Annotated in this window: 38 protein-coding genes (2 of these 38 cut by a window edge); 13 read left to right on the top strand and 25 right to left on the bottom strand. The window is 65.1% G+C overall.

Annotated elements, in window-relative coordinates; translation table 11 throughout:
- From pks2 to GPL20_RS21590, 17 genes are all read right to left on the bottom strand, one after another.
- On the bottom strand, positions 1-5744 hold the 5' portion of the coding sequence (gene pks2 / locus GPL20_RS21670; RefSeq protein WP_205751190.1) for a sulfolipid-1 biosynthesis phthioceranic/hydroxyphthioceranic acid synthase. The gene continues 532 nt to the left of window position 1, outside the view; 5744 of the gene's 6276 nt are visible here — the first part of the coding sequence; the start codon lies at positions 5742-5744; the stop codon falls past the left edge of the window.
- A 926-nt stretch (positions 5745-6670) separates the two neighbouring features.
- Complete coding sequence (locus GPL20_RS21665; RefSeq protein WP_157331530.1) at positions 6671-7057, bottom strand: hypothetical protein; 387 nt, start codon at positions 7055-7057, stop codon at positions 6671-6673.
- Between the two features lie 75 nt (positions 7058-7132).
- Positions 7133-7822: a 4'-phosphopantetheinyl transferase family protein gene (locus tag GPL20_RS21660; RefSeq protein WP_157331529.1), complete on the bottom strand. Its 690-nt coding sequence runs from the start codon at positions 7820-7822 to the stop codon at positions 7133-7135.
- A gap of 1 nt (position 7823) precedes the next feature.
- A complete protein-coding gene (locus GPL20_RS21655) occupies positions 7824-9227 on the bottom strand; it encodes an isochorismate synthase (protein ID WP_157331528.1) in 1404 nt (467 codons plus the stop codon).
- The gene (locus GPL20_RS21650) at positions 9227-9559 is read right to left on the bottom strand and encodes an isochorismate lyase (RefSeq protein ID WP_157331527.1); all 333 of its coding nucleotides are present in this window, start codon (positions 9557-9559) and stop codon (positions 9227-9229) included. The genes GPL20_RS21655 and GPL20_RS21650 overlap by 1 nt, the downstream gene beginning before the upstream one ends.
- 18 nt (positions 9560-9577) lie before the next feature.
- On the bottom strand, positions 9578-10630 hold the full coding sequence (locus GPL20_RS21645) for a cytochrome P450 (protein WP_205751189.1): 1053 nt from the start codon (positions 10628-10630) through the stop codon (positions 9578-9580).
- A gap of 259 nt (positions 10631-10889) precedes the next feature.
- Complete coding sequence (locus GPL20_RS21640) at positions 10890-12674, bottom strand: ABC transporter ATP-binding protein (protein ID WP_157331525.1); 1785 nt, start codon at positions 12672-12674, stop codon at positions 10890-10892.
- On the bottom strand, positions 12671-14452 hold the full coding sequence (locus GPL20_RS21635; protein WP_157331524.1) for an ABC transporter ATP-binding protein: 1782 nt from the start codon (positions 14450-14452) through the stop codon (positions 12671-12673). Before GPL20_RS21635 ends, GPL20_RS21640 begins: the two co-directional genes overlap by 4 nt.
- Positions 14453-14467: 15 nt before the next feature.
- A complete protein-coding gene (locus tag GPL20_RS21630; protein WP_246250811.1) occupies positions 14468-15691 on the bottom strand; it encodes an MFS transporter in 1224 nt (407 codons plus the stop codon).
- A 318-nt stretch (positions 15692-16009) separates the two neighbouring features.
- A complete protein-coding gene (locus GPL20_RS40170) occupies positions 16010-16912 on the bottom strand; it encodes a helix-turn-helix domain-containing protein (RefSeq protein ID WP_157331522.1) in 903 nt (300 codons plus the stop codon).
- Positions 16913-17211: 299 nt separating this feature from the next.
- Positions 17212-18840 (bottom strand): (2,3-dihydroxybenzoyl)adenylate synthase, encoded by a 1629-nt coding sequence (locus GPL20_RS21620; RefSeq protein WP_157331521.1) that lies wholly within the window; start codon positions 18838-18840, stop codon positions 17212-17214.
- Positions 18833-19537, bottom strand: a complete 705-nt coding sequence (locus GPL20_RS21615) for a class I SAM-dependent methyltransferase (RefSeq protein ID WP_157331520.1) — start codon at positions 19535-19537, stop codon at positions 18833-18835. The genes GPL20_RS21620 and GPL20_RS21615 overlap by 8 nt, the downstream gene beginning before the upstream one ends.
- Positions 19534-20286: a thioesterase II family protein gene (locus tag GPL20_RS21610; protein ID WP_157331563.1), complete on the bottom strand. Its 753-nt coding sequence runs from the start codon at positions 20284-20286 to the stop codon at positions 19534-19536. Before GPL20_RS21610 ends, GPL20_RS21615 begins: the two co-directional genes overlap by 4 nt.
- Complete coding sequence (locus GPL20_RS21605; RefSeq protein WP_205751187.1) at positions 20286-21368, bottom strand: Gfo/Idh/MocA family oxidoreductase; 1083 nt, start codon at positions 21366-21368, stop codon at positions 20286-20288. The genes GPL20_RS21610 and GPL20_RS21605 overlap by 1 nt, the downstream gene beginning before the upstream one ends.
- Complete coding sequence (locus GPL20_RS21600; protein ID WP_157331519.1) at positions 21365-22480, bottom strand: saccharopine dehydrogenase NADP-binding domain-containing protein; 1116 nt, start codon at positions 22478-22480, stop codon at positions 21365-21367. The genes GPL20_RS21605 and GPL20_RS21600 overlap by 4 nt, the downstream gene beginning before the upstream one ends.
- On the bottom strand, positions 22480-27930 hold the full coding sequence (locus GPL20_RS21595) for a non-ribosomal peptide synthetase (protein WP_157331518.1): 5451 nt from the start codon (positions 27928-27930) through the stop codon (positions 22480-22482). Before GPL20_RS21595 ends, GPL20_RS21600 begins: the two co-directional genes overlap by 1 nt.
- Positions 27927-37646, bottom strand: a complete 9720-nt coding sequence (locus GPL20_RS21590; protein ID WP_205751186.1) for a non-ribosomal peptide synthetase — start codon at positions 37644-37646, stop codon at positions 27927-27929. The genes GPL20_RS21595 and GPL20_RS21590 overlap by 4 nt, the downstream gene beginning before the upstream one ends.
- A gap of 316 nt (positions 37647-37962) precedes the next feature.
- Between GPL20_RS21590 and GPL20_RS21585 the strand changes: the two genes are divergently transcribed.
- From GPL20_RS21585 to GPL20_RS39600, 4 genes are all read left to right on the top strand, one after another.
- Positions 37963-40251: a TonB-dependent receptor gene (locus tag GPL20_RS21585; protein WP_157331517.1), complete on the top strand. Its 2289-nt coding sequence runs from the start codon at positions 37963-37965 to the stop codon at positions 40249-40251.
- A gap of 125 nt (positions 40252-40376) precedes the next feature.
- Positions 40377-40739, top strand: a complete 363-nt coding sequence (locus GPL20_RS39610) for an LLM class flavin-dependent oxidoreductase (protein WP_246250795.1) — start codon at positions 40377-40379, stop codon at positions 40737-40739.
- Entirely contained in the window at positions 40739-40957 is a 219-nt protein-coding gene (locus GPL20_RS39605; RefSeq protein WP_246250785.1) for a hypothetical protein, read from the top strand. The genes GPL20_RS39610 and GPL20_RS39605 overlap by 1 nt, the downstream gene beginning before the upstream one ends.
- Positions 40927-41241: an LLM class oxidoreductase gene (locus GPL20_RS39600; protein WP_246250784.1), complete on the top strand. Its 315-nt coding sequence runs from the start codon at positions 40927-40929 to the stop codon at positions 41239-41241. The genes GPL20_RS39605 and GPL20_RS39600 overlap by 31 nt, the downstream gene beginning before the upstream one ends.
- Positions 41242-41406: 165 nt before the next feature.
- Here the strand turns inward: GPL20_RS39600 and hydA are convergent, their stop codons facing one another.
- Genes hydA through GPL20_RS21550 form a run of 5 tightly spaced genes read right to left on the bottom strand, consistent with a single transcriptional unit; the run spans position 41407 to position 46184 of the window.
- On the bottom strand, positions 41407-42816 hold the full coding sequence (gene hydA / locus GPL20_RS21570; RefSeq protein WP_254125152.1) for a dihydropyrimidinase: 1410 nt from the start codon (positions 42814-42816) through the stop codon (positions 41407-41409).
- Positions 42817-42827: 11 nt separating this feature from the next.
- On the bottom strand, positions 42828-43559 hold the full coding sequence (locus tag GPL20_RS21565) for a maleate cis-trans isomerase family protein (RefSeq protein WP_157331516.1): 732 nt from the start codon (positions 43557-43559) through the stop codon (positions 42828-42830).
- A gap of 9 nt (positions 43560-43568) precedes the next feature.
- A complete protein-coding gene (locus GPL20_RS21560; RefSeq protein WP_157331515.1) occupies positions 43569-44345 on the bottom strand; it encodes an ABC transporter ATP-binding protein in 777 nt (258 codons plus the stop codon).
- Positions 44345-45196 carry an ABC transporter permease gene (locus GPL20_RS21555; RefSeq protein WP_157331514.1) on the bottom strand — a complete coding sequence of 284 codons (852 nt, stop codon included), beginning with the start codon at positions 45194-45196 and terminating at the stop codon, positions 44345-44347. Before GPL20_RS21555 ends, GPL20_RS21560 begins: the two co-directional genes overlap by 1 nt.
- The gene (locus tag GPL20_RS21550) at positions 45180-46184 is read right to left on the bottom strand and encodes an ABC transporter substrate-binding protein (protein ID WP_157331513.1); all 1005 of its coding nucleotides are present in this window, start codon (positions 46182-46184) and stop codon (positions 45180-45182) included. The genes GPL20_RS21555 and GPL20_RS21550 overlap by 17 nt, the downstream gene beginning before the upstream one ends.
- 255 nt (positions 46185-46439) lie before the next feature.
- On the opposite strand from GPL20_RS21550, the gene GPL20_RS21545 reads away from it, so the two are divergent.
- Both GPL20_RS21545 and GPL20_RS21540 read left to right on the top strand, forming a co-directional pair.
- Entirely contained in the window at positions 46440-47096 is a 657-nt protein-coding gene (locus GPL20_RS21545) for a GntR family transcriptional regulator (RefSeq protein WP_157331512.1), read from the top strand.
- A gap of 3 nt (positions 47097-47099) precedes the next feature.
- Complete coding sequence (locus tag GPL20_RS21540) at positions 47100-47849, top strand: aspartate/glutamate racemase family protein (RefSeq protein WP_157331511.1); 750 nt, start codon at positions 47100-47102, stop codon at positions 47847-47849.
- Here GPL20_RS21540 and GPL20_RS21535 read toward each other — a convergent pair.
- Complete coding sequence (locus GPL20_RS21535; protein ID WP_157331510.1) at positions 47846-49228, bottom strand: amidase; 1383 nt, start codon at positions 49226-49228, stop codon at positions 47846-47848. The genes GPL20_RS21540 and GPL20_RS21535 overlap by 4 nt on opposite strands.
- Positions 49229-49316: 88 nt before the next feature.
- On the opposite strand from GPL20_RS21535, the gene GPL20_RS21530 reads away from it, so the two are divergent.
- From GPL20_RS21530 to GPL20_RS21515, 4 genes are read left to right on the top strand one after another with little or no spacing between them, the layout of a single operon-like run.
- On the top strand, positions 49317-50411 hold the full coding sequence (locus GPL20_RS21530) for an ABC transporter ATP-binding protein (RefSeq protein WP_157331509.1): 1095 nt from the start codon (positions 49317-49319) through the stop codon (positions 50409-50411).
- Positions 50412-50440: 29 nt separating this feature from the next.
- The gene (locus tag GPL20_RS21525) at positions 50441-51487 is read left to right on the top strand and encodes an ABC transporter substrate-binding protein (RefSeq protein WP_157331508.1); all 1047 of its coding nucleotides are present in this window, start codon (positions 50441-50443) and stop codon (positions 51485-51487) included.
- A gap of 3 nt (positions 51488-51490) precedes the next feature.
- Positions 51491-52354, top strand: a complete 864-nt coding sequence (locus GPL20_RS21520) for an ABC transporter permease (RefSeq protein ID WP_157331507.1) — start codon at positions 51491-51493, stop codon at positions 52352-52354.
- Positions 52354-53169 (top strand): ABC transporter permease, encoded by an 816-nt coding sequence (locus GPL20_RS21515; RefSeq protein ID WP_157331506.1) that lies wholly within the window; start codon positions 52354-52356, stop codon positions 53167-53169. Before GPL20_RS21520 ends, GPL20_RS21515 begins: the two co-directional genes overlap by 1 nt.
- Here GPL20_RS21515 and GPL20_RS21510 read toward each other — a convergent pair whose 3' ends face one another.
- On the bottom strand, positions 53170-53505 hold the full coding sequence (locus tag GPL20_RS21510; protein ID WP_254125573.1) for a hydroxyisourate hydrolase: 336 nt from the start codon (positions 53503-53505) through the stop codon (positions 53170-53172).
- Between the two features lie 26 nt (positions 53506-53531).
- On the opposite strand from GPL20_RS21510, the gene GPL20_RS21505 reads away from it, so the two are divergent.
- The 3 genes from GPL20_RS21505 (at position 53532) to GPL20_RS21495 (ending at position 57153) form a co-directional block, all read left to right on the top strand.
- Entirely contained in the window at positions 53532-54728 is a 1197-nt protein-coding gene (locus tag GPL20_RS21505) for an MFS transporter (protein ID WP_157331504.1), read from the top strand.
- Positions 54709-56076 carry an amidase gene (locus GPL20_RS21500; protein WP_157331503.1) on the top strand — a complete coding sequence of 456 codons (1368 nt, stop codon included), beginning with the start codon at positions 54709-54711 and terminating at the stop codon, positions 56074-56076. Before GPL20_RS21505 ends, GPL20_RS21500 begins: the two co-directional genes overlap by 20 nt.
- A gap of 177 nt (positions 56077-56253) precedes the next feature.
- Complete coding sequence (locus GPL20_RS21495; protein ID WP_157331502.1) at positions 56254-57153, top strand: LysR substrate-binding domain-containing protein; 900 nt, start codon at positions 56254-56256, stop codon at positions 57151-57153.
- A 165-nt stretch (positions 57154-57318) separates the two neighbouring features.
- On the opposite strand, the gene GPL20_RS21490 is transcribed toward GPL20_RS21495, so the two are convergent.
- Positions 57319-57671: the final stretch of an amidase gene (locus GPL20_RS21490; protein ID WP_157331501.1), read on the bottom strand. The gene runs 1138 nt beyond the window's last position; the window shows 353 of its 1491 coding nt (coding positions 1139-1491); its start codon lies off the right edge, out of view; it ends in the stop codon at positions 57319-57321.

Here is a 57671-nt window from a genome sequence, read left to right as displayed (position 1 = left end):
GCCGACGACGGCAGCCCCTGCGCGCGCCGCCATTGCGTGAACGTGTCGAGCCAGCTGTTAGCGGCTGCGTACGCGGACTGCCCAGGCGAACCAAAGAGCGCCGCGACCGAAGAGAAACAGCAAAACCAGTCGAGTTGTTGCTTCAGCGTCGCCTCATGCAAATACCAGGCGCCCTCAGCCTTAGGAGCCCAGTTCCGATGTAGCCTCTCCTCGGTGACAGAGGGGAGGATGCCGTCCTCGACGACGGCTGCGCCATGCAGGACACCGCGCAACGGGAGGCCCGTCGCCGTGGCAGCTTCGACAAGGCGCCGCGCGGTCGACGGCTCCGCGATATCCGCACATATCACTTCGACCTCGGTGCCCCGCGCCCTCATCGCGACCATCATGCTCGTGGCCGCGTCGGTCGGCTTGGAGCGCGCGTTGAGGATCACGCGACCGGCCCCGGCGGCGGACATCGCATCGGCGAGGAACAGGCCGAGCCCCCCAAGGCCGCCGGTGACGATGTACGCGCCATCGCGCCTGAACGGCGTGAAGCGCTTCGGCACCTCCGGCACGCGGTAGTGGCCGGTCCTTGGAACGGTGAGCACGAGCTTGCCGGTGTGACCGGCGCCGCTAACAACGCGAATGGCGCAAGCCGCGTCGGCGAGAGGATAGGTAGCGATGTCCGGCAGGGCCAGCCGCTCCTCATCGGCAAGACGCATGACCCGCGACAGCAATGCCTGCACGCGCGCCGGAGCAGTAATACACATCTGCGCTAGGTCGACGGCGAAGAACGAAAGGTTACGCTTGAACGGAGACAGCCCCAGCCACGTACCCCCATAGATGTCTTTCTTGCCGATCTCAATGAACCGCCCGCCCGTCGCGAGCAGCCCCAGGCCAGCGCGCTGCGACGCGCCCGTGAGCGAGTTGAGGACTATGTCCACGCCGTAACCCGCCGTGTCCCGCCGGATCTGCTCGGCGAATGCCACGGACCGAGAGTCGTATACGTGGCTGATTCCGTCGGCGCGCAGCAGCTCTTGCCGTGCCTCGGAGCCCGCTGTTGCAAATATCTCTGCACCGGCCGCGCGCGCAATGGCCACAGCCGCCTGCCCGACGCCGCCGGTCGCCGAGTGAATGAGCACCTTGTCGCCGGGGCCGATCCGCGCCAGGTCCTCGAGGCCGTACCACGCGGTGGCAGTTGTAGTGACAATGGCGGCCGCTTCAACATCCGTGAGCGTGCGGGGTATCGCGACAAGCAGGCGTGCATCGCAAGTGAGATACGTGCCCCAAGCACCCCCGCAGCAGAGCCCGGCCACGCGATCGCCGACGCGAAACGGGGAGAGGCCCGGTCCGACGGCGGTGACAATGCCGGCAAAGTCCAGACCAAGCCCCTGCGCACGACCATCAAATGAGGGATAGCGGCCAAGGGCAACGAGCACGTCGGCGAAATTGATACTTGTGGCATGGACGGCCACCTCCACCTCGCCCGCTTCCGGCGCGCACCGCTCGAACGCCGCCATCTCAAGGCTCTGTACGTCACCGGGCACGCGGATTTCTACGCGAAGACCATCGCGCGTCGCGTCGCGGTCCACGGTGCGGCGATCAGCGTGACCAAGGGGGCTTCGCTGCAGTCGTGCGACATACGCGCTATCTCCGCGCAGCGCCGTTTCGTCTTCGTCCGAGCCGCTCAGCAACTGACGCTGAATCAGTAACACGTCCGCCTGCAGGTTCACGTCTATCTGGGTGGGGTGGAGTGCGGGAAACTCGGCACCGACGGCTCGCAGCCACCCACGCACACCGGCGTGCGCGAGCTGAACGCTGTCGTCCGGCAGTGCGCGTTGGGCCATGCAGGTGACCACGAAGAGACGGGGCCGCCGCTCGCAGTCCGTCAGCGCGTTGGTCACGTGCTGCAGGCTGGCTATGTTCGCCCGAGTTGCGTCCGGAGTCGCTGGCTCGTTGCTGCGCGGCAATACCACCACCACAGCTCCAGGGCGATACTGATGCAGAACGTCTTCGATCTGTTCGCGCCATACACCCCCCTGCCCGGCCCCGGCGCTGCTGAGGATGCGAGTCTCGAACCCTTGCTGGCGCAGGCTTCCCTCCAACTCCATCGTCAACTGATGTCCCGCAGAATCGGCGTCGAGCAGCAACCAAGCGCCATCGCCCGGCTTGACCATGGCACGCGGGACGTCCCATGCCTCCCAGACTACGTCGAGCAGGCGCGAGTTGCAGGCAACGGCGTCAGCATGCTGTCCGGCCACACCGCTACCCATTGCCAACCCATCGACACTGAGCAGCACGCGCCCGGACGCGTCGAGCAGATCAATGTCGACCTCGACGTGCAGTGCGTCCATCGCGACGAAGCGAGTAATGCAGTGCGCGGCGTCGGCGTCTGCGCGGTGGAGCCGGAGGCTTCTCACCGAGAGTGGCAGTAGCAGGCGCCCCTTTGTCCCCAAAACGACCTGGGTGAAAGCGCCAACGGACTGGAAGCACGCGTCAAGCAGCACGGGATGCACTGTGTAGCCACGCGCGCCCGTTTGAAGCGACGTCGGGAGCCGAAGATCCGCAAAGAGCGAGGCGCTGTCAGCAGACAAAGCCAAGCTGGGGGCCAGTGCGCGAAATGACGGTCCGAACTGGATACCCTGCGAGTCGAACCACCGCCACACCTCGCCCGCGGCAACAGGCGCAGCGTGAGCGGCGCGCAGCGCGGCTATGTCGTACGCGGGAGGCGGCTTTGCAGAGACGGCCGCAGAGAGCTGAGCGCTTGCATGGACCTGCGGTTCGCTTTTTGCCCGGCTCTCGAGCCTGAAGTTCAACTCACCCGGTCGGTCCAGCACTGCTGTGCAGACGATCGGCATCGACGGCTCCAACCGGAGCGCGTGGTCGAACGTCATCGCCCGCACTTCGACGAGCGATGTACCGAGGGCCGTGCGCGCGGCGGCCAGCGCCATTTCGCAGAAAGCAGCCCCCGGGAAAAGCGGCATTCCGTTCACCCGGTGGTCCGCTAGCCACGGGTGGGCATTGAGGCCAATCTCAGACGCCCAGATGTGGCGTTCCGGTTCCTCGTGCAGTGCGCGGTGGACGTTTAAAAGCGGGTGCGTTGACAGAACGTGATGCGCACCTGCGGCTGGCGTAGCCGGCGCAAGGAACAGGGGATAGTGCGTCCAGGCCGGCAACGGGAGGTCGAGCAGCGGGCCATCCGGATACAGGACACTGAAATCAATCGCCGCGCCGGCAACATAGATGGCGCCAACCAAGTCCAGAAGCCCGTTGTGCATGGGCTCGCCGCGCGTCATCGACGGAAGCGCGCGGACGGCGAAGTCCATCGCGGCAGCATTCTGCAACACCGCGCGGGTCACGATCGGATGCGGCGAAAGCTCGACAAATACGCGGTGTCCGTCTTCAAGCGCCGCCTGCACGGCGGGACGGAAGCGAACTGAGTGCCGGAGGTTATCGATCCAGTAAGCGGCATCGCAAACGGAGGATTCGCGCGAATCAAGCAGGACGGTGGAGTACATCGGCGTATGCGGCGTGTGCGCAGTCACTCCCGCGAGGCGCTTCGACAGCTGCGCGAGGATCGGCTCGACTTGGGACGTGTGTGAGGCCACATCGACTGCGACCTCGCGGGCGAACAGGCCTTCAGCCTGCCAAGCAGCGACGAGGCGTTGCACGGCCTGGACAGAGCCCCCGACGACCGTCGAATCCGGGGCCGCGAGTACGGCGATCTCCACGTCGTCAATCAGCCGGCGCGCCAGATCATCGCGGAGCGCCGCTGGCGCCATCCCAACAACTGCCATTGCACCGGAGCCAGCGAGCGTCTGGCACAGCATTGCGCGATGACAGATCACCTGCACGCCATCTTCGAGCGTGAGTGCGCCGGCCACGACTGCCGCCGACACCTCGCCCATCGAATGGCCGATCACCGCCGATGGCACTACACCTTGGGCCTTCAGGGATGCCGCCAACGCGACCTGTACAGTGAAAATGGCAGGCTGGACACGTTCGATGCCGTTGAGTTGTCCGGGCTGACGCAGGGTATCGGTCACCGAGAAGCCGCTGAGGGTCTGAATGAGAGGCTCGATGGCGGCAACCGCCTCGGCGAAGACCGCGTCGATGTCGAGCAGCGCCGCTCCCATCGACTCCCACTGCGAGCCGTGGCCAGAGAATACGAAGACGGGCCCGCGGTCATTGTGGTCGACCCAATCTGCATCGATAGACGCATCGGCTGCGAGCCCACGCAATTGCGCCGTCAAATCGTCGAGCGTCTTCGCAATGAGCGCGTGCCGGACTGGCCGGTGCCCACGTCTGCAGGCGAGGGTCCGCGCCACGTCACTCGGGCGATGACCGCCGGCGGTCGCGTCTAGCCAAGACGCAAGGCGTCCGGCCGACGCGCGAAGCGCCTCTGGCGAGGTGGACGAAACTGGAAACAGCCACGGCGGTTCGTGTGTTCTGGTACTCTCTAGCGGAAGAGGCGAGGCAAGTGCCTGAGGAGCCTGTTCGAGCACGACGTGCGCGTTCGTGCCGGACATGCCGTACGACGATACGGCTGCACGGCGGAGTCCGTCCAGGCTAGTCGAGGGCCAGGGCACGGTGTCCGTCGGGACGAAGAGCCTCGTCTCGATGGTCTGGAGATGCGCAGGCAGGCGATGGAAGTGAAGTGATCGCGGTACGACGCCGTGCGCGAGTGCGAGCGTCGTTTTGATCAGGCCAAGGACGCCCGCCGCTGATTCCGCATGGCCGAGGTTGCTTTTGAGCGAGCCGAGGGCACAGGGCGACTGTCGTCCATACTGCGTTGAGAGGCTGTGGAACTCCTCAGTGTCGCCCACCGGCGTGCCGGTGCCGTGCGCCTCGATCATGCCGACGGACGAGGGGTCAACCTGCGCTTCGGAAAGGGCACGATCGATCACCGCGATCTGCGCCGCGCGGGAGGGTGTCAGTATGTTGTGCGTGCGTCCGTCTTGGTTGACGGCGCTACCGCGGATAACGGCGAGCACTCGGTCGTTGTCGCGCAGGGCGTCGCTCAGCAGCTTTAGCATCACTACGCCGCAGCCTTCGGCACGCACGAAGCCATCGGCACGCTCGTCAAACGCATGGCACCGCCCTGTAGGCGACAGCATGCCGAGCCCCGACGCCGAGGCGAATGTTGTGGGCGAGAACATCAACATTGCCCCGCCGGCAAATGCAATGTGGCATTCGCGCTCAAGCAGGCTCCGCCGAGCCGCATGCACGGCGACGAGGCTGGACGAGCAGGCCGTGTCCATGGTGATAGCTGGACCCGTGAGGCCCATCGCATGGGCAACGCGCCCTGACGCCATGCTGAAGGGCGTTCCCGTGAAAGCGTAGGCCTGGCCCATCGCACCCGCATCACGCGTGACCTGCATGTAGTCCTGATGCGAAAGGCCGAAGAACACGCCGGCGTCGGTCCCGAACAGGCACCGCGGATCGCGACCCGAATGTTCGGCGGCTTCCCAAGTTACCTCAAGCAACAGCCGGTGCTGTGGGTCCATGGCGAGGGCCTCGGGTTCGCCGATGCCGAAAAAACGGTGGTCGAAGCCCGATGGGTCGTCAACGAATGCGCCCCAGCGTGAGACCGAGCGGCCCGGCGCGCCTGCCACGGGCACGTAGTAGTCGTCGGCATTCCAGCGCTGCTGTGGGATATCGGTAACGAAGTCGATGCCTGCCAGCAGCGCGCCCCACAAGGCGTCCGGCGAGTCGATATGTCCCGGTAATCTGCAGCCAATGCCGACAACAGCAATCGCAGTCACAATCGAGACCTTCTTCTGGGAGAATACTTTCGATCCAAATGCAATACTAAACTATTGATCCTCTGATCAATCGTCCAGCACGCTGGTTGCTAGAGGGGGCAGAAGCAAGACGACCAGCGTGGCGTGTGGATGGTCGCGTGGCCGCCTCTTGCGATCTGGCTTTCCGTGGCCTCACGACTGCCCCGTACACGTTCGGGAGCGATGGACCGCTCTTAGCGCGGTGCCCTTGCAATATCGCTGCCTTCAAATGGCGCGAGGTCGGCGATCATTGTTGACGCTCATTGGACATTGCGTCGGTGACGCTCCACGAAGCTCATGCTGGCGGACCTTCGTAGCCATCGGCGGGCTCCTCAAAGCTGCCATCGCCGTCGAAGTCGTCACCGTCGATCTCGTCCGGATCGGAGCCGCTCGCTTGCACGACCAGGTCATGTCCAGGTTGACGCGGTGCCTCTGCGCCACCAAGCCAGCGCGCTCTCTAGCTTGATCGGAGCCAGGCATGCCGAGCGCCTTGACCAGGAGATCGTCGGTATGGTTGGCTTCTTCGAGGATGTTGATTCGCCGAATGAACTTTCGCCAGCTTGAGTGCGTCGCGGTATCGCAAGATCAGAATCTCATCTTCGCGCTTTATAAACTACGGCCGCCCACCAGCCATGTGGACGCGCCTGCGTCCCGCTCGTTGATTTTGGTTGCCACTGGATTTTTCCTGATCTCCCGGTGCGCACGCCGCCTCTAACCGATTGAAAACTTTGAACTCGCGCTCCAATCCATCATCGGCCAATTTGAGCTAATTCGCGCCGATCAGATCAAAATATGACTATCTCAGGAGATAGCAGCCGATGCCGCGCCTCGCAGGTTCGATACACCTGACAACCTATTGGTGTTCGACTTCAAGGATCGTTACCGCTTTTCCCACACCAACCAAAACGCTACGCATCCGATCCCTCGCCTCTGAGCCCCGCATTTTGATCCGAGTGGAAATCGCTAACGGCCTTCCCCGCATGCGGCGCGAATGCCTCCATCGCGAGCAGTGACAACAAGTTTCGTGCCTGCCGGATCTCCTTGCCCGAAGCTGCCCACGAGAGGCTACTGCGACTTGGGACGGGTCTTGGCAGCCCGAAGAACGTCGAGTCAAGTGCAAGCTTGATCAGCAGCGCATCCTCGCCCTTGCTTCGTCGGTAGCGGAGCATTTGCTGTATTGCAAGCTCCGGCCTTTGATAGCAGACGGTCACCGCCTCGATGAACCAAGTCCAAGCAAGGCGGCTGTCGACCCGCTCGATTTCAATCTGCTTCAACGCCCCCTCCGCTTTTGCCATGTACTCCGGCTCACGAATTCCATGTCGAACAACGCTGCAACCTGTCGTTCCGACATGCATTTTGTAGTATCGTCGTTACTGAGCCACCAGACCGTTCCAGAAGTAACACTTGTGAACGATGTGGGCGGATGCAGGGCCTATTCTCGCGAGTGCCGCGATCTCATGGCCGGGCAAATCGATCAAGACCGGCGAGCACGACACGCCGTTAGCGTCGATTTCTATCGGCCGCCATTTGTGCACGTCGACCTCGCGCAGCCCGACGTCCAGCGCAGCAGGAGCAATCGAAAAGCCGCGTCCGATCGCTTTCACGATCGCTTCCTTGCGTACCCACAAGCGAAGCAACGTTGATGCCGCGGGACGTCCAGCGTCGAACTCCGCTCGCTCCCGGGCGGACAGGATCGCGTCGAACCACCCCTGCTCCGCGGCCGGATCATCGATTTCGATATCCACTCCGACCGGTGCCAGTTCATCGATGGCAAAAAGCGCACTTCGTCCCGCATGCGAGAGATTGAAGAAGGGACCTCCGGCCAGCTCCGGCCTGCCCCAGGCATTGTGGGTTATCGCCACGTCAGCGGGTGGCACACCGAGCACGCGCGCCAAGACGTGGCGCATGATCACCCGCCCGGCAACGAACCGCCGCGCGAGATCTGGCCTCGCGTAGCGGTCCGCCCTCGTCCGTTCCGCCGCGTTGAGGCAACCCGCGACCCGCGCATCGCTTAGCAAGGGGTCATCGAGATCAGCCGAGTAGAGCGTCAGGATGGCCATCTCAGCCGTAGCGCCGAGACAGGGACGCCGGACCGTTCAGCGCCGATGCCATCGTCCGCATCTTCACCTCGGTCTCCCGATATTCGTCCTCGGGGGACGAGCCATCCACAATGCCACAGCCGGCAAACAACGTGGCGGATCCTTCACGCAACAGAGCCGAACGCAACGCGACGGCAAATTCACCATTCCCCCGGTCGTCGATCCAGCCGACTGGACCGGCATACCAGCCGCGATCGAGCTCCTCCTCCGCCCGAATATACGCAAGCGCCTCGCCACGCGGCAGGCCGCCCACCGCAGGACTCGGATGAAGCTGCTCAAGCAGCTCGAGCAGTTGCAGACCGTCGTGGGCCTGCCCCTCGATCGGGGTTATCAGGTGCTGCACATGCGGCAACTTGCGCAATCCCGGCTCTTCGGGGATATGCAACCGCCCGCAGTGGTGAGTAAGAACCGATCGGAGCGCATTCACCACGAGCGCATGCTCGTGGCGATCCTTGGCGCTGCGCAGCAATCCCCGTCCAAGACGTGCGTCCTCGGTCTCAACCGCGCTACGCGGCGCGCTACCGGCGAGCGCCCACGTCGACAGGCAGCCGTCGCGAAACTCGATCAGGCGCTCCGGAGAGGCCCCCAAGAAACAGGCGTCTTGGCGCGCGAATGCAAACAGGTAGGCGTCAGGATGGGTCTCGGACAAGTTCGCGAGAATATCCTCGACGGAAATGGTGAGCGGCACGGTGCGCGTCCGCGCCAGCACGACCTTGTCCATCGCACCGGTGCGGATGCTCTCCGTCGCGGCCGCCACCTTGCACTTCCAGATGTCGGCGGCAATATCAGGCTCCGACAGATCCGCTGGCGCGGCAGCTCGCGGCGCGAACGATGGGCGCGACACGATCCTCGTCCAATCTGCAATCGCGCTGTCAGCCAGCGCGGCGCAATCCGATGTGGCCGTCACCAGGATATTGATGATGAGCCGGGTCGCACTGCCGTGCCGGCACAAACCGAAGCGCGCCAGGGTGAGCGCGGCTGCCGGGAAATTCTGCCACCGCGATCGACGCTGGCCAAGCCGGTCAAAGGCGAAGCCGCCGCACAGCATCAACCGGTGATCACCGTGGATCACGGCCGCTTCCAGCAGATGCCGCCACTTCTGCTGAATGGTCGCCCAAGGCTCATCCGCTCCGGCCCGGAATTCACGAGCGCAGCCCAGTCCGACGAGCGCAAGCCTCCGCTGAGGAATCGCCCACAACGTTGCGGGCGATTCGACCAGCCGATTGGATGCGAACAGTTTGCCGGGATCGCCACACGTCCACGGAACGGAGTACGATGCCAGAACTTCGGAACGGCCTTCATCGGCGCGGCGCCGCGCCTCCGTCAGGCATTGCAGCAGGTCAGACCGACTCGGCTGTGACGTCATCACGATGCTCCCGACCGGTCCGCTATTCCGTGCAGGCCTCGCCAATGGAGAACCTGCTGCTCGATGAACCACCGGATCAGTCCGGCAAACAGCATCTCGACGCCGTCGGCCGGCAACCCCGCCGCGTCCGCCCAGGCTCTCCGTTCGGCCAGCATCGCAGCGACCCGCTCCGGGGCGGGAATGCTTTCTTCGCTCGGCTTGAATCGCGCCGCTGCTTTGACGTAGGCCATGCGATGCTTGAGAATCGAGACGATCTGCCGATCGAGATCGTCAAGACCTTCGCGGATGTCGCCGAGGTTCTCGCAGCGGTCTGGTGTCTTCGGTGACGGCATTGGACCCCTCCATGGAGATCAGAACCTGTTCCCGGCCGCGCCGGCCGCATCATCGCATCGCGCTGACGGTGGCGATGCCGCCGAATAGCGAATTGGCATGCGTCGGATTCCGGTGTGCTTGTTGCTCCGGACCCATTCTACGTCGCCGGCCAGATCGAAACCGTCGACCCGATCCAGCAGAGCATTCAGCACGACGCGCATCTCGAGCCTTGCGAGTTGCGCGCCGAGACAACCATGGCCGCCGAACCCAAATGCCAAATGGGGATTGGTCGCCCGGCTGACATCGAATTCGGAGGCGCGCTCAAAAATCGCATCATCGCGATTGGCCGACGCCCACCACAATGTTACCTTCTCGCCGCGCCGGATGAGGCAGTCGCCGATCTCGACATCGCAGGTCGCGGTGCGGCGATTATAGGGCGTCGGCGAAGTCCAGCGCAGGATCTCCTCCAGCGCCGGGTTGATCAGTGCCCGCTGCTTCTGCAAGCGGGTCCATTGTCCGGGATGCTCGATGAAGGCGAGAACGCCGCCGGCGATGGCATTGCGGGTGGTTTCGAGACCTGCGACCATCACCACGTTGAAGACCATCAACTGCTCCACACTCGACAATCGCCCAAGGCCGTCCCCCAACTCGCCGGTCACAGCCAGCGAAACGACGTCCTCTCCGGGCGCTTGCCGCCTGCCTTCCACGAAACGCTGGCCATATGCCATGAACTGCTGCATGGCCTGCGCGCTGCTCTGGCTGGTCTCCCCGAGCTGTCGGTCGGCGTAGTCGAGAACTGCATTGATCCAGGCAAAGATCTGGTGCCGATCCTGCGGCGGGATGCCAAGCAGGCTCGCAATCGCCAGCAGCGGAAGTTCGGCGGCGATATCGCTGACGAGATCACCGTGCCCGCGTCTCAACGCCTCGTCGACTGCGGCTTGCGCCGCGTTAGCCAGAACCGCCTCCAGCGCGGCAATCTTGGCATGGGTGATGCCAGGCGCGACCAGACGGCGTAACGCCCGGTGACGCGGATCGTTCATCATGTTGATCACGGACCCCACCCCGACCGAGCGGGGGAGGTCCTCGATCATCGTTCCGCCACCTTCCCGATCGCCTCCACTTTCCGAGGAGAAGACGACGTTGTCGCGCGCAACAGGAACGATGTCGCGATAGCGCGAGAACACCCAAAATCCCTCCTGGCCAGGCGTCAACGCCGTCGCCGGATGAAAATGCGGCCCCTCGTGCCCGCGCAATGTGGTGAACAGCGCATGCGGAAATCCGCTGGTGAACAGATCGAGATTCGCCAGATCGGCGTCCGGTAGCGGCCATTCGGCGCCCGAGGAGTGGCTGTCAAGAAGCTGACGCATAGTGGCTCCTGTCAGGTGCGATATCACGGTCCGAGGCGAGCAGCCGCCAGCCTGCCGATGCCGAACGCGCCTGCCAGAACGCCGCATAGCGTCCTTTGGCGGCGAGCAGCTGCAGATGATTTCCCTGCTCGACGATACGTTGGTGGTCGAGCACCACGATCCGATCTGCGTTTCGGATAGCTTCGAGCTGATGCGTGATGACGAGAAGGGTCTTGCGGCCATGCAGCATGCGCAGACCCTCACTGACAGCCGACTGATTTTCGCCGTCCAGCCCGCTCGCCGCTTCATCCAGCAGCATGATCGGTGCGTCCTTGAGCAAAGCCCGCGCGATGCAAACCCGCTGACGTTCGCCTCCGGACAGCAGGCTTCCGCGTTCGCCGACCGGACTATCCCATCCACCGGGGAGGCGCTCGATGACCTCATCGAGGCGTGCCAGCTTCATCACCTGCTCCAGTTCCTGCTCGCTCGCGGTGAGCCGGCCGAGCAGGACATTCTCGCGCAGGGTCCCAGAAAACAGGTAGGTGTCCTGGAACACCGGAGAGATGATCCGCATCAGCTCCGCGGTTTCGAGCCGACGCAGATCCACGCCGCCGATGCGAACGGTGCCGTTGCTGGGATCGTGAAACCGTGCAATCAACTGGAGTATGGTGGTCTTGCCGGAGCCAGATACACCCAGCAGTGCGGTGGTGGTGTTCGCGGGCAGCTTCAAATTGATGGTGTCGAGCACCGGCACTCCGGGCCGATAGCTGAAGCTGACCTGGTCCAGCTCGATGTCGAAAACGGCGGGAGGCGCCGCCAGAGGCCGGAGCAGCGGCAGGGGTTCTGCCGACAGGATGGTCTCCACCGCCTCCATCTGCGCCGATGCCATGCGAATGCCGGCGCTGTAGGTCGCGACTTCGGTCAGCGGATCGACCACGCGGTTGATCAGCACGAGCATCGCGATCAGCGTCGGCAGATGCTGCGGGTCACCGCCGATCGCTAGCCACGTGATGCCGGCCATCAGTAGCAGAAAACTGAGCTGTGCCAGCCAGGAATTGGCCAGCAGCGGTGGCAGCACGAGCCACAACTGGCGCCGGTTGGCGCGACTTTGCGCGAGCAGCGCCGCGTCGAACAGCGCGTAACCGCAATCGCTGCATCCGTAGGCGCGCAGCACCACCTGGTTCTGGGCAAACTCGACCATGCGCTCCCCTGCCTCGGCGGCAGCAGCAGCGACGGCCCGGTCGGTGGCGCGGCCCAGACGCCCCGCCCACCAGTAAATCAGTGCTACCCCCGGAAAGATCACGGCTGCCATCGCTGCGAGCCGCCAATCGAAGAAGGTCATCATGGCCACGACGACCAGGGGCGTTACGGTGGCGCGCATCAGCGGAGTCAGCTGCCGGGCCGGCAGACCAAGGATATCCATCACGCCCTGGCTCAGGGTCAGACCGAGCCGGCCGGTGTTCTGCGGGGTGAACCAGCCAAGCGGCAGCGAGACGACATGATCGCCGACGCGATGGCGCAGGGTTTCCAGCAATTTGATCGCAACCCGGAAGCCGCCGACGGTCGCTGCATAATTCAGAAGCCATGTCGTGGCGGTGCCGAGCGCCAGCAGCGGCAACCACCACGCCGCGCCACGCGCATCGCCGGCCAGGAGCGACTGGATGATCGGGACAACCAATACGAACGTGAAACCCTGCACGATGCAGCAGACCAGCATCAGCCACAGATAGCGCCGCAATACCGGTTCATTGTCCGCCCCGAGAAGCCCGGCCAGCCGTCGAACGATCATCGCTGGTTCGCCTCCTCTTGACGGACCGGATTCTGGGCTCGCCACATGCGCGCATAGTGTCCGTCGCCAGCCAGCAACACCTCATGGCGTCCCGTCTCGACGATCCGGCCGCCTTCCAGCACGGCGACCGCGTCGGCATTGACGATGCTTTTGAGGTTGTGCGCGATCACGAGCACAGTCCGGGCACGGTCTCGTCCCGCCAACAGGGCCGAAATTGCCCCCTGGATCGCGGCCTCGGCCTCTACGTCGGCTTGGGCCGTGGCCTCATCCAGCACCAGAACTGGCGGATCGAGCAGCAACGCACGCGCGATGCTCAGCCGCTGCGCCTCGCCGCCGGAGAACCGCGCATCCTCCCCGTAGACTGATCGATAAGAGCGCGGCAATTGCAGGATCCGTCGATGGATATCGGCGGCAGCCGCTGCCGCCTCGATCTCCTCGTCACTGGCGTCCGGGCGTCCAAGCGCGATGTTGTCGCGTACGCTCATGCGGAGCAGCCGCACGTCCTGAAACACGAAGCCGACGTGCCGGTACAGGTCGCGGGAATTGATCGCAGCAATGTCGCAGCCGCCGAGCATGATCCGGCCGCTTTCGGGCTCGTGAAACCGCAGCAGCAGTTTCGCCAGCGTCGACTTTCCCGAACCCGAGCGGCCCACCAGCGCCGTGACCGTTCCCGGCTGGAGCGTCAACGATACGTCATCAAGAATTCGGCGAACCCCGTCGAACGAAAACGTCACATGCTCAAATCTGACCGCGCTCCCATCCGGCTGCAGCTCCACCTCGGGTTCGCGCTGCTGCGGGATGGCCAGCAATTCGGACAGTCGCACGAAGGCGCCCCGACTGAGCTGGAGGGACTGTGCGCCGCTGCTCAACGCCGCAATCGGAATCGAGACGCCAAGGCCCAACACGGCGAATGGCAGCAATTGGTGTCCTTGCAACCAGCCCTGCCCGACCGCAATCGTTCCGCATGTCAGCACCAGGAAAAGCAGGGTGATCGGGGCTATCACCAGCGACGACAAGGTCTCCGGCCTGATCAGAGGACGCACCCAGGCGAGAAAGAACGAGAGGAAATCGTTCACCGCCGTGCGGTAGGCTTGATGAGCCTGCCCCTGCTGCCCGAAGATCTTGACCAGCGGTATCCCCTGCGCGAACTCGATCACCGAGTGATTGACCCCGGCCAGCGCTGCTCCGTATCGGGCCATCTTCTGGCTACTGCTCGCGGCTATGACGCGGCTGTAGAAGAGCAGAGAGAGCGGCAACGGCAACAGCGTCACAAGCGTCATCCGCCAATCGACCTGCATCAGGTAGCCGTACACAAAGAGCGTGGTCGCCACCGCATTGGCGAGGTTGACGTAGGAGTGCGCGATCAGATGATGGATGGCCGTGACGTCGTCCTGAACGCCCTGCTTGATCTGCCCGCTGCTATTGCCATCGAACCAGCCGAGCGGCGCCCGCGCGATCCGTCGGGCCAATCGCCGGCGCAAGTCCAGTCCGAACGCATTGTCGGCGAGATGGGTCACGAGCTCCGCCAGCCCGCGCAATGCGAGCCCGCCACCGAGGCATATGGCGGAAAGCTCCACCAGCCACCAGGCCTCGTGCTGGCGCTCGCCACCACCTAGAAGAACGGGCGCCAGCTCGGACAGCTCGATCAGCGGCGCCAGCACCAGGCCCGACGAGATGACCTGGAGAATGATCGCGAGGCAAAGCCAGCCGCGGACCGGGCGGAGCAGATGAGTGCCGGGCCGCCCAGCGACGCCATCGGAGTCGAATGCAGATGTCATGGGCCGCCGGTCCAATTACTGTGTCCGCTCGATCGCCAATCGCTCGTTTCCTGGCGCGACCGCCATCTGACGCGAGCGCGCGAACGCCGCAGCGAACAGGGCCGAAAGCGCATAGCCGACGCCCGGCAGGATCAATGTGACCCCATAACCAAATCTGGCCGCAACAAAGCCGCTCGCCGCGAATCCCACCAATGCGACGGCAGACATCACCGAGGTCAGAAACGTGACGTCGGTTGCCGTCTCGCCCGGTCGGGCGAGCTCGAGAAACCAGTTTGTGAACGTAACGTGCTGGACTGCAAGCGCGGCGAACACGGTGCCGACGCTCGCCACAGCAGCGAAACCAGTCCCGACATAGCGTTCAAGGAACGCGAGTGCGGCGAAGCCGATAGCGAGGAACATGCACGCCCAGATCACGGCACGGTGCGGCGCCACGCGAACAACGATCGTGCTCGTGAGTGGTGCGATCATCGTGAATGTCAGGATATTTGCTACCGCTCCGATCCAGCCGATGTCTGCGGCACCAAAACCGAGATCTACCAACCGCGGCTGCACCATCGCGAACGCCACGGCAACGCCGAGAACGCCGGGAGCGATCATCGCGGCCGTCGTCCACAGACTATCGTTGCGGATGATCGCAAGAATCGACACGCTCCGCCTTGGATGCGTTTCATCCTTGCGCCGGGCCGGTTCTGGGATGGTAAACACCCATCCGGCGAAGGCGAGCAGCAGCGCGGCAAAGCCGAACAGTGCTGGGCGCCAGCCGATCAGTTCGATGAGCTGGAGGCAGATCGCGCCGCCGATTGCGTTACCGACGGCACCGCCCCACCCCAGCAATGCGGCGCCGAACGGACGCTCGCCATCATCGAGCGCTTCCGCGACGTAGCCGAGCGTTGCGATCCGCTGCGTAGCGGCGAGCGTCGCCAACACGAGGCAAACAACGAGAACCGCAACGAAATCGACCGCTGGATTCAGGATCGCCATCGCCGCGATGACCGCGGCGCTTGCCGCCTGCGTCGACAGGATCCATGAACGCCTCAATCCGAGACGATTGAGGCTCCAGCGATCGACGACCGGAGCCCACAGAAAATTGACAGCGAAGGCGAAGAACACAGTGCTGAACAAGCCGACGATTTGCAAGCTGGCGCCATTGGCCCGCAGGATCACCGGAACGGCCGCATAGATGAACGCGATCGCGAGATACTGCTGACACGCAAGCACAGCGATGACGACATATCGCATGTAACGACGGTCCATCAGCCTTTCTCCGAGGGCGCCTCTTCGAGTATGTCTCGGGAGCACGGCCTGAGTAGGCTCTTTGCAGGCTGGAAGACCAGAGGTCTATCATTTGCGAGCGGTTGAAAAACCTATGCGGAAAGCCACGCCAGCTTGCTAGATGCTTCGACCGGCAGGTTCATGATCGGCAATCATGATCTGCCGGAGGGCCCTGATCGCACCTGCATCGAGAATGAGACGCACGCGATCACTACGCGCTCACCAAACGGGTTCAACGCCGCCCCGGCCTACCACAGGGATGACTAGGATGGATCCTGCTGCCTGCTATTCCGCAGCCTGCGCACGGAAGGACGCTTCCCGCGGCGAACGCCGCGTCGAGGTCGGCGCGACGCCGTAGCGTCGTCGAAACGCCGTCGCAAAATTGCTCGCATGACGGTAGCCGACATAGTACGCCGCCTGCGACACCGTCCATCCCTCATGCTGAAGGCCGTCGCGGGCACGATCGAGCCGTTTGTCACGCAAGAACTGGAAGACGGGCCGGCCGATGACAGCCGCGAACTTGGACTTCAAGGTACTGGTACTCATGCCGACATCGCGGGCAAGATCGCACAGATGATGCTCCGCATCGAGATTGGAGATCAGCTTGTCGCGCACCCGGTGAATCTTCGCGATGTCGCGCGAATGAATCCAGCTTGTGGACTTGTTCTGGGCCTGTTGAGCCGTAATGACGCACGCGAGCAGTTCGAGCGCACAGCTCTCGGCCAGCAATCTCCCGACCAGGCCGGTGTGCCCAGGTGAGAACAGCTCATGGGACAGTGCACGTGCGCGGCAGCTCAGGGATAGCGATTTTGCCGTCGTCTCCTGCAAATGTGCATCGAGGTGCTCGGCAAGTTCGGCGTCCATCACGCTGACCGGGCAAGCCTGGATCACCAGGATGCGGGAGCTCTCACCGCGGCGGTAGCTACTGGCCATGCGCGTATCGTCGGCTGCCGACAGCGCCATGGCGCTCTCGGCGACAAGGCTGACGGTCTGATCGTCGTCGATCGCATAGGTGACCGGCGAACCGTGAAGATTGACCGCGATCGTCAACGATCTCCGGGCAAGGCCGATCCGATCGTTGTCGTGCAGTGTCGTCAGGTCGCTGACGCAGACGTTCAGCCCGCTGGACAGCTTCTGCGTCGCGATGAGGCCGGCGGCCAGGGGGGAGTCCTCCTGCGCCCGTGCCACGTCGGTCGCCCCCGACATCTCGCAGCTGTACCCCCATTCGCTCGCGATGTCGGCCAGGCTTGAAGGAGAATATCGACCGCCCGTCGCGATATGGGCCTGATCTGATCGAAGTCCACGCGTTACGCTCATTGCTGTTTCGCAGATAGCACCGGATACTCGACCGGCGCTATTCCCTGTTGTCGCAGAACGACATTCTAGGGAGATCGAACAATCCGGCAACCAGAACGATTTACTTTGCCTCTAAAGAGCGGAATCCGTGTGGTGGCGAGCGATGGCGGCCGGAACCAAGGGTAGCGTCGTCAGGTGTTCGGAGCCGCCGGTTCACGAAGCAATGTCGCAAGTTGTCGCTTGTCGACTTTTCCAATCGGCGTCAGCGGGAACTGTCTTATGTGCGACAGCTTGTCGGGCCATTTGTAGGCGGCCACCCTCAGGCTCGCAAAAAATGCGCGAACGTCATTCAGTGTGAGCGTGGCATCGTCGCTGATGACGGCAGCATGAATCGCCTCGTCGTATCCCGCCAGCTGATCGGCAAACACCGCGGCGTCGCGGACCGCGGGATGATCCCGCAGACAGGCTTCGATCTCGTCCGCCGCGATCGATTCACCGTGCCGGTTGATGACATCCTTGATTCGGCCTTCGACGATCAGATGGCCGCTGGCCAGGCGGCGGACGCGATCTCCACTGCGGTAGAATCCGTCCGGCGTGAAGGCCTGACGATTGTAGTCCGTGGCCCGGTAATATCCGCGGATGGTATAGGGCCCGCGGACCAGAAGCTCGCCGACGTCGCCAGTCGGCACATCCTGTCCGCGGTCATCGACGACTCGCACCTCGTCGTCGTCGCACAGGGGGCGTCCCTGGGTTGCGGCGATAAGGTCCGGCGGATCGTCCAGGCGCGTAAAATTGAGCAATCCCTCGGCCATGCCAAACACCTGCTGGATGACGCAGCCGAATTTCGACGCCAGTTGATCGGCCGTCGCAGCATCGAGCTTGGCCCCTCCCACCTGCACCAACCGCATCGAGGACAGATCAGGCCGTTCCCATTCGGCCGCCTCCAGCCAGAGTGCCGCGAGCGACGGCACCAGTGCCGTCAGCGTTGCACGATGACGCGCGATCGTCTCGAACGCCTCTTCCGCCGCCGAACTCGGTGGCACGACGACGCTGCCGCCCCGGTCCAGCGTGCCGAGAATCCCGGGACACCCCAGCGGGAAATTGTGCGCCATCGGCAAGGCCGCCAAGTAGCTATCCTCGGCGGTAATCGCACACAAAGCCGCACTGGCACGGAAATTGTAGATGTAGTCGGCGTGGGTACGAGCAATCAGTTTCGGCATGCCGGTCGTGCCGCCGGACAGCAGGAGCAATGCGATGTCCTCCGGACGTACCGCGGGCCGCGGCAACGACCCAATCGCGTCATCAGACCAATCCGCGAACCGCCGGTCCGGCGATGCGAGCAGGGAGAAGCAAAGGCTTGGCACAGCGGCCTGCAACGCCACGGTGTCGATCCCCGCGTGTTCGCTGCCAAGATAGCAGACCGCGGTCGCCAGTTCGGCCACATGGGTCACTTCGCGCTGCTGATGCGCTGGCAGCGCCAGCACGGGCACAGCCCCGAGCAGAAGAAGGGCTAGCAACGCGACGATGAAATCGGTGTCGTTGCGATGCTGCAGTATGACCGCCTCGCCCGCGCTCACCCCGCGCGCCGCCAGATGGCACCCGAACCGGTCGGCGCGCGCAACCAAGGTGACGAAATCCCAATCATCGCGCTCGGTCAGCAGCGCCGTTCGCTTGGCGTGCCGGCTCGCCCAAGCCCGGACGACATCCGACAGGACTTCGTCACCCCAGTATCCGCGCTGCCGGTAGCGGGTCTGCACGTCATCGGAATAGCGCATGTCGGGCAGCAGCACGGTCCGCGAAGGGCTTATCGCATCAGGCATAGAGAACCCCCGCTTGCTGGCTGAGCCGCTCGGTCCGAAGTCCAGTTTCTTGCGCGAGATCGTCCAGCCCGAATGTATGCCAGATGCTGGTGTTGCGGATCGTCTGGCCGGAGCTCGGCCCGCCGCTGACCACCCAGGTCGACGTCAGCCGGATGATGTCGCCTTCGCCGGGCTCACCATCGAGCGTCGCAATATAACTGCGGCGGCCGATAGTCGCGTTCGCCAACGGCAATGTCGGCAATCGCATCGGCTTCTCGATCGGCAGCAACTCGACGAAGATCGGCGCGCCCCTTGAAAGCCGCGGAAGCAGAATCCGCCACAATTTCTGGCGCGCGTCCAAATCGAGGTGGCCCAGCACACCGTAGGCGATCACTGCCCCGAGCCGCTCCGGGAGCGTCAGATCCTCCACCGGCTCGGCAAGGACCGTGACACGTCGCGCGAGATCAGGATCGCGGGCGACCATGTGCATCAGAACCGCCCGCATCGCCGGAGCAGGTTCGACCGCCAGAATCTCCACATCCGGGACAGTTTCCGCAACCGCCAATGTCGTGCGGCCGGTGCCAGCGCCGATATCCAGGATCGGGGCACCGGCCGGATCAAGCGCCCGCAATCTCTCGCGAAGCTTAAGTTCGCCTTCGCCGTGGGCGCGCGCGACCAGATCGTAGAATTCTGCGACCGGTGAATAATAGTCACTCATGTCCGCTCCTCTTCGAGCATTGCTTGACGTACCGTGGCCACCACGCGCGCACGCTGACTGGCGATGAAAAAATGATCACCCGGGAAAAAGTGCACCCGGCAATCGCTGTGCGTGTAAGCCGACCAAGCATGAGCCGCCTCGGGGCTGAGCTCCGGATCCTGTTCACCGGCAAGCACGGTGATCGGGCAATCCAGTCGCGGGCAGTCGCCGGGCCGGTAGCGTTCGATCAGGCGATAGTCTGCGCGCACGACGGGAAGCAGCAATGCCGCGAGCTCCGGCTCCTGCGCCAGCGCCTCATTGTCCGGACTGAGACGCAACAGCTCGGCCAGCAACTCCGAATCGCTGCTCTGGTGGATGGTGCTGTTCAGCGGATGATGACTCGGGGGCTGACGGCCTGAGATCACCAAACGACAAGGCCCGGCTCCGCGGGACGTCAAGCGCATCGCGAGTTCATGGGCGACGGCGCCGCCCATGCTGTGTCCGAGCAGACAGAACGGGCGGCGGCCGGCATGAGGCAGCGCCTCGGCCAGAAGCTCAGCCAGCAGCGTGTCCATATCCTCGACGCGTGGTTCGCCAAACCGGTCCTCACGGCCCGGATATTGGGCAATGGCGACCTCCGTATCGTCGCCCAGCAGGAACGGCCAGGCGCGGAATGCGCTGGCACCGCCGCCGGCGTGCGGAAAGCAGATCAGCAGCCGCGAGGCCTGCGGCCGCGGCTGGTAGAAACGCAGATATCCATCAGTCCACATCAACGGTCTTCTCCAACGCCCGGCAGAAGGTCAGCCAGGTTCAACGGCGGCGGCGCTTCCGGGTAGATCAATTCGGGTGAGCCCAGGGTCGTGGACACCTCGTGCCAGAAGGTGGTCAGTCCGCTCGTCCACTGCGCCGACCGCGCTGCAGCCGACGGATCGTCCCAGGTCGCGATGAACTCGCTCACCGCTCGATTGATGGCCTGCGGCCACAGGCGATCGAACACGTCACGAAACGTGCCGGCCTCCGTGCCGGCGAGCAACTCGCTCGACGGAAGCGCGAGCCGGTCGGTTCCGGGCCCGCTCAGGACCAGGCGGTGAGTGCCATCGCGATGCGTATGCAGACGCGGGCTCCAAATCACCGGACCGTGGGTATCGGTGAGCGCCAGAATCCCCCTGTCGAATCCTATCGTAAGGCGATGCAGCAGCAGAGCGTGATTGTCGGCATCCGCCGGATGGATCTGATTTTGCACGCGCAACGTACATGGTGTGCCGCCGATCTCCCCGTGGAGGCTGGTATAGGGACCGCACCGGGCCGGCTCGAACGGCAGCAGAGCCGACGGACGAAGCCGTCCGACCGCACGGGCCGCGACATCGAGCAGAGGATATAGCACCTGGGCCCCGCAGATGCCGTCAATGAACCGCGGCGCCTCATGCCGGCGCAACAGCTCGGCCGCCTGAAGAAAGCGGGCGATCGGCGCAACGGTCGGGTAGAAGGCATTGACGCCGTAGCGTACGCCATGACGATGCGCGCTGCGCAGACAGCGCGCCAGCTCGGCCGGATGCAGCGGATGCTCCTGAAGGATGTGGATGCCGCGGGCGAGGAGCGCCTCGCTGATATCCGCGCCCGGTCCGCCTGACACGCCGGCACGTACAACGACGCAGGCGAGATCGATGTCCGACGGCAGCCCGGACAGCGCGGTGTAATGCGCGATGCCATACTGCTCGGCATACTCGGCCGAAGCCTGCGAACCCGTCGACAACACGCCTGCAAGGTCGACGGCCGGATGCTGCGCAAGCGCCCGTAGATAGAAGCGACCGAAGCTGGTGCCGCACACGATGGCCCGTCGCCTGGGGTTCACAGCGTTCCCTCCTCAAGCTCGGCCCGTTCCAGGATGTGGCGGCTGATGCGCGTTCCCGCATGCAGCCGGACGACCTCATCAAGCGTCCTTTGCGGCGAAAGCACATCATCCGCAAAATGCAGGCCAGGCGGAATCTCCCCGCGCAGCAGCGCACGCAGCGCTGCAACCGCCGTCGCTGCCGTCAATGCCAGGCTGCTGTCGGTGACGATGGCAGCACGCCGGGCCGGCTGCTGCGGCTGTTCGAGCACGAACACCATCGCGTAGTACGGGCGAATGCCGAGCACGTCGAGCTCGCTGGCGCGTTCGACGTCCCGAACCGCCTCGCTCAGCGTCCCACTCCTGCCGCGCAGACCGATCAAGGTCTCCCGAAGGCGCTGGCCGCTGAACACATTGAACCAGCGGAGCGTGGTCAGCTTGCGCCGCATGGCCAGGCGCTCGGCATCGGCACTGAGATAGGGCAGCATCGCAACCGTGCCCGGGAAGAAGTCGAGCTGCACGTTTTCCTGTGCAACAAGACTGCGGCTACGGCGCCGGCCAAGCTCCCAGCTCGCCCCGGCTTCACCGTACCAGTAGCTGTCGACCGCCACGGCGGCCTGTGGCCGCAACGACAGCACCAGATCGGCGGAAGCAGCGCCGGCGAGCCTTTCCACGCCGCCGCTGTACACGGTCAGCGCGCCACCCGGCTGATCGCTCAACCATGCCGGCACCAGATTGGCTAATCCAGGCAGCATGCCAGCCGACAACAGCGCGACCCAACCCCGGCTCGCGGGCATGCACTTCTGGAGCAGCGCGTGCGCCGGACCGTCTCCGGAAACGTCGAGGTAATGCGCGCCCTCTGCGGCGGCGACGCGTGCCACGCGGTCGAGCACCTGATACGACGGCCCGGCGCAGTTCACCACCACCCGGCAACCCCGGCAGAACTCCGTCAGTGCAAGATCGTCGTTCAGATCGACCGGTCGGACGTCGTCGCCCGGCTGCTGCAGCGCCTCGAGCGACGACCGGCGTCGGCCGCCCAGGCGCACTGGTCCGACCTCATCCCGCCGCAGCCAACCGACCACGTGATGGCCGACCTGGCCGCTCGCGCCCAGGATTCCAATCGCTCCGCTGGTCATCACGCGTCCGTGCGGTGGATGTGCTGCACGATGAGCTCGGCCAGTCGCGGCGCATGGGCGCGCGACAGGCAACTGAAGTGATCGCCAGCGATGTCGGCAATGACGAGATCGCCCATGCAGATATTCTGCCAATAGCCGGCGACGTCCTGTGGTGTGCCCGGCAGCAGCGGATCGCTGGCTTGATTCCGCAACAGCACCATTCGGCCCAGCCAGGCGTCGGGGCGATGCAGTCCGACCGACGCCATACTGTGGGCGAACAACACGTGCTGCCGGGCGAACGCGAGATCCGCGCCATCGGGCTGATAGTAGATGCCGTCGGCATGACCGCCCGCGCGCAGTTGCGAAAGGCGCTGGTCCAGCGAACGCGACGACCATGCCGCGAAACTGTCCCTGACCCCGCGATGTCGCTCGCCAAGCCGGTCGAACGCATCTCGCGCGATCCGGCCGGACCCCGCCTGCAGAATCTCGGCGACCGCCGCCGCAAGCGCCGGCTCGTCGGGGAACGCCAACTCTGGCGGCGATGCGCCGAGCGCGCGGGCGAATATATAGTCGAGCAACGCGTCCGCCTCCACATGTGGAGGCTGGTACGCGCTGATCGCGACCAACTCGCTGACGCTCTTGCCCTGTTCCGTCAGCATCCGGGCGATCTCCGCCGCCAGCAGGCCCCCAAGGCAGTAACCGATCAGCGTGAACTCGTCGCCTTGCCGCACCAACTCGTCAGCGTAGCGCGCGGCCAGCCTCGTCAAGGCGCGGTCGGGCGCGAGATCCGTGAACGCCTCGTGTTGCGGTAGTTCCACGCCGATGCCGCGCGGCCATGCGGTCTTGTCCAGCGCCTGGAGCAGATGCTGGTATGGCAGCAGATTGCCGGTTCCGGCGTGCACGAACACGCAGCAGCGCCCGCCCGCCGCATCATCTCCCCACAAAGGAACAAGCGCCGAGCGCAAGTGCGGGGCGGCCGGCTGTTCGTGCTGCACATGTCGCAAGCGCTCTGCCAGCGCGCGGATCGTCGGCTCGCGCAGCAGGTGCCGCAGCAGCACCTCCCATTCCAGCCCGGCCGCCGCCGGCACCTGCTGACGCAGCCTGGCTATCATGCGCGACAGCAGCAATGAGTCGCCGCCGAGTGCATAGAAATCCACATCGCAGGCGGGCTGCGTCACGCCGAGCACGTGCTCCCAAACGTCGGCGATCTGCCGCTCAAGCGCATCGCGCGGCGCGGCTCCCGACACTCCGGCCGAGCCGGGCCGCTGCCGCTCCGGCTGGACCAGGCCCTGCAACGCGGCGCGATCGCTCTTGCCGCTGCGCAGCCGCGGCAGCGCGTCCAGCACCTGGATTTGAGCGGGGACCATGTAGCCAGGCAGCCGATCACGGAGAAAACCGCGCAGGTCCTCGACGCGCAGCAATGACCGGTCGGTCTTGAACTGACCGACGAAGACGCCTTGCCCGGCAGTGGCGAGATTGCTGTCGGCGGCCGGTGCGCAATCGGCGATCACCGCGCCCTCTTCCCGCAGCCAGGTCAACCACTGCTCACGCGTGAAGAACGTCTGGTCGGTGTCGGCCCGCAGGTCGCGGAATCCCGTCAACTCCGGGAAGAACTCCATGGAGACCAGCAGCGGATAATTGTGCCGCCGGAACGGCTCGATGAAGACAACGCAGCCGCCCGGCGCGAGCAGCGTCTTGAACTGGCGCAGCACCTCGCCGGCATGCCGCGCGTTGTGCAGCACGTTGGCGCAGAGGATGACGTCGAAGCTGTTGGGTGTCATGCCCTGCTGGCGGGCGTCTTCGTTCATGTCGAAGATGCCATACTGCATCCAGGGATAGTCGGCGAACAGGCGGCGCGCCTCGGTCAGGAAGAATTCCGACAGGTCGGTGAACCAATATTCCGGCGTGAACTCGGCGAGCGCCGGAACCAAATCGCTGGCGGTGCCTGCAACCCCGGCGCCAACTTCCAGGACCCGCAGCGGCGCCTCATCGCGCCTCCTGCGGTCCTCTGCCAGCGTCCGCACTACGGCGACGACCATGCCATTCATGCTTTGGCTGACGAGATTGTCGCGGTAGGCCGCATGCGCGGTCCCGAGCTCGCCCTGCGGAAACAGGATGGCGCGCACGTCGACCTCGCCGCGCAGCAGGCCGGACAGTTGATCACTGCATACGCGGATGTAGTGAAGAGTCCGGCTGCCATAGCCCGCCTTCTGCTCGAGGTCATCGACCTCGGCCCAGACCTTGCGGACCGTGGCATCGTCAGCGGCGATCAAGCCATGGTACTGTCCATCGTCGCACGACAGCGCGTTCGCATCGACCAGACCGTCGAGCCACCGGCGCAACAGCCGCTGGTGCACGCCGGCAACACCGGTCGCCTGGTAGATGTGACCGAGATCGTGCCTCGCCTCCGGCGTCGCAAACAAGCCGTCGTCACGCAGGCGGGCAGCCATGGCCAGGATGGCCACGCGGTCAGCCCCATGCATCAGCGCCGCAAAAGCATCGCCGTCGATGTCGTGTTCGATCGCGGCGGCGCGACGATGCAGGGTTTCCATCACGGCATGGGCAATCGGCCGAGTGTCCCGTCCAGGTTCGACGAACGCGCAGAGCATTTTCCCGGTGCCCTCTGCACTTAGCAATACTTGTGCGTCACCCACGTCCGGATGCGTGCGCAGCACCCCCGCGATCTCGCCCAGCTCCACCCGATGGCCGCGAATCTTCACCTGCGCGTCCTGCCGGCCAAGGAACTCCATCGTTCCGTCCGGCCAGTAGCGGCCGAGATCGCCGGTCAGATACAGGCGCTCACCGTCGTCGCGGGTGACGAACTGTCTTGCGGTCTTGTCGGGATCGTTGAGATAGCCCAGTGCAAGGCCGCTGCCGCTGATCGCAATCTGTCCCACCACCCAGTCGGGACGCTCACGCAGGCGATTGTCGACCACATGCATGCGCTGGTTGGCCAGCGGCCGGCCGTACGGAATGCTCGACCAATGCGCCTCGACCGCGCTGACCGGGTGATAAATAGACCAGATTGCGGCCTCGGTCGCGCCGCCCAGGCTGATGAGCCGGGCCGCGGGACCGTGCCATTCCAGCCGCTGCTTGAGATCGATCGGCACCCAGTCACCGGATACGAGCGCCAGCCGCAAGTGCGATGGCGCCGGAGCGCCGCCGTCGGCCGCGTCACATAGCATCTGCAACTGCGCCGGGACGGTGTTCCACAGCGTCACGCGATGTTGCTCGACGAGCTGCGCCCAGTGCGACGGGTCAGCTTTGCGCTCCTCATCCGGATAGACCAGCGCGCCGCCCGCAGCCGGGACGCCAAACAGATCATAGACGGACAGATCGAAGCCCAGACTGGCGAGGGCCAGCACGCGGTCGTCCACCGTGATGCCAAATCGCTGGTTGATGTCCGCGACCGTATTCCAAGCCGCCGCATGCGAGATCACCACCCCCTTCGGCGTGCCGGTGGAGCCCGACGTGTAGATGACGTAGGCTGGTGCATCGGGCGATACGGCCTCGACCGCAACCGGCAGCGGGCAATCATGATCCGCCTGCACGGCAATGACTTCCGGAGGCAATTCGCAGCCCGGATCGGCAATGGCGAGCCGAATGCCCGCATCGCTCAGGATGGCATTGCGGCGCGCCGCCGGCTGATCGACATCGATCGGCACGTAGCAACCGCCACACAGCAAGACCGCCAGCGGTGCGATGGCCTGCATGCGGCCCTTGCCGCACAGAATGGCCACCCGCTCGCCGACGCGGCATCCAGCTGTGACGAGCCCCGCGGCCAGCGCCCGGGCCGCAGCAAGCCACTCGCCATAGGTGACGGTGCCGCGATGATCATAGAGCGCAGGCTGCCCGGGATGCTGCTCCGCCTGTGCGACCAGCGCCCGATGCAGCAGTGCATCCGCATGCTGCCACCCGGTCGCATTCACCGCACGGCGAACTGCCGCCTGTCCTTCGGGGAGCGTTAGCAGATGCGTTTCATCCAGCGCGGCCGCGTGACCAAGCCGCTCGACCAGACTGCGGAAAGCCGCGAACATCTGGTCGATCATGTCCGGCGGAAACAGACCGTCCCGCACGTCCCAGGCAATCAGCAGGCCATCAGGCTGCTCCGTGATCTGGCAATCGAGGCTGACCTGCGGCGTCTGCGTCAGGCCGCGGAGAATGCGAGAGCCGGCCGCCTGTCCACGCCGTAGCGGAGCTCCGCCCGCGGTGCTGGTGAAGACCACCGGCATCAGAACCGACGCGCCGCGCCGCCGGCTCAACTCACCGAGCATTTCGAGCCCGGAGAAGGCCGCGTGGTCGAGATCGTCGAAGAGCTGCCGCCCGATTGCCTGCACGCGCTCGCCGAAGGTCGTCGCGGCGTCGAGGTCGATCTCCAGCAGCGTCACCGAGGTAAAATCGCCGATCACGGCGTCGATATCGGGATGCAGCTGCTCACGGCGGAAGATCGGCAGGTTGAGGGTAAAGCGCCGCGTCTGGCTCCACATTCCGAGGACTTCGGCAAAGGCGCCGAGCATCAGCGCGTTGAGCGTGGCGCCGCGCGCGGTCGCCCATGCGCTCAGGCGCCCGCTCTGCTCCGTCGTGACTTGGAACGCGCGACGGCTGAAGCGGCGGGAGTCGGCGGCAGCGGCGAGCGGCAAGGCCGCCGCCATCGGCAATTCCGGAGCGGGCGGCAGCGATTCCAGGCGCGAAAGCCAATAATTACGGTCGCGCCTGTAACGCCGGCCCTGGCGCTGCGCCCGGCGTGCGACGACGTAGTCACGAAAGGTCGTGGCAGGTACCGGCGGCAGGTTGCCACCAGACACCAGCATGTCGAGATCGTCGATCAGCAAATAGAGGCTCGCGGCATCGACCAGAATCAGCTCGATCGCCAGCAGCAACAGGGTCTGGTCGCGGCAGCGGCAGAGACGAACGTCGAACAGCGGCCAGCGGGCATAGTCTACCGGCGCCGCCAGCATCTGCTCGCGCAGGTGTTCGACATGCCGCCCGGCCTGCGCGTCATTCAGACCGGTGAGATCGTCGACTGGAATCGAACGCGGCTCGACCTCCTCCAGAACCTGCTGATAGCCCTCATCCGCGATGACGAGACGCAGCACGTCGTGACGGCGGACCAGCTTCCACCAGGCCTCGTCCAGCATCTGCGGGGACGTCTGCGCGGGATAGGCGATCTCCAGATAGCCGCGGCACGACACGCCGCCATATTCGAACGCACTGTGCCGGCCCAGAAAGTAGGCGCTTTGCGCCTCCGTCAACGGAAACGGCCGATGGCGTCCGGCCGCATCGATGACGAACTCGCTCGACGCACTGTCTTCGGACAGATGCCGGAGGATGGCCGACTTGTTGGTGCTCAGCCGCTGCTTCAGCTCGGAGGTCATGACCCCCTGCGGCGCGCGGAAGCGCAGCTGATCGCCTTCCCTGGAGAGTTCGACGCCGAGCGCCTCGACCTCTTCGACCAGATTGATGATGTTCATAGTGATCCTTCCTCCATGCGCGCTGCCGCGGCGAGGTGTCCGGCAATCGATGCGGACAAACCGGCGAGCGTGGCGTCCGCGAAGAACTCCCGCAGCGACAACGTGATGCCGAAATGCTGCGAGAGCCGTGCGACCAGGCGCGTACCGAGCAGGGAGTTGCCGCCCAGCGCGAAGAAGCTGTCGCTACGTGATCGCGGCATGGCATCGAGCAGCTCGTGCCAGAACCGGGCAATTTCCTGCTCGCGGGCATCGTCCACCGGCTGCGCCTGCTCGGACCGCTGCGGCCGAAGTTCGGTGAGGCGGTTGCGGTCGATCTTGCCGTTGGCGGACAGCGGCCATGCCGCGAGCGGAACGAGTTCGGCTGGAACAGCGTAGGCAGGCAGGCGGTCGCGAAGAAAATCGCGCAGGCCGGCGAGATCGCATGCGGCGGTCTGCGGTTCAACGAACGCCAGCAAGCGCGCGGTCTCCCCCTTGCCATCGACGGTCGCGACCGCGCGGCGAACCGCACCATGCTGTTGCAGCACCTGCTCGATTTCGCCGAGCTCGATGCGATGCCCATGCAGCTTGATCTGGCCGTCGCGGCGGCCGAGAAACTCCAGCACGCCATCCGGACGATAGCGCCCCAGATCCCCGGTGCGGTACCAGCGCTCCGGATAGTCGCCGCTGAACTGCTTCGCGGTCAGCTCGGGTGCCCCGCAATAGCCGCGCGCAACGCCGTGGCCGCCGATCCACAATTCGCCCGGCACCCAATCGGGCGCGTCGTCGCCCAGCGCGTCGACCACGCGGAACATCTGATTTCGCAGGGGCAGACCGTAAGGCACCGATCCCCAATCATCGAGCGGCGTCTTGTCGACGGTCCAGGCGTTCGACCAGATCGACGCCTCGGTCGCACCACCCAGAGCAATAACCCGCGCCTGCGGTGCCGTGGACGCGAGCCGGCCCGCGATATCCGCCGCCACCCAGTCTCCCGACAACAGCACCAGACGCAGCGCCGGCAGAACGACGCCGCGCGCAGCGGCCATCGTCAGCGTCATCTCCATCAACGCCGGGACGCTGTTCCACAGCGTGACGCCGTGCGCGTCCATCAGCTCCAGCCATCGATCGGCCTCGCGCTGCTCGTCGTTCGATGTCAGCACCAGCATGGCGCCTTGTCCGAGCGTGCCGAACAGATCGAACACCGAGAGATCGAAATCCAGTGCGGATACGCCCAGGACGACATCCTGCGCATCCACCGCGAACCGCCGGCAGATGTCATCGACGGTATTGACCGCGCTGCGATGCTCGATCTCGACGCCCTTCGGCTCTCCGGTCGAGCCGGAGGTGAAGATGATGTAGGCCAGCGCATCGCCGGGCGTTTGCCCGCAGGGCTGCGCCAGCGGCGGCGTCGTCAGCGCCTCGGACAGTACGCCTGCTCCCACCGACGGCGGAAGCTCCGGCGCGTGATCGGCGAGCACGAGCCGGACGTCGGCCCTGGCGCACATCAACGACCGGCGCCACAGCGGATGAGCCGGATTGATCGGAACATATGCTGCACCTGCTGCCAGCACGCCTAGCACCGCGGCCACCTGCCCGGCCCCTCGCCGGCAGCTGATTCCGACGCGGTCGCCCGGCCTGACGCCCTGCTGCTCGAGATATGCAGAGACACTCAAGGCCTGTCGTGCGAGCGAGCCGTAACTGACCTCGCCGCTCTCCAGCGTCCACAGCGCGCGGCGTCGCGGCGCCAGCTCGGCCTGGCGAAAGAACGCCGCGTGCAACGCCTCGACCTGCGACGGGGCTTCGGTCGCATTGACGCGATTGCGCACTGCGCGCTGCGGTTCGGGGAGCGCCCGCTGGAACGGCTCGCGCCAATCCACGTCGATGAGCTTGTGGAGCAGAGCGAGATAACCGTCGAACATCGCAGCGATCATGCCGTCGGGGAACAGCAACTCGACGTAGTCCCAGCTCAGCAACAGCCCGTCGACCAGATCGATCGCCTGATGATCGAGCCACACCTGCGGGGTCTGCGAGCTGGTGAAATCGGGCCAGCGGGTCGCTTTCGCGAGCGTGTCGGCAACACCCAACATGCTGGTGAACACCACCGGCACCGGACGCACTTCGGCGCGGTTGCGGCTCGCCAGCTCGCGCATCACGCGCACCGCGGAGACGTCCTGATGATCCAGATCCTGCCAGATCTGCGCCTGCAGACGTTCGGCGCGCGCCAGCCAGCTTTCGCCCTTCTCGGCGCGGTAGGCGGCGAGGATGAGCGATGTGAAGTCGCCGACGACGCGATTGATGTCCGGATGGAGCTCGGGACGACCGAACAGCGTCAGATTAACCACCAGTTCGGATTGTCCGCTCCAGCGACTCAGGATCTCACTGAAACAGGTAAGCAGCAGCACCGATGGCGTGATGCCGGCGTCTCGTGCTTTCTCGGTCAGGCGGGACCATAGCTCGGGGGCAAGACGTGCCTGTACACGGGAAAAACGCGGCCGTGACAGCGTCGACGGCTCGATCCGGGTCGGCAGGGCCGGTGCCGGTGGCAAGTCGGCCAGACGCTGCCGCCAGTAGCCGAGGGCCCGTTCGGACACACCGGTCTGCACACGCGCACAGACACAGTCGCGGAAGCGGATATCGATCCGCGGCATGGCCTGATCGGGCCGCTCATAGAGCTGGAACAACTCGGTGAGCAGCGTCAGCATGCTCAAGCCATCGACCGCGAGATTGTCGAACAGCACGGCGAGACGGCTCTGCGCCGCGCCGTGGAGGATCACATGAATGTCGACCAGGCCGCGGGTGCCGGCATCACGCGTCTGGCGCGACAGCCGGTCGCGTAGCGATGCGAGCGCGGCGGGTTGGTCGGCGACGGCTTGGAGATCGTGAAGGTGAATGCGGCTGCCGGGCGGGACCGGTAGAACGCGTTGCTGGCCGGCGTCATCGATGACACAACGCAGCATATCATGCCGCTCGACGAGGGTGGACCAGGCGCGCTGAAGCCGGGCGATGTCGAGATTCTCTAGGTCATACTCGACGTAGCACTGGGCCGCGATGCCGCCCAGCTCGAAATCTTCGCGCCGCCCCAACCAGTAGGCCTGCTGCACATCGGTCAGCGGGAATGGTGCGTAGCGCGATGCTTCGTCTGCAACGATGGCGGATACTGCGGTCGGCCGTTCGGCGATCAGCGTCGCCGCGAAATCGGCGAGTTGCGGTTGCGTGAACAGTGCCGCAAGTGCGCCACGATAGCCCTGTCCCTGCAGGCGCGCCATCAGGCGGGTCGCGATCAGGCTGTCGCCGCCAAGCGCGAAGAAATTATCGTCCGCGCCGACATCGGCGTGTCCCAGCAGTTCGGACCAGAGATCGGCAACCAGCCGCTCCGCGGCTCCGGTGGGCCGCCGACGCTCCGCTCCGGCACCGCCTGCCGCCACATTCGCAAGCTGCGCGGCAATCGCCGCGCGATCGATCTTGCCGTTGGCCGTAAGCGGGAAGCGTTCGAGCTGGAGCAGATATTCCGGCACTTCATAGTCGGGGAGCGTGGCCTGCAAGCGGGACCTGACCTTGGCCAGGTCGAGCTGTTCTGCGGCGACGATGGCGGCCGCGAGCTTGACGGCTGCCCCTTTCAGCACCACCGCAGCCGCCGCTTCGATTTGCGGATGGCCGACCAGCGCACCCTCCACCTCGGCGAGCTCGATGCGATGCCCGCGAATCTTGACCTGGTTGTCGGCCCGCCCGAGAAATTCCAGGATGCCGCTCGGGTGATATCGCGCGACGTCGCCGGTGCGGTACCACCGATCGCCCTCCCGCGTCACGAACTTTTCCTGCGTCCGCGCCGCATCGCCATGATAGCCCTGTGCCACGCCCGCGCCGGCGACCCATAGCTCGCCCATGACCCAGTCCGGGCAGTCCCGTCCGAAACCATCCACGACCCGGCAGCGCATGTTCGCCAGCGGGCGACCGTAGGGCGCACAAGCCCATTGCGGATCGTGCCGTGTCACTTCGTGGCAGGTGGAATGGATGGCTGCTTCCGTCATGCCGCCCAGCGCCGCGAAGCGCGCTTGCGGCGCGTAGCGCCACAATGCCTCGGGCAGCGCTCGCGCCACCCTGTCGCCGCCGACCATCACGAGACGAAGTCCGGGCGTAAGGCCGGTCTGTTCGGCGGCAATCGAAATCATCTCGACCAATGCGGGAACCGCACTGATCACCGTGACCCTACAGCGGTTGATGAGCGAGACCCACGCCGCGGCGTCGCGGCGCTCGGTCTCCGAGACCACGACGACCGAAGCACCGAGGCTCAGAAACGCAAACAAATCGTAGGCCGACAGATCGAAATCCAGCGCGGAAAGCGTGATCGTGCGATCCTCGGGGCGGATTGCGAACAGCCGATCGACCGCATCGATGGTATTGGCCACGGCGGCGTGACTGACCTCGACGCCCTTGGGAACGCCCGTCGAGCCCGAGGTGAAGATGATGTATTTGATCGCGTGAGGCGGCTGCGCGACCGGCTCCTTCAGTGAGAGCCCGCCCAACGCCACGGAGAGCGGCACGACTGGCGTTTCCGCCGGCCATTCCAGTCGCTGCCGGCTCACCTCATCCGTCAGCACGAGGCGAACGCCCGCCGAGCGATACACGATCTCACGGCGCGCCATCGGCAGATCGATGCCGGACGGGACATAACATCCGCCTGCCGCGAGCACGCCGAGCACGGCGATCACCTGGTCCGGCCCCTTGGCATGGGTGATCGCCACACGATCGCCCGGCCTGACGCCCTGCGCCGCAAGATAGCCCGCTACGCGCAGCGCCTGGCCGGCCAGAGTCTGGTAGTCGACAATCTGACCAGCAGCGCAGAGCAGCGCTGGCGCGGCGGGAGTCTGTTTCGCCTGGGCAAAGAACCTCAAGTACAGCGGCCGGGAATCGCGCCAGACATGGACCGTGCTGTTGGCGTCCTCTCGGACCTGCTGATGTGACGCCGGCGGCGCAAGCCGGACCGGATGGGCCCAGTGCTCGTCCGCCAGCCGCGTGACCAGGCCGACATAGGTGGCGAACATGTCGTCGAGGACGCCTGGCGCGAACAGCTCGTCGATGCCATCCCAATCCAGCACCAGGCCGTCGCGAGATTCCGACACCTTGGCATCCAGCCACACCTGGGGGGTCTGCGTCACGGCATAGACCTGGCGCGGAAAAGCCGGGGAGAGATCGAGCGATGCATCCTTCGGAAGCCCAAGCACGCTGGTGAAGACCACCGGCATTGTGGCCATCGGCTCGCCCTTGTGCCGCGCGAGCTCGCGCAGCACCCAGACGCCCGACACATCGCGATGAGAGAGCCCCTCACCCTCCTGACGCTGCAGCCGCAGCGCGGCGTCGACGAATCCTTTTCCGCCGCTGGTCTGGTAGCCCAGCAGCAGGATTGACGCGAAGTCGCCAACGACGCGGTCGATCTCATCGTGGCAGCGCGGACGGTCAAACAGGGTCAGGTTGATGGCCACCGCCGGCTGATTGCTCCAGTAGCCGAGCACTTCGCCATAGGCCGCAGCCAGCGCCACGCTCGGCGTGATGCCGTGCTGCCGGGCACGCTCCCTGAAGCGACGCCAACAAGACGCGTCCAGCGTGCTGCTGAGACGACGAAATCGCGGTCGGCGGAGCGTTTCCGGCGCCGCCTGGAGCGGTAGTGCAGGCGCGTCAGGCAGTTCGGCGATCCGGGCCTGCCAAAAGCGCTGTGCGCGTTCGACGTGCTGCGAATCCGGCTGGTACTGAACGACGTAATCCCGGAAACGGAGCCTGGAGGCCAGCGCCACCGTTCTGCCGTTGCCGTACAGTTGATCCCATTCGGTGAACAGGACCATGATGCTGCGCCCGTCCAGCATCAGGCTGTCGAGGCTGACGAAGACGCGCGCGCGCGTTTCCGCGCCCGCGGGATACTCCGCGACCTGGATGTCGAACAGCGGCCAGCGGGTGACGTCGTAGCACGTGTGCGACAACGACTGCCGCAGCGCCTCGAGCTGCGCGTCGGCGGCCTCCGCAGGCAAGCGATGCCGTCGAATCTCGTATGCCGGCACGGTTTGCAGCACGCGCTGCTGACCTTGCTCCGTCACCACTGCGCGCAGCATGTCGTGGCGGGCGACCAGGGTTCGCCAGCTGCTTTCCAGCCGCTTGATATCGAGGCCGGTCCCGTCGAATTCGATATAGAAATGCGAGCCGACGCCACCGAGCGGCATCTGCGGCGCGCGCCCGATCCAGAACGCTCGCTGGATGTCGGTCAGCGCGAATGGCTCGAAGCGTTGCGCCGGCTCGACACGGATCACCGTCTCCCGGACCTCTGAGCGCTGCTGCAACGTGGCGCAGAACGCTGCCAGTTCCGGCTTAGCGAACAGATCTGCCAATTGCCCGGCCAATCCCGCCCGACGCAATTCCGCCATCAATCGCGTTGCGATCAGGCTGTCACCGCCAAGAACGAAGAAATTGTCGCCGCGCCCGACTTCCGGCACGGAGAGCAGCGACTGCCAGATCCGACCAACCCGCTGCTCGATCTCGCCTACCGGCGCGCGCCGCGGATGCGCTTCGGATCGCAGTTTCTGTTCGGCTTGCCGCGTCAGGACCTTCCGGTCGATCTTGCCGTTGGCGGTGAGTGGGAAGTGCGGCACCCGCTGGCAATGTTCCGGGACCGAATATTTCGGCAGTCTGGCCGCAGCCCATTCGCGCAGCTCGGCCAAATCGACATCATCGCGCAGAACCACCAGCGCACAGAGCTGGCGCGCCACCGGCGCAACTACGACGACGAGGACCTGCTCGACTGCTGGATGAGCCGACAACACCGCCTCGACTTCGCCGAGCTCGATGCGATGCCCGCGTATCTTGACCTGGTTGTCTGCGCGCCCGAGAAATTCAATGACGCCGTCCGCCCGGTAGCGCACCTGATCACCGCTGCGATACCAGCGCCGGCCCTCGTGGATGACGAATTTCTCCGCGGTGCGTTCGGGATCCCCGCGATATCCGATCGCAACCCCCGGACCGCTGACCCATAGCTCGCCCGCGACTCCTGCCGGACAGTCGCGCCCGTGGCGATCGACGACACGACAAGACATGTTGTCGAGCGGATGGCCATAAGGCACCACATTCCAACCGGTCTCGTCGGCACCCAGTTGATGATGGGTCGAATGGATCGCGGCCTCGGTCATGCCGCCGAGGCCGACAAACGGCGCGTTGTTCGTAACCCGCCACCATCGCTGCGCCAGCTCCGGCAGGATCCGGTCGCCACCAAGCATCACCAGGCGCAAGCCGGCCAGAGCTTCTTCGCCATTGGCCATGAGCAGCATGTCGAGCAAGGCGGGCACGCAGCTGATCACGTTGACTTGGCGCCGCCGGATCAGCTTCAGCCAGGCGTGAGCGTCGCGCCGCTGCGTCTCATCGACGACGACGACGCTGCCTCCGTAGGCCAGGAAAGCAAAGATGTCGTAGGCTGACAGATCGAAGTCGAGTTCGGACAGCGTCAGGGTCCGATCAGCGGCGTTGATGCCGAAACGGCGGTTGACGGCTTCGATGGTGTTGGCCACGGCGCGATGGGAGACCTCAACTCCTTTCGGAGCGCCGGTAGAGCCGGACGTGAAGATGACATACATCACCTGCTCGGCCGGAACCTCGACCGGCTGTGCCAAGGGGGCTGATTCCACGGCATCGGCAAACAGATGCACCGGCTGCACCGCCGATCGAAGCTCATCTGTCCCGGCCAATACCAGCCGCACGCCCGCACTCTGATAAATCTGATCGCGCCGCAACTGCGGCAGGTCGATCCCGCACGGGACGTAGATACAGCCCGCCGCCAGCACGCCGAGCGCCGCAACAATCTGCGGCCACCCCTTCGGCATGGTGATCGCGACCGAGTCACCTGGCCGCACGTCGTTGGCGTGGAGAAACGCTGCGACCCGCAGCGCTCCTTCGGCGAGTTCGCCGTAGCTCATCGAATCGTCACTGCCCCACAGCAGCGCAGGAGTGTCCGGCGATTGCGCCGCCTGCGCGAAGACCCGCGCGAACAATGGCTCGGGCACCGGCGCCTGGCGGATCTGCTGCGGCTCGATCGGCATGACCGGTGCCGGCGCCTGTAGCGGAAGATGCCAGGATTCAGGGGCATCGAGCAGCCGCTCGAGCTGCCCGCGGAAGTAGTCGAACATCGCGGCAATAACGCCTTCGATGAAGACGTCATCGCGCACGTCCCAGTTCAGCAGGATGCCGCCGCTGTATTCCGTGATCTGGGCATCGAGCCAGACTTGCGGCCCCTGTGAAATCGACCACACCGGCTCGCCGAACTGCTCGCGCACCGCAGGTTCGTACAGATCCCCGAGCGCCAGCGCACTCGTGAACACTACCGGCGCCAGCACCTGCTGCCCCTGCTGGCGGCGGGTGAGATCACGCAGCACCTCGACGCCGCCATATGCGGCGTGGGCGACTGCTTCGTGCAGGATTTGCTGCTGAGCCCGAACCTGCTCCAGGAAGGCGCATCGATCGGGATACGCGTTGATGAGCACCGAACTGGAGAAGTCGCCCACCAAAGCGTCCACGTCCGGGTGATCGCTTTGCCGCGAAAATACCGGCAGATTGAGCAGGAACGGATCGCCTCCGCTCCAGAGGCCGACGGTCTGCGCAAACAGCGTCGTCATGACCGCGGTGAGAGTCACGCCGTTCTGCCGACACAGCTGGTTCAGGCGGCTGCTGGCCCCCGTGTCCAGCCAGTGATGGTGGCGCACGACACGCGGCGCGGTGGCACTATCCTTCGTGCTTCGCAGCGGCAATGCCGGCGGCGGCGCCATATCGTCCAGCCGCGCCTTCCACCAGGCGCGATCCTGCTCGCGCTCCGCGGCTCGCATCTGCCGGTTATCCCTCAGATACTCTTCGTAAGTGAGCTCGAGCCGCGGCAGGACACCGCCGGGATTCCCGTAGAAGAACGCCAGCTCGCGCAGAATGGTGCGCAGGCTGACGGCATCTCCCGCCATCATATCGAGGTCGACATGCAATCGCGATCCGCCGCCAGACCGGCGCGACAGGGCGATCATGATCACCTCGCCCTCCTCGACACGAAGCCGCTGGTGCGAATAGCGCTGCCGAATGCGCTCGAGCTGCCGAGCGCATTCGTCCCCGTCGAGCCCGCGCAGGTCGTGCACGCGAAACACCGGAACTCTCGGAGCCGCCAGCACCCGCTGGCGGCCTTCAGGCGTCACCTGCATGCGCAGCATCGGATGGCGCTGAATCAGGGCGTCAACTGCCCGGGCCATTCGTTCGGGATCGACGTCCTCGCCGTCCAGCTCGGCATAGAAATGAGCCGTCACGCCCCCGAGCTGCTGCGCATCGCTACGGCCGATCCAGAATGCATGTTGCATGGTGGCGAGCTCGAAGCTGCCGCCCTGCGCAGATGCGCGCTCCTCCGTCAGCGGCGCGATGATGGGGCCGCGCAGATCCGACAGCTCCCGACGCCAGTCGGCCAGCGTGCGCTTGCCGATCAGTGCCGAGAACGTAACCGCGAGGCCGGCCCGTCGCAGCTGGCTGGCGGCGCGCATGGTGCGCACCGAGTCGAGTCCCAGACACAACAGGTCGCTCTCGTCATCGAGACGGTCAGCGGAAATGCCAAGCAGGCCGGATAGAGTCTCGACCAGAACGTCCGCATGTCCGTCCATCACGTTGTCTCCCATGCTTGCCGCTTCGATCGGACGCCGCGATGGCTCCATCACGGCGATGTCGGGCTTGGGTGCGCCGCTCACACGACCGCGGTCGCCTCGTCGCGACCGCTTTTGAGAGCAGTGCTGCTGGTCTGGCAGTCCCTGCCATCCGCTGAGATCGCATCATGCTGATACGAGGAATTGCTCGCCGAGGTTGTTCTTCTTTGCGCGATTTCCCGCCCGGATTATCAGTAGAAAACCCTCCCCGGCACGGCCAGACCCCTGACGTTTGAGAGCGGGCTAAAGACGTATGCGCGCGGTCGATGTGGACGCATTCTAAGTGCGCGCCCAAAGCCCCGCCGGTAGGACGTCTGGCGGGTTCCGGCGAATGCCGGATTGATTGATTGGGTCTCAAACAATGATCATCGTGAAGACGGGCTTGACCAGGACAGTTTATTTGGGAGCGGTTAGTTATTTCGTGCTCACAACCATTTCTGCTGGAGAAGCTGTCGCCCAGGCGACTCTGCCGCCGGTCACGGTCGAAGCACCGCAGGCCGCAAAGCGAAGTGCGGTCCCACGACGTTCGACGGCGGGGACACGTGCGGTTGCCCGGAACCGCGCAGCTTCACTCGGCCCGGGTCAGCCAGCGCCGACCGCCTATCGCGTGCCGGCCGCCTCCCAGGTCAACGGCCCCCCGGCTCCCTTTGCCGGCGGACAGGTCGCGGGCGGAACGCAAGTCGGCATTCTCGGAAACAAGAGCATTTTCGACACGCCATTCAGCGTCGCCGGCTACACCAAGGACTTGGTTCAAAGCATTCAGGCAAAGAGCGTTTCGGATGTTCTCGAACGCGATCCTGCCGTCACCGTGGGATCGAACAGCTCCTATTACGACATTCTTTCGATTCGTGGCTTTCCCTACAACGCCAACGACGTTGCATTGAACGGTCTCTACGGCGTCGCCCCTGCCACCACCTATCCGGTCGAACTGTTTGACCGGATCGAGGTTCTCCGTGGCCCCAGCCAGCTCCTGTACGGCTATCCGCCGCTCGGTTCGCTGGGCGGCGTCGTCAATCTCGTACCGAAGCATGCGACCGATGATCCGATCGCGCAGGTTACGGGGACATATTGGTCGAACGGGATGGGCGGCGTCGCCGTCGATGTTGGACAGCGTTACGGCAAGTTCAAGGAGTGGGGCATTCGTGTGAATGCGCTCTATCGCAACGGAACAGGCGCCGTCGATCGCTTCAGCGAGGAAGCAGCCGCCGTATCCGTCGGGCTCGATTATCGTGGAGAGCGCGTGCGGGCGTCGCTCGACTACTTCCACAACTATCTCAACCAACCAGATGGTCAGCGAACGACGTTTGGCCTGCTGCCCGGCGTCAACGTCCCGTCCGGCGTCAGAAACACCAACAATATCGCGCAACCCTACGAATTCTATACCGCGAACTACGACTATGGCGTTGCTCGGGTCGAGGCTGACGTACTCGAGAATGTGACCGTGTTCGGCGCTTTCGGCGGAAAGACGCAAAGCGCTACGTTCCTGCAGGCCCTGGCCAATACCGTCATCGACAATGCCGGCACGGTGTCTCAGTTCGAGGTTGGCGGACCATTCAAGATCGATACGACCTCGGCCGAAGTCGGAGTGAGGAGCGAGTTTGATACCGGCCCGGTCAAGCACAAGGTGGTCTTCGCCGCACAGGACGTGCGCTTCGACCGACGTTCAGCGCTCACCTTTGGAATTGCACTCAACAACATCTACAATCCCTTTCCTTCGCCGAATCCCGGTGTTTCCGTTGACGCGGCCGGCCCTGCGCTGCCCCTCACCAAGGTCGACGCCACAAGCCTGAGCATCGCGGATACTCTTTCGGTGCTCAACGACCGATTGGCACTGACAGTTGGCGCACGGCACCAGCGGATACAGCAAGACAATTATGGTCTGAACACGGGGATATTGACCGACACGGCGGACAATTCCAGGACATCTCCCGCGGTTGGAGTGGCGGTGAAACCGATCGAGAACGTCACCTTGTACGCCAACTATATCGAGGCATTGACGCAGGTGACTCCGGCTCCGTTTGGTACGGCAAATGCCGGCCAGGGTTTCGCGCCGGTCGTCACGCAGCAAAAGGAAATTGGCGTCAAGGTCAATTGGTGGGGCACCCTCGGCACGACCATTGCGGCCTATGACATTACGTCTCCATCGGTTTTCACGAATCCCGTCAACAACGCATATGGACCACTCGGCCTGCAGCGAAATCGCGGTGTCGAGTTCACAGTGTTCGGCGAGCCGGCCAAGGGCGTGCGGGTGCTCGCGGGCTTCAGTTTGATCGACGGTCGGCTCGAAACGACCCTCAACCCCACCACGACCGGCAAGAAGGCACCGGCCGTTCCTGACTACCAGGGATCGGTCGGGGTCGATGTCGATATTCCGGGCCTGCCGGGCCTCACGGTTTCGCCGCTGGCAGTCTTTGTTGGAGACAGCTACTACGATCCCCAGAACACGCAACGTGTGCCCGCATACGTGCGGGCGGATCTGGGAGCATCGTACACTTTCGCCAACATGTGGTCGGGTAAGCCGATCGTGGTTCGCGGGCGGATCGTCAATTTGTTCGGCGCCAACTATCTCACGAATGTTCCCGGCGCGGGCGGCGGAATCTCGATCGGCGCGCCGAGAGCATACATGGTCTCCACAACCTTCAATTTTTAGTTTACTGGTGCTCGGTCGAAGCTGTTGGCGAGGCGCACGTACCGACAAGCTGATGGCTGCCGCAAATCACCCGGCGACCTGGTGCCAGCTCACCACGCTGGCCCGATCACGCGCGCCGCTACGAGATGGCCGGCGAATTCCTCGCCGTGGTCAAGGGCCTGTGGGACGGCTGGGCGGATGATGCTATCGTCGCGGACCGTGGCAGCGGCCTTTATATCGATCCGGCAAAACTCCGCCCGATCGACCATGACGGCGCGTTTTTCAAGGTGAAGGGTCCACTCAACATTGGCCGCAGCCCGCAGGGCCATCCCGTCGTGCTCCAGGCCGGCGGCTCCGAGGCCGGGCAAGCGCTCGCCGCGCGCACCGCCGATATCGTGTTCTCCGTGGTGCAGGATATCGACGAAGCCAAGGCCGGCTACGCGTCACTGAAGACGCGGTTGCCGTCGTTCGGCCGCAGGCCTGAGACGTCACGGTGTTGCCGGGCGTGATGCCCGTCGTCGGTCGCACCGACAAGGAGGCGTTCGAGAAGCTCAACACGCTCCAGAGCTTCGTCAGCGGCAGCAACGCGCTCGCGATCCTGTCAGATCGCTTCGGGCGAGACATGTCGGCCTACGACCTCGACGGGCCAATTCCGGACATCGCGCCGTCGGACAGCTACCACAGCTTCGCAGCGTCATGCTCGCCAAGGGCCGCCGCGAGAACATGACGCTGCGCGATCTCTATAATCTCACCGCTGCGGCCCGTGGCCATTGGGTGCTGTGCGGTTCGGCCGAGCGCATCGCCGATACGCTCCAGCTCTGGTTCGACGAGCACGCGGCCGACGGCTTCAACGTCATGCCGCCCTATTTCCACGAAGGGTTCGAGGATTTCGTCGAGCTCGTCGTTCCGATTTTTCAGGAGCGCGGGCTGTTCCGTGCGGATTATGAGGGCACGACCTTGCGCGATCACCTCGGCCTTGCACGGCCGGCCAATCCTTACTTCGCGGCCTAAAGAGCGCCGGCAATCCGCCGACCGCGATCCATGCTGACGGCACCTATGACAAGCTGTTCGAGAAGCTCGGCATGACCAAGCTGAAGGCCACGGCCTTCGCCATTCGCGGCGATGGGCCGACGAACTGACCGCGGGCACCGTCGCGGAGCCCGACCACACGAAAGATCAGATCAGGCTCGACTTGCCGCGGCTGAGAACTTCGCCAGCGCCTTTGTCGCCGACGATCCGCCCCTGGTCGCACACAACCCGCCCGCGGGCGATGGTCATCACCGGCCATCCCGTGATCTCGAACCCCTCCCACGGCGTATAGTCCGCGCCGTGATGCAGCTCGGCCTGCCGGATCTGCTTCCTTCGCTTCGAGTCCCACAGCACGATGTCGGCATCGAAGCCGACGCCGATCGAGCCCTTGCGCGGATAAAGGCCATAGATCCGTGCGTGATTGGTCGCGGTCAGCTCGACGAATTTCTGCAGCGTGATCCGCCCCTTCGACACGCCCTCCGAGAACAGGATCGGCAGCCGCGTCTCGACGCCGGGAATGCCGTTCGGCACCCAGCGGAACGAGGTGCGGGAATTCGGCGTCAGCTTGCCCTTGGGGTCGTCGTAGCGGAACGGACAGTGGTCGGACGAGAAGGTCTGGAACACGCCCGTCGTAATGCCTTCCCAGATTGCCTGCTGACTCTCGGCATCGCGTGGCGGCGGCGAGCAGACGTATTTCGCGCCTGACATGTCCATGTTCAGGCCCTTCATGTCGTCGGCCGTGAGCGTGATGTATTGCGGACAGGTCTCCGCATGAACCGGCAGTCCGCGCTGCTGGGCCCAGCGCACCTGCTCCATCGCCTCGCGTCCGGAGACGTGGACGATCATGATGGGAACGCCGATCACCTCCGCATGGCTGATCGCGCGATGCGTCGCCTCGCGCTCGACGGCCTGCGGCCGCGAGACGCCATGATAATAGGGCGCAATGTGGCCTTCGCGCTCCAACTTGGTGGTGAGGAAGCGGATGGCGTCGTAGCCCTCGCAATGGACCATCACCAAGGCCTCCTCGCGGCGGGCGACGTCGAAGACCTCGAGCAGCTGCTTGTCGCTGAGCACGAGGTCGTCATAGGTCATGAACACCTTGAAGGAGGTGTAGCCGTCCTTGACGAGGGCCGGCAACTCCTGCCCGAGCACGACCGCCGTCGGATCGGAGATGATAAGATGGAAGGCGGTGTCGATGTAGCACTCGCCCTCGGCGAGCTTGCGGTAGTTCTCGACGCAAGTTCGCAGCGAGGTGCCCTTTTCCTGGAGCGCAAAGGGAAGCACCATGGTGTTGCCGCCGGCCGCCGCCGCGCGCGTCGCCGAGGCAAAATCGTCGGCCATGACAACGTCGGGGCCGGACGGCTGGGAGATGTGGACATGGCTGTCGATACCGCCCGGCAGCGCCAGCAGGCCGGTCGCGTCGATCTCGCGCGAGGCTCCTTTGATCTGCTCGGCGACACTGACGATGCGGCCGTCGCGAATGCCGATATCGGCGCGAAACTCGTCGCTTGCCGTCACGATGGTGCCGCCGCGAATGGCGAGATCGAGCTGCGTCACATGAATCTCCGTTACTTGATGGCCGCGGATGTCTGGAATATCCGGCCCCACTCCGCGAGGGTCCCGATGTCGCCGCCGGCGAGCTCAAGGGTCCGCCACAGCGTGACTGCCACCGAATCCAGCACCGCTACGCTCAACTCCCGTTCGAGCGAGGCCGCAAGCGCGGCGCCGTCGAGATTGGTGCAGAGAATGACGATGGCGTCCGCGCCCTCCGCCGCCACCGCGCGGATCATGCCGGCGATCGTCGCGGGTTCAACTTCGCCGAAGGAGAAATTGTCGCGCAGCCCCAGATGGCGCTCGGCATGCGGGATGATTCCCACCTCGGCCCAGACATCGCCGATGCACCGCTGAACGTCATCCGTATAGGGCGAGACGAGGCCGACACATTTGGCCCCGAGCGCGCGAACCGCATCGATGCAGGCTAGCGTGGACGTCGTCGCCGGTACGCCAGTGAGCGCCGTGATCGCTTCGCAAAGGCTCCGGTCGCGACCGATGCCGAGCCAGCTCGCCGAGGTTCCGTTCCAGGCGATGGCGTCGACCTTGGCATCGGCCAGCAGATCCGCCGCCGGCAGCATCACCGAGGCATCGAACTGGTTCAGCGCCACAGCATCGAGCGCGATCTCGGTGACGCGGAAGCGCGAGAAATGCGCGGTGATGCCAGGGGCTCCGGCCAGCATCGCGCTGGTGACGGGCTCGAGCACCGAGTTCGACGACGGCGTGATCATGCCGAGACGCTTGCGCATGGCTTTACCTTACGACGCCTGCGCAAGGCGCGTCGACTCCTCCCTGATCAGGGACAGGATGTGGCGCTTTGCGTCATTGAATTCGGGGCTGGTGATGTCGCGCGGGCGCGGCAGGTCGAAGTTGACGGCCTCGCGGATCCGACCCGGCCGCTTCGTCATCACCACGATCTTGTTGCCGAGGACCAGCGCCTCGTCGACGCTGTGGGTGACGAACACGATGGTGCAGCGGCGCTTCTGCCAGATCGCGACCAGTTCCTCCTGCATTTCGAGCTTGGTCTGGGCGTCCAGCGCCGCGAACGGCTCGTCCATCAGGATGACGCTCGGATTCATCAGCAGCGCGCGGGCGATGCCGACGCGCTGGTTCATGCCGCCGGACATCTCGGAGGGATGATGGTGCTCGAAACCGCGCAGGCCGACGAGATCGATGAACTCCATGGCGCGGTCGTAGCGCTCCGCCCTGGCAACGCCCTTGAGCTTGAGATGGAAGGCGATGTTGTCGATCGCGGTAAGCCACGGCATCAGGGTCGGCTGCTGGAACACCACACCGCGATCCGAGCCCGGCCTTTCCACCTGCTTGCCGTCCACCAGCGTGCGGCCGGACGTCGCCTGCTCGAAGCCGGCGATGATGTTCAGGAGTGTTGACTTGCCGCAGCCGGACGGGCCGAGCAGACAGACGAAATCATTGGCCTCGATGTCGAGATTGATGTTGTCCAGCGTCAGCAGGTCGCGGCCGCGCCGCTTGTCGGAAAACACCTTGACGATGTTGCGAAGCTCGATTGCCCCCATCAGCCCGCCCTGCCCTGCACAGTGGTTGCCTGCTGCCAGCGCAGCGTGCGCGCCATGATCGCCTTGAGGCTGAGGTCGGAGAGATAGCCGAGCAGCCCGATCGAGATCATCGCAGCCAGCACGATGTCGTAGCGCAGGAAGTAATAAGAATCCCACAGCACGTAGCCCAGGCCGCTCTTCACCGCGACCATCTCGGCGGTGACGGTAAGCATCCAGGCCGATCCGACCGCGATGCGCAGGCCGGCGAAGATCGACGGCAGCGCCGCCGGCAGCACGATGTCGGTCAGCATCTGCCGCCCGTTCGCGCCCATCATCGCGCCGGCGCGAACGAGATTATGGTCCACTGTCTTCACGCCGTGGATGCTGTTCATCAGCACGGGGAAGAAGGCTCCGAGGAAGACGAGGAAGATCGCCGGCTTGTCCGCGATTCCGAACCAGATGATGGCGAGCGGAATCCACGACACTGGGGGGATCGGCCGCAGCATCTGCAGCGTCGGCTCCAGCGTTTTCTCGAACAGACGCGACCAGCCGATGGCGACACCGGCAAGGATACCGAGCGCGCTTGCCAGCGCAAAGCCGCCGAAGACGCGAAGAGCGCTTGCGAGCGCGTCGCGCGGCCAATGGCCGGAATAGGTCTGCGTGGTCTCGTCGAAGCCGAACACCCAGTCGCCGAGCGCGTGCAGCACCGCGCTCGGCGCCGGCAGCAGAGCGGGCGGAAGCATGCCGCTGCGGGCGAAAGCTTCCCAACCCGCGATCAACAGCGCGGGCACGACGAGGCGTTCGAGCCCCTGGACCGCCCTCGTCAGCCGCAGCGCGGGCCTCGCCGGCGAGACGTCAGTAACCGAGGTCATTCTTGGCCTTTCCTGTGGCCTTCTCCAGGAACGAATAGTCCATGTTCTTCTCCGCTTCCGCGGAGACGTCCTTCGAGATGTATTTGAGGTCGCGCATCATCGCAGCGATCGCGAGCGTCTGCGAACGATGGATCGCGGGATCCGGCGAGGCATTCTTCAGTGCCTCGGTCGCCACCGTCTTGTCGAGGCCGGTGAGCTTGTTGATGACCTCGATCCAAGGCCCGTTGTCGGCGAGCAGCTTCTTGTCGAGCTCGACCACGGCGCCGACCACGCCCTGGATGCCGGCGCGCTGGCTCGCGATCACGTCGGAACGGGTGACGATCAAATTGGTCAGATTGCCCGCGGCCTGGTCATACGGCAGCACGAAGTGCTTGCCCGCGCCGGCAATCCGTATCTGCGAGGCGAACGGCTCGACCGAGCAGATCATGTCGACCTCGCCGCGCTGGAGCGCTGCGAGGTGGTCGGACGGATTGGGGATGTTGATGAACTGGATGTCCTTGTTGGGATCCACGCCCTGCTTGAGGAACGCGCCGCGCATGTGGATGTCCTGCGCGTTGCCGCGGGACGCCGCGACCTTCATCGGTTGGCCGTCGCTCTTCGCTTTCACAACGGTCGCCTTGAACGCGGCCCAGTCCTCGGGGGGAAGGTTCAGCTTGGCGGAGGAGAGGCATTCGGACCCGCCATTGATCTGGCCTGATACGGCGACGAGGTCAAAGCCCTTGTCGAGCGCGGTGATGTAGTGGAGGTAGGTAACCTGTGCGACGTCGATGCTCTTCGACACCAGGGCGGTAAGCACGTCATTGCCGGAGTTGAATCCGGTCGCCTCGACCTCGACGCCCTTCGCCATGCCTGGAATCAGCGACATCGGCAGGCAGTGCGCGCATTTGGCGTAGCCAAGCTTGATCCTCGCGGTCTGCGCGGAAGCAAGATCGCCTGCCCCGAACATCGCCGCCATCATCACGAGGCCCAGTCGCAAACCCGTTCGCATCGCTTACTCCGTTTCGGAAAGCGCGAGAGATCTCGCGCGTCTTCCAAGATCATCGGTCGGCCTTCGCGGCAGCGCAATCCGGTTTTTGCATGCTGCATACAATTTGCGCGTTGTGCTATTGTTTTCAGCTACATGCGTCGGTATTTTGAGCAGGCCAGGGAGCCGGAAACGGCTAGGATGAACTGAAGCAACGAGGCGCGCGTGCAGCAGAAGCCGGAAACCCCGAAGAGCCGAAAATCGCCCAAACTCAAGAGGATGGGCCTGCACGAGCGCGCCGCCGCGCGGATGCGGACGATGATCATTCGCGGCGAGCTACCGCCGGGATCGCAGACCCAGGAGACCAGACTGTCCAAGGAGCTGGGCGTGTCGCGCACCCCCCTGCGCGAGGCGATGAAAGTGCTCGCGGCGGAAGGGTTGATCGAGCTGCGCCCCAACCGCAGCCCGCGCATCGCCGACATCGCCATCGACGGCATTTCGGAATTGTTCGAGGCGCTGGCCGGCATCGAGCGGCTCGCCGCCGAGCTCGCCGCGGAACGCGCGACCGCGCGCGATCTCGCCCGCCTGCGCACACTTCAGACCCGCATGGAGGGTCACCACCGCAACGGCAAGCTGGACGACTACTTCGCCATCAACGGCGAGATTCACAACAGCATCGTCCGCATGGCCCGCAACACGCCGCTCCGGGAGGCGCACGAGACGCTGATCTCGCGTGCCGAACGCGCGCGCTACCTCGCGCTCGGCGCCGACCGGCGCTGGAGCAATTCGGTCGACGAGCACGCCGATATCCTGGCCGCCCTCGAGGCGCGTGACGGCGAAGCGGCCGGTCGCCTGCTCGGCGCCCATGTCGCGCGCACCGGCACGGCGCTGCTCGAAGTCCTCGCCACCTCGCAAGCCAAGCAGACGGCGGCCTGAACCATGAAGCTGCTTCTGCTCAACCCCAACACCAGCACCGACGTCACGCACCTGATGATGGGTGTAGGGCAGCGCGCGGCCGCGTCCGGCACCGAGCTTGTGCCCTGCACCGCGACTCGCGGCGTGCCCTATATCGCGACCCGCACCGAGGCGCAGATCGGCGGCGCCATCGCGCTGGAGATGCTGGCCGAGCGGCACACCAAGGTCGATGCCGCGATCATCGCCGCCTTCGGCGATCCCGGCGTGTTCGCCGCGCGCGAGACGTTCGACATTCCCGTGGTCGGCATGGCGGAAGCCGCGATGCTGACCGCCTGCATGGCCGGGCGCCGCTTTGCCATCGTCACCTTCGCCCAGGCGCTGGGACCCTGGTACGAGGAATGCGTCCGCGACCACGGGCTGTGGGAGCGCTGCGCCGGGATCCGCATGCTGGATGCGCCGTTCCAGGCGATCTCCGAGGTCGGCACCGAAAAAGAAGACCTGCTCGTTGCGCTCGCGCAGCGCGCCATCGTCGAGGACGAGGCCGATGTCCTGATCTTTGCCGGTGCACCGCTCTCGGGCTTGGCCGAACGCGTTGCCGACCGGATCCCCGTCCCCGTCGTCGACCAGGTCGTTGCCGCCGTGAAGCAGGCCGAAGCGCTCGTGGCGCTGCGCCTGCGCAAGGCGACGGCGGGCACGTTCCGCCGGCCCGCCGCAAAACCCACCATTGGTCTTGCCGACGCGCTCGCGGCCCGGCTCGAGCATCGCGACAGCTAGGGGAGCTTTGGCCGGCGATGCGAAAAGCCCAATTCGTGTTCGATGGTACGGCCGAAGGCAAACAGGCGGGATTCGCACCCCTGCGGGGCGATGATCTGGATGCCGAACGGCAACTCATTCTCTCCTCGCGGCACCGGCAAAGTCAGGACCGGGAAACCGACCAGCGACACGATGAAGGTGACGGCGAGATAATCGATCGGCGTCTCCAGCGCCGCACCGTCGATCATGGTGACATCGCTGATCTCGTTCGGCCAGGGGAACACGGACGCCGCCGGCGCGACCAGGACATCGGCCCGTGTGAACAGCTCGTGAAAGCTGCGGTAGATCGTCGTGCGGCGCCGCTCGGCGTTGAGGTAGTCGTCCGCCGAGAGCTTTGCGCCCGCTTCGATGTTCCAGATCACGGTGGGCGTGAGCTCGGCACGGCGCGTCCTCAGCAGTTCGCCATAGCTGTTGGCGATGTGCGCGGCGCGCAGCGTGCGGAAAGCTTCGATCGCCCCGCCGCAATCGGGAGAGGACGGCACGACATCGCCAACGCGCGCCAGGGCCTCGCAAGCCGTAGCGAAGCGTGCGCGAACATCGCGCGCAACCGGCGCAACACCGAAATCGGGCGTGACCGCGATCCGGGGGCATCCGGCAAGCGGCCGATCGTCGGCGGCGACAGCGGTCGAGAGCGGATCATTCGTATCGCCTCTTCCACATACCGACAGCGCGAGTTCGAGGTCATCGACACCACGGGCGAGGAAGCCGTGGGTGGCCAGCATGTCCCAGCCGAGTGGACGACGTGGCGACGCGATGCGGCCGGGCGTCGGCCTGATCGAAGCGACGTCGCAGAAGCTTGCGGGGGTGCGCACCGAGCCGCCAAAATCGGTGCCATGTGCCAGCGGCACCATGCCGGCCGCGACCGCAACGGCGGAGCCGCCGGACGATCCGCCGGAGGTCAGCGCGGCATCGAACGGATTGCGCGTCGGCCCGCACAATTTGTTGGTGCAGACCGCACCGAAGCCGAACTCCGGCGTGTTGGTCTTTCCCAGAATGATCGCGCCGGCGCGCCGCAGCCGCGCGACCACGAAATCGTCCTCGGCCGGCACATGGTCGCGAAACAGCACCGATCCGTAGGTGGTCGTAAGCCCCGCGGTGTCGGTGAGGTCCTTGATCGCGACAGGTACGCCATGCAGCGGGCCGATCGGCGTGGAAGCGGCATCGCAGATTTGCGCAGCACGGCGAGCGCTCTCGGTATCGACGGTCACGAACGCCGCCAATTGCGCGTCCTGTTCCGTGATCCGCGCAAGATGGGCATCGACGACCTCTCGCGAGGACAGCTCACGCTGCGCGATGGCGCGCGCAAGGGTTGTGGCGGTGAGGTCGCAAATCGATGTCATCGGGCCACCATGCCAAAAGGTACGCCGAAAAGCGACAGGCGCGGGCACGAGACTTGCTTTCTGCTTTGGGGTAACGGGAGGCAACACCATGGCTGATGCGCCAAGCGGACGTTCGCTCGTCGTCGACGCGGTCACCCACCGCTATCCAAGCGGCGCGCTCGCGGTCGAGAACATCAATCTCGACATCAAAGGCGGTGAGATCATCGCCCTGCTCGGCCCGTCCGGCTGCGGCAAGACCACTCTGCTGCGCATCATCGCCGGCTTCATCGCGCAGACGCAGGGGCGCATCATCATCGGCGACGACATCGTCGACGCGCTGCCGCCGAACAAGCGCGCGGTCGGCATCGTATTTCAGAACTACGCGCTGTTTCCGCATCTGTCGATCAGCGAGAACGTTGCTTACGGCCTCGCCGCCCGCGGCATCGACAGGGCGACGCGCCAGCACGAGGCGCAGCGTCTGCTCGAGCTGGTGCAGTTGCCGTCGATGGCCGAGCGGCTGCCGCGACAGCTCTCCGGCGGCCAGCAGCAGCGCGTCGCGCTGGCTCGCGCACTTGCGATCAAGCCGTCGATCCTGCTCCTCGACGAGCCCTTTGCCGCGCTCGACAAGAATCTGCGGCTCGACATGCAGATCGAGGTCAAGCGGCTGCAGCGCGTCTCCGGCATCACCACGCTGATCGTGACCCACGACCAGGAAGAAGCCTTGTCGATGGCCGATCGCGTCGCGGTACTGAGCCATGGCAAGCTCGAGCAGTTCGGCACGCCATCCGACGTCTACGACCGGCCGCAGACCCTGTTCGTGAACACCTTTGTCGGCTCGACCAACCGCATGCCCGGCATTGTCGTCTCCGCGGATCGCACGGCCGCAAAAGTGCGTCTCGATGCCGGCGCGGAGATCATCGCGCGGCCGGCGGCGGGCGCCCTCGCCGAGGGCGGCCGCGTCACCGTGTGCATCCGCCCCGAGCATCTGCAATTCGTCGGCGACGAGACCGGCTTTGCCGGCGTGGTCGGCATGTCGCTACCGCTTGGGGCGACCGTCGTGCACGAGGTCACCACCGCCGACGGCTCCGGCGTCAAGGTCTCCCAGGCGCGCATCGGCGAGACGCGCGCGCTGGAGAACGGCGCTGCGGTGCGCCTCGCCCCGCTCGCCCCATCGCTCGCCAACGCCTTTCCCGCAACGCTTTAGTTCCAGTCCTTGTCCACACGGAGTTCGACATGATCCTGAACCGCCGAAGCCTGATGACGACCGCGCTCACACTCGGCGCCATGAAGGCGTTTCCCGGGCTGAGTTTCGCCCAGGCCCGCCCGCTGGTGTTTGCGACCTTCACCGGAAGCTGGGAGGAAGCCCACAAGGCCGTGCTGGTGCCGGCCTTCCGCAAGGCAAACACCGATGCCGCGATGGTGCTCGACCCCATGCTCTCGGTCGACCAGATCGCGAAGGTGACTGCCGCCAAGGCCAATCCGCCGATCGACGTCATGCTGCACGATCCCGGTCCGGCCCTCGTCGCCATCGGCCAGGATCTCGTTGAGCCCTATCCCGTTGAGAAAAGCGCCTGTTACAAGGACCTGATCGCCGAGGCGCAGGAGCCGATGGGCCCTGCCCCGTTCTTTCAGGTCGTCGGCCTCACCTACAATCCGGAAACCGTCAAGACGCCGCCGACTTCATGGGCCGATCTCTGGAAGTCCGAGTTCAAGGGCCGCGTCGGCATCACCAACCTCAACTCGACGCTCGGCACCGGTTGGCTGGTCGAGATCGCCAAGATGCGCGGCGGCTCCGAGGCGAACGTCGATCCCGGCTTCAAGGCGCTCGAGGAGCTGAAGCCCAATCTCGCCGCGGTCGCCACCAATCCCGGCGCGCTCGCGACCCTGTTCCAGCAAGGCCAGATCGACATCTCGCCCGGCAATTTCAACGCCATCCAGATCCTGAAGGCCCGCGGCGTGCCGGTCGAGTTCGTGGCCCCGAAGGAAGGCGCCATCGCCTTCAAGACCACGATCCACGTCGTCAAGAACTCGCCGAACCGCGAGCTGGCCTTCAAGCTGATCGAGGCGGCGCTGACGCCTGAGGTCCAGACCACGCTGATGAACCCGCCCTATCTGATCGTCCCGACCAATTCCAAGGTGACGATGGGCGGCGAGATCGCACGCCTGCTCGCCAAGGACACTACTGAACTGAAGCAGAAGTTCGTGTTCCAGGACTGGAAGAAGATCAACGAGCAGCGCTCGGCCTGGATCGAGCGCTTCAACCGCGAGATCAAGATTTAAGTTATGGGCGCAGCACCGGCGTCACGGGACGTCACCTCCTACGGAATGGGATTGGCAGCGCCACTGGCGCTGTTCTTCCTGCTGTTCTTCGTCGCACCGCTGCTGCAATTGCTCTGGCTCTCGCTGCACAACGACACGGCCGGGCTCCATTGGGGGCTCGGCCAGTACCTGCACTTCCTCACCGACCCCTTCAGCCTCGGCGTTCTCGGCTCGACGCTGCTGCTGGGGGCCGAGGTGACGGCCGTCTGCCTGGTGCTCGGCTTTCCCATCGCCTGGCTCTACCAGCGGGTCGGGCCAAAGCTTCAGACCATCATCATCATGGTCGTGCTGCTGCCGCTTCTGACCAGCGTGGTGGTGCGCACCTTCGCCTGGATCGTCATCCTGGGCCGCCAGGGCATCATCAACGCAACGCTGCAATCGCTCGGCATCATCGATACACCCTTGAAATTGCTCTACACCCAGTTCGGCGTGGTGATTGCGCTGGCGCAGGTGCAGATGCCGCTGATGACGCTGCCGCTGATCACCGTGCTCGGCCGCATCGACCCCAATCTCGACGATGCCTCCTGCTCGCTCGGCGCCGGGAGCTGGCGCACCTTCTTCCGGATCGTGCTGCCGCTGTCACTGCCCGGCGTGATCGCCGGCTGCACGCTGACCTATGCCGCCGCCATCACGGCCTTCATCACCCAGTCGCTGGTCGGTGGCGGGCAGATGCTGTTCATGCCGATGTATCTCTACCAGCAGGCCTCGACCTTGCAGAACTGGCCGTTTGCGGCCGCAATCTCGATCATCTTCCTGCTCGCCGTGCTCGCGGTGGTCTCGGTATTCACCACCCTCGGCCGTCTATCGCGTGGCTACGGAGGCGCCTAATGAGCGGCCGCAAACGCACCCTGGAAGCATTCAGCTTCGAACTCGTCATGATCGTGGTTGCGATCATCGCGCTGATCCTGATCATCGCGCCGTCGCTCGTGGTCCTGATCGTCTCCTTCACCAGCGGATTCTCGCTGCGCTTCCCCCCGCCGGGTTATTCGCTGCGCTGGTACGTTGAGCTCTGGAATGCATGGCAGCTGCACTTCGCGGCCAAGAACAGCCTCTTCGTCGCGCTGTGGGCGACGGGCCTGTCCGTCGTGCTCGGCGTTGCGGCCGCGCTGGCCATCTCGCGGTCGCGAACGCTGTCGGCGCGGCTGCTCGATTCCCTCTTCATGTCGCCGCTCGTGTTGCCGGCGCTGGCCTTCGGCCTTGCCGCCCTGATGCTGTTCTCGCTGGTTGGCCTGCCGGTCTCGCCGCTGACACTGGTGATCGGCCACACCGTGGTCTGCGTCCCCTATGTGGTTCGCAACACGGTCGCAGCCCTCGCCCAGCTGGAGCCGACCCTGCTCGAAAGCTCGGCGGTGCTTGGCGCCAGCCGTCTCTACACGTTCCGCCGCATCGTGCTGCCGCTGATCCGGCCGGGCATCATCGCGGGCGCCTTCATCGCCTTCATGTCGTCCTTCGACAACGTCCCGGTCTCGCTGTTCCTGCGCGATGCCGCCACCGACATGCTGCCGATCCGGATGTGGCAGGACCTCGAGGGCAAGCTCGACGTCACCATCGCGGCGCTGTCGGGCGTGCTGATCATCGCGACCGTCGCGCTGGTTGCGATGATGGAGCGCGTCACGGGATTGTCGCGGCGGCTGACGAACTGATCAGGCGCCGCGGAACAGCGAATAGCCCCAGCGCGTGAATTTCAGCGGCAGGTGAAAATGCTCGTCAACGTTCTTGATGCGGAGGCGGAACGGCGTCACGGTCAGGAAGCCGTCGCTATCGCCGAAAAACTCGCCGAGATGAAACAGGACCTCGTACTCGCCTGCCGAAACGCCCTCGCCTCGCGCAATGGGATGATCGAGCACACCATTGGCGCCCAGTCGCCCCTCGGCGACACGCACCTTCTCGGGATCGATCCGCCAGATCTCGACGCGCAGTCCTTGCGCGGGCCGGCCGCTCGCCACATCGACCGCGTGAATGGAAATACCGCCTGCCACCATGTTCCTCCCGTAAGCGCACCGCCATGGTAGACGCAAACAGTGCCGTTCGGCCAGCGCCCGCGTTGCTCCCGGCCCTGGGGGCGATGACCTCGCTTCAGGCACTGGTGGCGCTGGCCCTGTTCGCGCCGGGCGTGGTGGCACCGCGCGCCCATATCGAGGTCTGGCAGATCTCGATGTTCTCCTGCGCGGTCTTTGCCGTCGGCATCCCCGCCTCGTTCTGGTGCGGCGGCTTCATCACGCGCATGGGCTCGCTCCGGATCGCGAGCCTGTGCGCGGCGGCCATCGTCGTCAGCATGGCGCTGGCCTCGCTCGGCTCGGCGGCGGCCCTGCTTGCTGCGGGCCTCTGCCTCGGCCTTGCCTTCGGACCCGAGACGCCAGCGAGCGCGGCGCTGCTGGCACGCCTCGTGACGGCCGAGCGTCGCGCCTTCGTGTTCTCGGTGCGCCAGACCGGCAACCAGATCGGCGCCGTCTGCGGTTCGCTGGTGCTGCCCGCGATCGCGATCTCGATGGGACCTGCCTGGTGCTACGCGGCGGTCGGCGCCTGTGCGCTGCTCGCGATCCTGCTGTTCGAGCGCCTGCGGCCGGCCTATGCAGGCAAGGCCGTCCCGCCTCCGGAGCTCGATCTCCGCGCCCGGCTGGCCCTCGTGACCGCGGACCGGCGGATCGCGATGCTGGCGCTGGCGTCGATGCCGTTCAGCGCGATGCAGGTGTCGCTCAACACGGTCTTCGTCACGCTCGGCACCCGCGAGCTCGGGCTCAGCCATATCGAGGCCGGCATGGCACTCGCCTGTGCGCAAACCGGCGGCCTGATCGGCCGACTCGGCTGGGGCTATGTCGCGATGCGCCTCGATGCCTCCCGCGCCGTGCTCGTCGTCATCGGCCTCGGCATGGCCTTCTGCGCCGCACTGCTTGGCCTCGATGGCGCATCGCTCGGCCGCACCGGCCAATTTGCGATGGCGGCGCTGTTCGGCCTGACGGCCTCAGGCTGGAACGGCGTCTTCGTCGCCGAGATCACGCGCCTCGCCCCGCAGGATCGGATTGGCGAGACCACTGGCGCGGTGCTGACGGCATCCTATGCGGGCTTGCTGGCGGCCCCCGCACTGTTGTCGATCCTGGATGCTACAGCGAGCCTCGGCGCGGCCTTCTTCGCGTTGGCGTGCCTTGCACTGTGCGGCACATTGGCACTGATCTGGGGAGGCCATGGCAAGGCAGACAAATAGCGCGCGCGAGATTGCGGCCGACATTTCGGCCGGGCGGAGAAGCGTCGTCGAGACGACCAAGGCCGCGCTCACGCGCATCGAAGCTGCGAAAAGCTTGAACGCGGTGGTGACGCTCGATCCCGAGCGTACGCTTGCCGACGCCGTGGCGGTCGACGACCGCCTGCGCTCCGGCGAGAAGATGGCGCTCGCCGGCGTCCCCATCGTCGTCAAGGACAATATCTGGGTCGGGGGCTGGCGCGTGACACAGGGCTCGCGCCTGTTCGCCGACTTCATCGCGCCGCAGGATGCGGTCGCGATCGAGCGGCTGCGCCAAGCCGGTGCCGTCATCGTCGGCATCGGCGCGACGTCGGAATTCGCCTGCAAGGGGGTGACGACCTCGCCGCTGTTCGGGCCGACGCGGCATCCTCTTGATCCCACGCTGACGCCGGGCGGTTCGTCCGGCGGTCCCGCCGCTGCCGTTGCCGCCGGCCTCGTGCCGCTCGCGATCGGCACCGATGCCGGAGGCTCCAGCCGCAGGCCGCCGGCCCATGTCGGCGTCGTCGGTTTCAAGCCGTCCTACGGCGCGATCCCCTACGGGCCCGGCTTTGCCGAACCGTTTTTCGGGCTCTCCGTCATCGCACCGATCGCCACTGACGTTGCCGATATCGCATTGGCGTTCGGAGCCATGGTCGGCGCCGATCCGCGCGACCCGGATTCTGCCGTCGTTGCGCAGCAGGCCCAGGGCATCGGCGATCAGCGCATCGCGTTCTCGCCACGCCTGGGGCTCGATGTCGCGGTTGATAGCGTCGTCGAGGATGGTCTTGCCTCCGCTGTCGACCGGCTTTCCGCGGCAGGTTTGCGCATCACACAACGCAATCCCGTCTGGCCGGCAGACGCCACGGAGGACGCCATCATGCCGCTTCAGCATGCGGGTCTCGCGATGCTCTATAGTGATACCTTCCGCACGGATTCGACGATGTTCGATCCCGATGTCGCCAGGCAGATCGCGCGAGGTCTCTCCTGGTCGGGTGCGGAGGTTGCCGGAGCGCTGCTCGCCAGCGCCGCGATCGCCAATGCCTTCGCGGCTTTCTTCACCGAGGTTGATTTGCTGCTGACCCCAACCGTCCCATGCGTTGCGTGGCCTCTGACGCAGATCGGCCCGCACATGATCGGAGGAAAGCCAGCGAGCCCGCGGGCGCACGCGGTTTTCACATCCTTTGTCAATCATGCTCGCCTGCCGGCGGTCTCGATTCCATGCGGAACGGATCAGCGCGGTCTTCCGTTCGGCCTGCAAATCATCGCAAGGCGCGGACAGGACCGGACGCTGCTTGGAGCCGCACAACAGATCGAGGCCATCTTGCATTCGTAAGTCCACCGTCCGATCCCGCTCCGAAGACTCCGGCTCTAACCAACTGAAACACCAGAACTCTCCCTCCAGGCCATCGGGAGCTGCCGCCTTGAAGCCGGCCCGGCTTCGTCGCTATGACCACCGGGCGGCGTGCGCTAGCATGGATTTTGCATAAATTCTGGGCGATATGGACGCCTCATGAACCTCATTAGTCTCGACATCCGCATGCTCCGGTCGCTGATCTCGGTGGTCGAGACAGGCAGCATCACCGAGACCGCGCGACGGCTGGGCCGCACCCAGCCGGCGATCACCCTGCAATTGCAGCGGCTGGAGGAGCTGACCGGCAAGCAGCTGTTCGAGCATGGCGGCCGTAGGCTCACGCTGACCGAGGATGGCACCACTGTTCTCACCTATGCCAAATCCATCCTGAGGTTGCATGACGAACTGATTTCGCAACTGGCGTCGCAAGAAATCGAGGGGCAGGTCGTGCTCGGAACGCCGGATCTCTATGCGGCCTTCATGCTGCCGCAGATCCTCAGCGTGTTCCGAAAATCGTTTCCGCGCGTCCAGGTCGAACTCAATTGCGCCCTCTCGACCCCGCTGGTCGGCCTCGTCAAGCGCGGCGACGTCGACATCGCACTCGTCACCCGCATGAACGATTTTACCGGCGGACAGGTGGTGCGGCGCGAGCAGCTGGTCTGGATGACCGGCGAGCAATCCGTCGCACACCAGGAGCGCCCGATTCCCCTCGCGCTGCTGCCGCCCGGCAATATCTATCGCGACTACGCCATCGATACGCTTGAGCGTGCCAATTTGCGCTGGCGCATCGCCTGCGTCAGCGAAAGCGTCGGCGGCCTGCAAGCTGCGGCCTTCGCGGGCATGGCAGTCACCGTGCTAGGCCGCAGCGCGCTGGTGCCGGCGATGCGCGAGATCGGACCGAACGAGGGTCTGCCGCCGCTGCCGAAGATCGAGCTGCTGCTTTACAAGTCGAGCGGCGCGACCTCGAAGGCCGCAACCGCCTTGCACGACTATCTCGCGCATTATCTGCGCCTCGACGAAGAGCTCAGTGGCCGCGGCGCACCGATCGAGCTGGGCTAGGCCGGCAAGAATATCGAAAACAACCCCATGCACAGTAGGCATGGCCTTGTCCGCAAAGGGGTTTTCGCGCGCCATTTCGCGGCAATCGCTGCGCGCTTTTGCGAATCGTGCTTTGGAGATTTGACACGTCGGGCAAAACACTGGCATTATTCCACCATGGCCGCTTCACCCCTTGGCGCGCCCCCCGCTCAGCTCACGTAACACCAGCGACGGCCAGAACGTCGCCCAGGGCTGCGCCTGCTCGAAAGCCGCGGCGATACGGAATATCCTTGGTTCGTCGAGCCAGGGCGCGACGATCTGAAGCCCAATTGGCATTCCGTCGCGATCGAAGCCGCAAGGCAGCGTCGCCGCCGGAAGCCCGGCGAGATTGATCGGCCAGGTAAAGGGCGACCAGCCGAGATGTGGATCGACCTTGCTGCCGTCGATGGTATCGACGCCGATCCGACCGGCCTCGAACGCCGTCACCGCGACGGTCGGCGTCACCAGCGCATCAACGCGCTCGAACAATTTTACGAACG

The organism is Bradyrhizobium cajani, from assembly GCF_009759665.1.
Lineage (GTDB): Bacteria > Pseudomonadota > Alphaproteobacteria > Rhizobiales > Xanthobacteraceae > Bradyrhizobium > Bradyrhizobium cajani.
This window is presented reverse-complemented; position numbering and strand designations above follow the sequence as displayed.

What these genes read in the sequence shown, in the direction of transcription:
- GPL20_RS21540 (WP_157331511.1), top strand. Translation starts at nt 47,100, where the DNA reads ATGAAGCTGCTTCTGCTCAACCCCAACACCAGCACCGACGTCACGCAC.
- GPL20_RS21635 (WP_157331524.1), bottom strand. Translation starts at nt 14,452, where the DNA reads ATGACATCTGCATTCGACTCCGATGGCGTCGCTGGGCGGCCCGGCACT.
- GPL20_RS21545 (WP_157331512.1), top strand. Translation starts at nt 46,440, where the DNA reads ATGGGCCTGCACGAGCGCGCCGCCGCGCGGATGCGGACGATGATCATT.
- GPL20_RS39605 (WP_246250785.1), top strand. Translation starts at nt 40,739, where the DNA reads ATGCCCGTCGTCGGTCGCACCGACAAGGAGGCGTTCGAGAAGCTCAAC.
- GPL20_RS21630 (WP_246250811.1), bottom strand. Translation starts at nt 15,691, where the DNA reads ATGCGATATGTCGTCATCGCTGTGCTTGCGTGTCAGCAGTATCTCGCG.
- GPL20_RS21530 (WP_157331509.1), top strand. Translation starts at nt 49,317, where the DNA reads ATGGCTGATGCGCCAAGCGGACGTTCGCTCGTCGTCGACGCGGTCACC.
- GPL20_RS21555 (WP_157331514.1), bottom strand. Translation starts at nt 45,196, where the DNA reads ATGACCTCGGTTACTGACGTCTCGCCGGCGAGGCCCGCGCTGCGGCTG.
- GPL20_RS21615 (WP_157331520.1), bottom strand. Translation starts at nt 19,537, where the DNA reads ATGAGTGACTATTATTCACCGGTCGCAGAATTCTACGATCTGGTCGCG.
- GPL20_RS21665 (WP_157331530.1), bottom strand. Translation starts at nt 7,057, where the DNA reads ATGGCAAAAGCGGAGGGGGCGTTGAAGCAGATTGAAATCGAGCGGGTC.
- GPL20_RS21505 (WP_157331504.1), top strand. Translation starts at nt 53,532, where the DNA reads ATGGTAGACGCAAACAGTGCCGTTCGGCCAGCGCCCGCGTTGCTCCCG.
- GPL20_RS21585 (WP_157331517.1), top strand. Translation starts at nt 37,963, where the DNA reads ATGATCATCGTGAAGACGGGCTTGACCAGGACAGTTTATTTGGGAGCG.
- GPL20_RS21525 (WP_157331508.1), top strand. Translation starts at nt 50,441, where the DNA reads ATGATCCTGAACCGCCGAAGCCTGATGACGACCGCGCTCACACTCGGC.
- GPL20_RS21550 (WP_157331513.1), bottom strand. Translation starts at nt 46,184, where the DNA reads ATGCGAACGGGTTTGCGACTGGGCCTCGTGATGATGGCGGCGATGTTC.
- GPL20_RS21655 (WP_157331528.1), bottom strand. Translation starts at nt 9,227, where the DNA reads ATGACGTCACAGCCGAGTCGGTCTGACCTGCTGCAATGCCTGACGGAG.
- GPL20_RS21500 (WP_157331503.1), top strand. Translation starts at nt 54,709, where the DNA reads ATGGCAAGGCAGACAAATAGCGCGCGCGAGATTGCGGCCGACATTTCG.
- GPL20_RS21560 (WP_157331515.1), bottom strand. Translation starts at nt 44,345, where the DNA reads ATGGGGGCAATCGAGCTTCGCAACATCGTCAAGGTGTTTTCCGACAAG.
- GPL20_RS39600 (WP_246250784.1), top strand. Translation starts at nt 40,927, where the DNA reads ATGCTCGCCAAGGGCCGCCGCGAGAACATGACGCTGCGCGATCTCTAT.
- GPL20_RS21535 (WP_157331510.1), bottom strand. Translation starts at nt 49,228, where the DNA reads ATGACATCGATTTGCGACCTCACCGCCACAACCCTTGCGCGCGCCATC.
- GPL20_RS21610 (WP_157331563.1), bottom strand. Translation starts at nt 20,286, where the DNA reads ATGTGGACTGATGGATATCTGCGTTTCTACCAGCCGCGGCCGCAGGCC.
- GPL20_RS21595 (WP_157331518.1), bottom strand. Translation starts at nt 27,930, where the DNA reads ATGAACATCATCAATCTGGTCGAAGAGGTCGAGGCGCTCGGCGTCGAA.
- GPL20_RS21650 (WP_157331527.1), bottom strand. Translation starts at nt 9,559, where the DNA reads ATGCCGTCACCGAAGACACCAGACCGCTGCGAGAACCTCGGCGACATC.
- GPL20_RS21495 (WP_157331502.1), top strand. Translation starts at nt 56,254, where the DNA reads ATGAACCTCATTAGTCTCGACATCCGCATGCTCCGGTCGCTGATCTCG.
- GPL20_RS21660 (WP_157331529.1), bottom strand. Translation starts at nt 7,822, where the DNA reads ATGGCCATCCTGACGCTCTACTCGGCTGATCTCGATGACCCCTTGCTA.
- GPL20_RS21600 (WP_157331519.1), bottom strand. Translation starts at nt 22,480, where the DNA reads ATGACCAGCGGAGCGATTGGAATCCTGGGCGCGAGCGGCCAGGTCGGC.
- GPL20_RS21515 (WP_157331506.1), top strand. Translation starts at nt 52,354, where the DNA reads ATGAGCGGCCGCAAACGCACCCTGGAAGCATTCAGCTTCGAACTCGTC.
- GPL20_RS21620 (WP_157331521.1), bottom strand. Translation starts at nt 18,840, where the DNA reads ATGCCTGATGCGATAAGCCCTTCGCGGACCGTGCTGCTGCCCGACATG.
- GPL20_RS21645 (WP_205751189.1), bottom strand. Translation starts at nt 10,630, where the DNA reads ATGATCGAGGACCTCCCCCGCTCGGTCGGGGTGGGGTCCGTGATCAAC.
- GPL20_RS39610 (WP_246250795.1), top strand. Translation starts at nt 40,377, where the DNA reads ATGGCCGGCGAATTCCTCGCCGTGGTCAAGGGCCTGTGGGACGGCTGG.
- GPL20_RS21565 (WP_157331516.1), bottom strand. Translation starts at nt 43,559, where the DNA reads ATGCGCAAGCGTCTCGGCATGATCACGCCGTCGTCGAACTCGGTGCTC.
- GPL20_RS21640 (WP_157331525.1), bottom strand. Translation starts at nt 12,674, where the DNA reads ATGATCGTTCGACGGCTGGCCGGGCTTCTCGGGGCGGACAATGAACCG.
- GPL20_RS21520 (WP_157331507.1), top strand. Translation starts at nt 51,491, where the DNA reads ATGGGCGCAGCACCGGCGTCACGGGACGTCACCTCCTACGGAATGGGA.